Source organism: Guptibacillus spartinae (assembly GCF_028610625.1).
Classification (GTDB): Bacteria; Bacillota; Bacilli; order Bacillales; family Guptibacillaceae; genus Guptibacillus; species Guptibacillus spartinae.
Genome location: NZ_JAQQWU010000019.1, coordinates 1 through 55,821, shown reverse-complemented (window position 1 = coordinate 55,821; position 55,821 = coordinate 1). Strand labels below are relative to the sequence as shown.

Genomic DNA, 55,821 nt, shown 5'->3' with positions numbered 1-55,821 from the left:
ACTTTACTTTCAAAATAAGACATATTTTCTACAACACCGAGGACTTCGTGTTTTGTCTTAAGCGCCATTGCTCCCGCTCGTGCTGCAACGAAAGCAGCAGTAGCATGTGGGGTTGTGACAATAATCTCTTTTGAGGCAGGTAGCATCGTATGAACATCGAGAGCAACATCCCCAGTACCTGGTGGTAAATCAAGTAATAGATAATCTAGCTCTCCCCAATCCACTTCACTAAAGAAATTATTTAGCATTTTGCCAAGCATTGGGCCACGCCAGATAACAGGAGCGTTATCTTCTACAAAGAAAGCCATGGACATCACTTTAACGCCAAATCGCTGAACAGGATAGATTTTTTCATTCTCTACTTTTGGTCTCGTTTCAATACCCATCATATCAGGAACGCTAAATCCGTAAATATCCGCATCAATAATCCCAACCTTTTTCCCGAGGCGAGCTAATGATGTTGCAAGGTTTACGGTAACCGTCGATTTCCCAACGCCCCCTTTACCACTCGCTACTGCAATAAACTGTGTTTTACTCTCTGGAGAAAGCAATGGAGGAAGATCTGGGTTAGCTGACGTTCCCTCAGGCAGTTCTTCATCGGCTAATTGTTCAAATCGTAACCCTACAGACTCCGCACCAGCGCCTTTTAGCGTGTTGACAATCTCCTGCTGAACCTTCATTTGCTCAGCTGATTCCGTTTGAGCAAGGGCTACCTTCACACTGACATAGCCTTCCTTCGTTTTCACATCACGAATCGTGATACTTTTATGTAAAATAGGATCTTGCACCTTTTGTAGTAATTCAACGACTTGATCTTTCGTTAACATGGAGGCACCACCTTCTCTGAATTCGATTACATTGCTAGTATAACATATCATTCAGAGAGTTTTGACTATGGCGCTTCACGTGAAATCTCTTTATTTAAAACAAGCCAGTGCTTATTCTTCTGGCACTGGCTCGTTCGTGGCATAGCGAATAATCCCCTGGTAAATGGATGCTGCTACTTTGTTCTGATAGGTGTCCGTATTCAATAGTTCTCTCTCCGGGGGGTTTGAAAGAAAACCTACCTCCACTAATGACCCTGGAATTTCAGCTTCTCTAAGTAAATAAACACTGTCCATGTTCTTCGCAAGGCGATTTGTATTTTCTAAATTTCGTTTTATTTCATTTTGAATAAACCGAGATAGCGCCTCACTTTCTTTATTCACTGGATTATAAAATGTCTGAGCTCCACTCCATCTGGAAGAAGGAATGGCATTTAAATGAATGCTAACAAAAAGATTGTGACTTCCTTCGTTGATCAGTTCAACCCGATTTCTTAAATCCTCTGCTTTTCGATTACTTAGTCCTTTCGTTCCTTCAGATGCCAGGTCTGTATCCGTCTCTCTTGTCATAATGACCAGCGCCCCTGCTTCTTGAAGATAATCCCTTAATTTAAGTGATATTTTAAGAGCAATATCTTTTTCTACGATATTATTACCTACCGCTCCTCCATCAGCGCCTCCATGACCGGGATCAATCACAATAACCTGACCTGATAAAGGTAGATGCCAGGCATCCCATGAAGAGTCAATGGCAAATTTGTAATTAATGATAAATAACAGCACGATGATACCAGTGGCAACGCCAAATCGCTTATACCACTTCTTCATACTTATCCAACACCGCCCCTTATTTTGTCCTACCTTATCTATATGGGACAGGTGAAAGAATTAGTCTTGAAACTTTATCGGCTATTGGAGGCGTAGTCGCCGTCTCATCATGCCTTTTTCACAACCTGCTTTCCACCAACTTGAAACAAATACATCACACGTGATTTGTAAGGACTCTTCATACCCCTCTGACGTTTTCCAAAAAAGCCAATAGTCAAAGAGAGCTTCGATGAGCGCTTTCTCCAATTTAAAACATCGCTTATGCACCATCGTCATCGGTTCTCCATAATAGGAGAACTTGCTATACTCTGCGCCTAACAAATACGCTTCAATGGCAATATCCATACAAACATTCTCCACATCTCCCTTGTAGAGAATAGCCTCAGAGAAAAATGGAGAAAACATTTCCCTGATGTTATCTGATAACTCCTTTAGCGATATTTCAATTAAAACTCTCCGTTCGAATTCAAGGCGCTTATGACGCTGGCGTTCTTTGAATACGGTAATCACATTGTCCATCTCACCCATCCTCTCGACTCGTTTGATTTTAGTCTCACTCAAGCGTCAGGGAGTATGCGATATATGAACTGGTAATTCCTTCAGTTTTTTTTATGGCAACATGTAAAAAACAACACAAAAAAACCCCCGGCTCGAAGCCAGAGGTTTTGAATAAAACAGATTAACGTTTTGAGAACTGAGGTGCACGACGTGCTGCTTTAAGACCGTATTTTTTACGTTCTTTCATACGAGCATCACGAGTTAGGAAGCCAGCGCTCTTAAGTGTTGCGCGTGATTCCGGATCAGCTTGCAATAGTGCACGAGCGATACCGTGACGGATCGCGCCTGCTTGTCCAGTGAATCCACCACCGCTAACATTCACGAAAATATCGTAAGTGCCTTCAGTGCCAGTTTCAACTAGTGGTTGCTTAGAGATAAGCTTAAGTGTTTCTAGATCGAAATAGTCGTCGATCTCACGGTTGTTAATAACCATACGTCCGTTACCAGGAAGTAAACGTACGCGTGCTACAGAGTGTTTACGTCGGCCAGTGCCGTTGTATTGTACTTGTGCCAAGTTGATTCCCTCCTTTTAATTATCCTCTTAGTTCGTATTTTTCAGGCTGTTGAGCCTGGTGATTGTGCTCGCTACCAGCGAATACGTGAAGCTTTTTAATCATTTGGCGACCAAGGCTGTTCTTTGGAAGCATACCTTTGATTGCAAGTTCAAGCATTTGCTCAGAACGGTTAGTACGCATTTCTAGAGCATTTCTTGATTTCAAACCACCTGGGTGTCCACTATGACGGTAGTACATCTTGTCATTAAGTTTGTTACCAGTTAGTTCAATTTTCTCAGCGTTAAGGATGATCACATGATCACCAGTGTCAACGTGAGGTGTGAAAGTTACTTTATTTTTACCGCGTAGGATCGCTGCTACTTCACTAGCAAGACGGCCAAGTGTTTGACCTTCAGCATCAACGATGTACCATTTGCGCTCGACTTCGTGGCCTTTAGCCATAAATGTTGTACGCATGAGTTTCCCTCCTAAAATCAATCCAATTTATTTTAAAACTACCACAGAATATTCATTGTCAGTTGTCAGTCAGATTTCTAAATCCGGGGCAAGTGGATGTAGAAATACCAAAGAATATCTTATAATACTGGGAGACAAATGTCAAGTGTTTAAGAACTTTCTTTCCTTTTCTAAGAATACGAGACTTTCCATAGGTAGAGTCCATGGGGAGGAGCTGTTTTACCTGCTTTGTTTCGATCTTTTGCGCTAAGAATAGATGACATTTCATTAGCCGAACGGCGACCCTTCCCTACTTCCAGTAACGTGCCCATCAGAATGCGAACCATGTTATAAAGGAAGCCGCTCCCTTCGAACGTAAAAACGAGCTCGTCTTGTATTTGCTCAATCTCGATTCGATAGATGGTCCTCACTTTATTCATCACATCGGTGTTACTAGCGCAGAAAGAGGTAAAGTCATGCTCCCCAATGAAATCAGCTGCTGCACGCTTCATCTCTAACACATTAAGTGCATGTGGCTCATGCACCGTATAGTTTCTTCTAAACACATCAACCGCTGCGCGATTGTGCACTCGGTATTGGTAAGTCTTTCTTACAACGTCATACCTTGCATGGAAATTACTCGATACAGCTTCTGTGTGCAAAACTCTCACATCACCAGGAAGCTGAGCATTTAAAGCTCGCGTCCAATTTTCAGGAGGAATCGAGAGCGTGGTATCAAAATGAATCACCTGGCCATACGCGTGCACTCGTGCATCAGTTCTTCCAGACCCCGTAACTGGTATGACTTCCCCTTTGTGCATTTGCTGTAATGCACGCTGCACTTCCTCCTGCACTGTACGTCCATTCGGTTGCACCTGATAGCCATTATAAGCAGTCCCATCATAAGAGAGCGTCATTTTTATCCGTTGCATCAACAATGTCTCCTAACTTCTTAACAGTAGTAAACTAACACAGAGCAGGAGAAGAATGATAAATAACGTTGTATCTTTTCCAGACCATTTTAGTAAACGTATGCTCGTTCTACCTTCTCCCCCGCGATATCCTCTTGCTTCCATTGCCATGGCAAGATCCTCTGCACGTTTAAACGCACTGACAAAGAGTGGAACAAGAAGCGGCACGATACTTTTTAAGCGTTCTTTTATTGGACCACTTGAAAATTGTGCACCACGTGCTGATTGAGCTTTCATGATCTTCTCTGTCTCTTCCAAAAGCGTAGGAATGAACCTAAGCGCGATAGACATCATTAGGGCAAATTCATGAACGGGTAAGCCAATTTTCTTCATTGGACCAAGCAACGTTTCAATCCCTACTGTGATATCAATAGGCGTCGTGGTAAGAGTTAACAGAGAAGTAATCAGAATTAAAAATAAAAGACGAAGTGAGATAAAGATCCCCTGCTCCACACCGCCTTCATACACTTCAAGAAAGCCCAAGTCCAAAAGCAAAGGTCCTTCTTTTGTTAAAAAGACGTGGAGTAAAAACGTTAAAATGATAACGAGCAAGATCGGCTTTAAACCGTTATAAATATAGCGGAGAGGTAATTTTGAGACAAAAATCGCAAGTAAAGTAAAAGCCCCGAGTAAAACATAGGTAATCCAATTATTTGCTAAAAAAACAATGATGACAAAAAGAAACGCCGTTAGAAGCTTAGCTCTCGGATCTAGTTTATGAATAAAGGATTGCCCTGGTACATACTGCCCAATAATGATATTTTGCATTAGGAATCGTCTCCTTTCTGCAAAACCGATAACGCTGCATCCACTGCCGCCTTAAGCGTAAAGACACTATGTGGAAGATCCTTATTAAACCGCTCTTCTAGGCGATGGATAAACTGGACTGTTTCTGGAACATCAAGGCTTAGATTTTTCAAGGCTTCGGGGTTAGAAAAGATGGTTTCTGGATTTCCTTGCAGTACGACCCCACCCTTTTCCATAATCAGAATGTCATCAGAAAAGCGGGCTGCATCTTCCATGCTGTGTGTGACGAGTATCGTTGTTAATCCCTCTTCTTCATGTAGACGATAGAAGAGATCCATTATTTCACGTCTCCCTCGTGGATCAAGTCCAGCAGTTGGCTCATCCAAGATAAGGATAGATGGTTTCATCGCGAGAACTCCCGCAATGGCAACTCGCCTCATTTGCCCACCACTTAAATCAAAGGGAGAGCGACTGAGATAGGATTCATCGAGTCCCACCTGCTGAATGAGTTTTGCCGCTCGCCGCTTTGCTTCGTCTTCTGAAACACCAAAGTTTAACGGGCCAAAAAGAATGTCTTTCTCAATGGTTTCTTCAAAAAGCTGATGTTCTGGATATTGAAAAACAATTCCAACATGTTTTCTCAATGCTTTTAACCTTTTTTCTTTTACACCAGCTTGAATTTTAAAATCCCCAATTTGAATACTACCCTGGGTAGGCTTCAAAAGCCCATTTAAATGCTGAATTAACGTAGATTTTCCTGACCCCGTATGCCCAATGATTGTTTGAAATGTCCCCGATGAAATCGATAGATTTATGTTTGAAAGAGCTTTACGTTCAAATGGTGTTCCTTTACCGTACGAATGCTCTAAACCTTTAATTGTAATGTCCATAACTCGTTCACCAATTCCTCCTGAGATAAAGTAAGCCTTGAGAAATCGTATCCTCTCTCGCTGAGTGCTCGCTGCACCTGTAGTGGAAACGGCAGGTCTAAGCCGATTTGCTCCAACATATCTCCTTTTTTAAACACTTCCACCGGAATTCCTTCATCGATGACTTCTCCTGCGTTCATCACAACAAGTCGATCTGCCTGTGCAGCTTCTTCAAGATCATGGGTGATCGAGATGACCGTCATTCCTTCTTCTTCTTTTAACTTTCGCATCGTTTGCAATACTTCTCTACGACCAGCAGGATCAAGCATAGATGTGGCTTCATCTAAAATCACAATTGATGGTCTCAAAGCAATAATTCCAGCAATCGCTACCCGCTGCTTTTGCCCACCAGAAAGACGATGGGGCTCCTGGTCAAGGTAATCTTCCATTCGGACCTTTTGGACGCTCTCATTTATTCGTTCTAACATTAGTTCTCTAGCCATCCCACTATTCTCAAGTCCAAATGCAACATCATCTCGAACGGAGGTGCCAACAAACTGATTGTCAGGATTTTGAAACACGATGCCTACTCTTCTTCTTATTTCCCAAATGCTTTCCTCATCTCGACTATTGTACCCTTCAACGAGAACATCACCTTTTTCAGGAAGTTGCAAACCATTTAGAAGTTTAGCAAGTGTCGACTTTCCTGAACCGTTGTGCCCAACAATGGCTAGCCACTCGCCTTTATAGACAGAAAGGGATACGCCATGTAACACATGCGGTTGATCTTCCTGATATCGGAAGGATACATCTTGAACGGTGATAAGTTCTTCCATACTCGTTCCTCCTACCTCTGCTAATTTCAAACGATGATCACGCCTCTAACTAATGATACTGGTGCGAAAAAAAGGCGGGCAGCAAAACCGCCACTTTTTCCTATCAGCATATCGGTCGTGGACCAACATCTAATCCTATAAAAAAAGCCTGGCATCTGCCAGACTTCCTTTAATGGCAAGCAGCATGCAACCACTTGAGAACGTGCGTTAAAACAAAAAAACGCACGAAAAAAGGGCATAGAATCAGTATCCATTGTCGAGATCCTGTCCCGCCCTTTTAATCAAGTGCGTCTTATACTAGCTCGATGATAACCATTTCAGCACCGTCACCGCGGCGTGGTCCAAGCTTACGGATACGAGAGTAACCGCCTTGACGCTCTGCATAACGTGGAGCGATATCGCTGAATAGTTTTTGAACTGCATCTTGACCGCTTTCTTGATCCGCTACTTCGTTACGGATGAAAGAAGCTGCTTGACGACGTGCGTGAAGATCTCCGCGTTTACCAAGCGTAATCATTTTGTCGATGAAAGAACGAAGCTCTTTCGCCTTCGATTCTGTCGTTTCAATACGTTCATTGATGATCAAATCTGTAACAAGGTCACGGAATAGCGCTTTACGCGTATCACTCGTACGACCTAACTTTTGGTATGCCATGAAGTATTCCCTCCTTTGTTGTTTATAAAATCAACAACTTAAATATCTATTCTTCGTTACGAAGTCCAAGTCCAAGCTCTTCAAGCTTTTCTTGTACCTCTTCAAGTGATTTACGTCCAAGGTTACGAACTTTCATCATGTCTTCTTCAGACTTCTGAGTTAGTTCTTGAACAGTATTAATGCCAGCACGCTTCAGGCAGTTATATGAACGAACTGAGAGATCGAGCTCTTCGATTGTCATCTCAAGCACTTTCTCTTTTTGATCCTCTTCTTTTTCGACCATGATTTCAGCATTTTGAGCCTGATCTGTTAAGCCAACAAAGATATTTAAATGTTCATTTAAAATCTTTGCGCCTAGTGATACAGCTTCTTCAGGGCGAATGCTTCCATCTGTCCAAACATCGAGGGTTAGTTTGTCATAATTAGTTACCTGGCCAACGCGAGTGTTTTCAACCTGGTAGTTAACACGAGAAACAGGAGTGAAGATCGAGTCAACCGGAATAACTCCGATTGGCTGTTCATCATTTTTGTTTCCTTCTGCTTGTACATAGCCTCTTCCGCGAATAGCAGTAATTCGCATTTGGAAACGGGCACTAGCAGAAAGGGTAGCAATATGAAGGTCAGGGTTTAAGATCTCCACGTCGCTGTCATGAGTAATATCTCCAGCTGTTACCGTCCCTGGCCCCTGCACATCAACTACTAATGTTTTCTCTTCTTCCGAGTAAACTTTCATAGCTAATTTCTTAAGATTAAGAATGACAGTTGTTACATCTTCATGTACGCCTTCAATTGTAGAAAATTCGTGAAGAACTCCTTCAATTTGTACAGATGTAACAGCAGCACCAGGAAGTGAAGATAACAGGATACGACGAAGGGAGTTACCCAGGGTAGTTCCATAACCACGCTCTAATGGTTCTACAACAAACTTTCCGTATTTAGCATCCTCGTTGATAGCTACCGCTTCAATTTTTGGCTTTTCGATTTCGATCATCCAACAAACCCTCCTTCAAAACGTCGAACTTCGGTTAGACATGTTGTCTAACCGAATAATCCCCTTAGGCGGTCCAAATACCAACAACCTAATTATGATTCGTCAACCGTCAACAATTTATACATTATCATTATTGACATGTTCATCAATTGTATACCGATAGATTGAATCTTTCCATAAGAGATTGTTCAAAACCAGGCATTCTCCCGAAGGGAACATCTACGTTTTTGAACTCTCTACTACCTTAGACTCTACGACGTTTTGGCGGACGGCAGCCGTTATGAGGTACTGGAGTTACGTCACGGATCGCAGTAACCTCTAGACCTACAGCTTGAAGTGCACGGATCGCAGCTTCACGACCAGCTCCAGGGCCTTTAACAGAAACTTCTACAGTTTTCATGCCATGCTCCTGTGCAGTTTTACCTGCAGTTTCAGCAGCCATTTGAGCAGCGAATGGAGTAGACTTACGAGAACCTTTGAAGCCCATGTTACCGGAAGTTGCCCAAGAAATCGCATTTCCGTGAGTGTCAGTAATCGTAATAATAGTGTTGTTAAAAGTAGAACGGATGTGAGCTATTCCACTCTCAACATTCTTTTTCACGCGCTTTTTACGCGTATTTGCTTTACGTTGTTTAGCCATTTGTTAATTACCTCCCTTACTTCTTCTTGTTAGCTACTGTACGGCGAGGGCCTTTACGAGTACGAGAGTTGTTCTTCGTATGTTGACCTCGGACAGGAAGACCACGACGGTGGCGGATACCACGATAAGAACCGATTTCGATTAGACGCTTAATGTTAAGTGAGATCTCACGACGAAGATCACCTTCAACTTTAATTTTGTCTACCACTTCACGGATTTTTCCGAGCTCTTCTTCAGTTAAGTCGCGTACGCGAGTGTCTTCAGAAACACCAGCATCAACTAGAACTTGTTTCGCAGTTGTTTTACCGATTCCATAAACGTAAGTTAACGCGATTACGATGCGTTTTTCGCGTGGAACATCAATACCAGCAATACGTGCCATTACGTTGCACCTCCTTATATATTAGCCTTGTTTTTGCTTGTGCTTTGGATTTTCACAGATAACCATGACTTTACCTTTACGGCGAATAACTTTACATTTTTCACACATTGGTTTTACTGACGGTCTTACTTTCATTATTTTAACCCTCCTTGTATACGGAGATTAATTTCTTATTTATAACGATACGTGATACGTCCACGTGATAAATCATATGGAGAAAGCTCAACAGTTACTTTGTCACCTGGTAAAATACGAATGTAATGCATGCGTATCTTTCCGGATACGTGAGCAAGAATCTTATGACCGTTTTCGAGTTCTACTCGAAACATTGCATTCGGTAGAGGTTCGATAACCGTGCCTTCCATTTCAATTACTTCTTCTTTAGCCATCTACTTGCTCTCCCTCCTTTAAATCAATGACGTGTTCATTCAAATACTTTGAGATCGCGAAACGCAGCTTGCCATTTGTGACACGGCCCGTTTCTTCAAGACTTCGCTTTACCTCAGGGGATATATACTCTACCAGCTCAAGGTGTGCGAGGTTCTTCCGCTTAGGACGATCAAACTTTCGTTTATCCCCGTCCGCTAAGAAAACATAACGTTCATCTACAATCCCTACAATCACGCTATATTGATCAGCGTCTCTTCCCCGTTTATTCCGAGCGATCTGACCGATCTCGGGAACGGTATCCGACTCTTTCACGAACCATCACCTTCACTTAGGCCTTTGTTAGTATTTCATATCCTTCTTCCGTAACGGCAATCGTGTGCTCGAAATGAGCGCAATTCTTACCGTCAGTTGTTACTACAGTCCAATTATCCGAAAGTGTTCGAACGTAGCGAGAGCCCAGATTCACCATCGGCTCTACCGCAAGGACCATTCCCTGCTTTAGCCTCGGGCCTTTTCCTGGAGGACCGTAATGGGGAATTTGTGGATCTTCATGAAGGTCCTGACCTACACCATGACCAACATATTCTCGTACAATCGAAAAACCCTCAGCTTCGGCATATGCTTGGATCGCATGAGAGATATCTGAAAGCCTCCTACCAGCCTTCGCCTCATCCAACCCTTTATATAACGATTCCTCGGTAACTTTTAACAACCGTTCGTCTTCTTCTGAGATAGTGCCAACAGGATAGGTCCATGCTGAATCTCCATGGTAACCCTTATACTTAGCACCAATATCGATACTAATTATATCTCCTTCCGCCAACACGCGACCCCCTGGAATACCATGTACAAGCTCTTCATTAACTGAAGCGCATATACTTCCAGTAAATCCATTGTAACCCTTAAAGGAAGGAATTGCATCAAGCTGACGAATAAACCGATCGGCAATCGTATCCAGCTCTTTTGTCGTAACTCCAGGCTTGATGTGCTTTTGTAATTCTTGATGTGTTAACGCGACAATTCTGCCTGCTTCTCGCATGATATCAAGTTCACGAGGAGTCTTGCAAATAATCATTACGACAATCCTTTGAGAAGTTGATCGACATCTTCAAAAACTTCATTGATGTCTCTATTGCCATCAATCGTTTTAAGATAGCCTTTGCCTTCGTAAAAGGTCAACAATGGCTGCTGTTGCTGCTTGTTGACTTCAAGGCGAGTCCGCACAGTTTCTTCTTTATCATCATCACGTTGATAAAGTTCTCCACCGCACTTATCACAAACTCCTTCTTCCTTAGGAGGATTGAAAACTGCGTGATAGGTAGCTCCACAATTCCGGCAAACGCGACGCCCAGTTAAACGCTGCATGAGCTGATCTTCCTCGACTGCAATGTTAATCACATAGTCAAGTTTTTTACCGAGATCGGATAAGATCGTTTCAAGCGCATCAGCCTGTGCGACTGTTCTCGGAAAACCATCGAGTAGAAAGCCTTTTTCGCAATCATCTTTTCCTAAACGCTCTCGTACTATACCAATTGTTACTTCATCAGGTACGAGGTTTCCAGAATCCATGTACTCTTTTGCTTTTAGACCAAGAGGCGTTCCTTCTTTGATCGCTGCTCGGAACATATCTCCAGTGGAGATATGAGGGATGCCATACTTTTCGACAATCTTTTCTGCCTGGGTTCCTTTTCCGACACCCGGAAGCCCCATTAATACTAGATTCATCTAATCCCTCCGCACGTCACCCAATCGAGGATGAAGGAGGGGAAGAAAGTTCTTCCCAGTTTATCCTCAAGATTTAATAAAGCCTTTATAATGACGTTTAATTAATTGACTTTCAATTTGCTTCATCGTATCAAGCGCTACCCCAACAACGATCAGCAAGCTTGTTCCGCCGATTTGCAGCGTCTGCGGCAGTCCTGCTACGGTTGTGAAAAATACCGGAATAATCGATATAACAGCAAGGAAAAGTGCTCCTACCAACGTTAAACGGTAGAGAATTCGAGTAATGTACGTTTCTGTTGCATTACCCGGACGAATACCAGGAATGTATCCACCCTGTTTCTTCAAATTCTCAGCCATCTTTTCCGGATTAACCTGGACAAACGTATAGAAATACGTAAACCCAATGATGAGTAACGCATACACGACCATACCAATCGGTTGTGTATAGTCAAACACCCTGATGATCCATTCCGTTACCGAATTATCTCCGAACAACCTGGCGATCGTTGGTGGAGTAATGATCAGTGATATCGCAAAGATAACTGGAATAACACCTGCTGCATTAACTTTAATCGGTAAGTGAGTGGATTGACCACCTACTTGTCTGCGGTTAACAGTTCGTTTTGCATATTGAATTGGAATTTTACGAAGACCTTGTTGAACAAAGATAACAGCGACAACAATTGCAAGTGCTGCAAGTGCAATAATCACAAGAGTGACGATGTTTATGAACAACTCATCCTGGGAGCCTTCAAACATCTGAGCATAGAGCTGATTAAGCCCTGGAGGAATTGCAGCTACAATCCCAGCAAAGATAATAATTGAGATTCCATTTCCAACACCTTTTGCTGTGATCTGTTCGCCTAACCACATCAAAAAAGCCGTTCCGGCTGTTAAAACAAGAGAAATATTTAGATACGTCAGTACACCGGGATTACTGATCAACTGACCTCCAACAATATTGTTGAACCCGATTGAAAGACCGATACCTTGAACAAGTCCAAGTACAATCGTTCCATAACGAGTAACTTGTGTAAGCTTTTTGCGTCCGGCCTCGCCCTGTTTAGACCATTCGGTAAATTTCGGCACAACGTCCATTTGTAAAAGCTGCACAATGATAGAAGCAGTGATATAAGGCATAATTCCCATGGCAAAGATGGAGAAGTTTTGCAACGCTCCACCGCCAAAGGTGTTGAGAACTCCGAAGAGACTCATTTGATCTTGAAACTGTAATACATCTCTGTTCACACCAGGAACCGGTATGAATGTTCCGATACGGAACACGACAAGCATGAGTAGGGTGAAAATTATTTTGTTTCTAATATCACCTACGCGCATAATGTTGGAGATTGCTTGGAACATTAGATCACCTCAGTATTTCCGCCTGCCGCTTCAATCGCCTCTTTTGCAGAAGCAGAGAACTTGTGGGCTTTCACGGTAAGCTTTTTCTCAAGCTTACCATTACCTAGAATCTTAATTCCAGCTTTTTCTTTGCTAACTACGCCAGATTCCAAAAGAAGTTCTGGAGAAACTTCAGTTCCATCTTCAAAACGGTTTAGCGAATCAAGATTAACAATAGCGAACTCTTTACGGTTCATGTTTGTAAATCCACGTTTCGGTAGACGTTTAAAGATTGGAAGTTGTCCTCCTTCGAAACCGACGCGTACACCGCCGCCAGAACGAGCTTTTTGACCTTTTTGACCACGGCCAGATGTCTTACCGTTACCAGTAGCAATACCGCGACCAAGTCTGTTGCGTTCTTTACGAGAACCTTCAGATGGTTTTAGTTCGTGTAGTTTCATTGTGGGCACCTCCTCAATGTATAGATTTTTTACGCATCAATTTCGTTAACAGTTACAAGGTGAGATACCTTGTTGATCATACCACGAATCGCAGGATTGTCGTTATGAACAACCGTGTGATGCATCTTTTTAAGTCCAAGTGTTTTTACCGTCACGCGTTGGTCTTGAGGGCGACCAATCACACTACGTGTGAGGGTGATTTCTAATTGCTTAGCCATCTAATTTCCCTCCCTTAACCTAGTAGCTCTTCTACAGATTTTCCACGAAGCTTCGCAACGTCTTCAGCACGCTTAAGGTTTTCAAGGCCGTTAAGTGTTGCACGCACCATGTTAATCGGATTGTTAGATCCAAGAGACTTCGATAGAATGTCACCTACACCAGCAAGTTCAAGTACCGCACGAACGGGTCCGCCAGCGATAACTCCAGTACCTTCAGAAGCAGGCTTCAATAGTACGTTACCAGCTCCGAAATGACCTGTGATTTGGTGAGGGATTGTAGTTCCTACGATAGGAACAGTAATTAAGTTCTTTTTCGCATCTTCAATAGCTTTGCGAATTGCTTCAGGAACTTCCTGCGCTTTACCAGTTCCGAATCCAACGTGACCGTTTTTATCTCCGACAACTACGATCGCTGCGAAGCGGAAACGACGTCCACCTTTAACAACTTTCGCTACGCGGTTAACGGTAACTACGCGTTCTTCAAGTTCTAGTTTGTTAGCATCAATGCTAGGCATGAGTTAACCTCCTTTTTATTAAAATTTCAGTCCTGCTTCACGCGCTGCGTCAGCAAGAGCTTTTACACGTCCGTGATAGAGGTATCCTCCGCGGTCAAAAACCACTTCTGAATAACCTGCTTCAACAGCACGCTTTGCGATAGCTTCTCCGACTTTCACAGCTGCTTCCGTGTTACCGCCGTGTTCAACGTCAATTCCTTGTTCCATACTTGAAGCTCCAACGATTGTAACACCTTTAGTGTCATCGATAAGCTGAGCATAGATGTTCTTATTAGAACGGAATACGTTTAGACGCGGACGTTCAGTCGTGCCGGTAACTGTGCGGCGTACGCGAGCATGTCTTTTTTGACGTGCTTTGTTTTTATCGGCCTTAGTGATCATTAAACGTCACTCCTTTCCGCTAGGTTTTTACCTATTTACCTGTTTTACCTTCTTTACGACGTACATATTCGTTTTCGTAACGAATTCCTTTACCTTTGTAAGGTTCTGGAGTACGGACAGCGCGGATGTTAGCTGCAACAGCTCCAACGCGTTCTTTATCAATTCCCTTAACAACAACTTTTGTGTTAGAAGGAACTTCAATTTCAATTCCTTCTTCAGGTACCATCTCAACTGGGTGAGAGTAACCTACGTTAAGGATTAGTTTTTGACCAGATTTGCTTGCACGGTAACCAACACCGATGATTTCAAGACCTTTTTCAAAGCCTTTAGTCACACCTTCAACCATGTTAGCGATCAGGCTGCGAGTTGTTCCGTGAAGAGCACGATGCTCTTTGTTATCTGAAGGACGAGCTACAGTTAGCACGTTCTCTTCAATGTTTACTTTGATATCAGAGCTGAATGTACGAGAAAGTTCCCCTTTAGGTCCTTTTACCGTTACAACGTCTCCTTTGATATCGATTGTTACATCACTTGGGATGTCAACCGGTTTAAGTCCGACACGTGACATAATTACACCTCCATTCTGCTTTTAAGAATTACCAAACGTACGCTAGAACTTCTCCGCCTACTTGCTGTTGACGAGCTTCTTTGTCCGTCATAATTCCTTTAGAAGTAGAAACTAGAGCGATTCCTAGACCGCCAAGTACACGTGGTACTTCGTCTGCTTTAGCGTATACGCGAAGACCAGGTTTACTGATTCGCTTTAATCCAGTGATAACGCGTTCGTTATTTGAACCGTACTTTAAGAAGATACGGATGATTCCTTGTTTGTTGTCTTCGATCATTTCAACATCACGTACAAAACCTTCACGTTTGAGGATTTCAGCGATGTTTCTTTTCGAATTCGATGCAGGCAACTCTAGTTTTTCGTGACGAACTGTGTTCGCATTACGAATTCTTGTAAGCATATCTGCAATTGGATCAGTCATGACCATTAGTAATTACCTCCTTCCCTATTTCGGGTTTACCAGCTAGCCTTTTTAACGCCTGGGATTTGACCTTTGTGTGCAAGTTCCCGGAAACAAATACGGCAAAGTTTAAACTTACGAATAACAGAGTGAGGACGTCCGCAACGTTCACAACGAGTGTATTCTTGAACTTTAAACTTAGCTTGACGCTGTTGTTTCGCGATCATTGATTTTTTCGCCACAATTTTCCCTCCTTACTTACTTTTGAAATGGCATACCTAGGTTAGTCAACATTTCACGGCTCTCTTCGTCCGTATTAGCTGTTGTTACGATAACGATGTCCATTCCGCGTACTTTATTTACTTTATCGTAATCAATTTCGGGGAAAATCAACTGTTCTTTAATACCAAGTGTGTAGTTACCACGGCCATCGAATGCTTTCTTAGAAACACCTCTGAAGTCACGTACACGAGGTAGTGATACAGAAATAAGTTTATCTAGAAATTCAAACATACGAGTTCCGCGCAAAGTAACTTTTGCACCGATTGGCATATCTTCACGAAGCTTAAAGCCAGCGATTGACTTCTTAGCACGAGTGATTAGGGGTTTTTGACCTGAGATCAACTCAAGTTCCTCAACAGCTGTATCAAGAGCTTTCGGGTTCTGTACAGCGTCACCAACACCCATGTTGATTACGATTTTTTCAAGTTTTGGAACTTCCATAACAGAGGAATAATTAAATTTCTCCATCAATGCAGGTTTAGTTTCATTTTGATACTTTTCTTGGAAACGATTCATCGGATTGACCTCCTTTCGCTACGAACTACTTATCGAGTACTTCACCGGATTTTTTTGAGATACGAACTTTTTTCCCGTTGTCTACTTTGTAACCAACGCGAGTCGGTTCACCAGACTTCGGATCAAGCGCCATTACGTTAGAAACGTGGATCGCTGCTTCCTGCTCAATGATTCCACCTTGAGGATTAGCCTGGGATGGTTTTGAGTGTTTCTTAACAAGGTTGACACCTTCAACGATAACTCTTTCTTTTTTCGGGTAAGCTTCAAGGATCACACCTTGTTTACCTTTATCCTTACCAGAAATAACTTTTACTTTATCTCCCTTTTTTACGTGCATAAGGTCGCGCACCTCCTTACAAGGCATCTATTTTCAAATGATTAAAGAACTTCTGGAGCTAGAGAAACGATTTTCATAAACTGGTTGTCACGTAGTTCGCGTGCAACTGGTCCGAAAATACGTGTTCCGCGCGGTCCTTTGTCATCACGGATAACAACCGCTGCGTTTTCGTCGAATTTGATGTATGAACCATCTTGACGACGAACGCCAGACTTACTGCGTACAATAACAGCTCTTACGACTTCACCCTTCTTAACAACGCCACCAGGTGTTGCTTGTTTCACCGAACAAACAATTACGTCACCGATATTAGCAGTTTTACGACCAGAGCCACCAAGTACTTTGATACAAAGTAGTTCACGAGCACCAGAGTTGTCAGCTGATTTCAAACGAGATTCCTGTTGAATCATCTAGAAAGACCTCCCTTCGGACATTATTCAATGATCCGAGTTCATTTAGATAATAACTGCTTCTACAACTACGTCCACAAGACGGAAACGCTTATCTTTAGATACCGGACGAGTTTCCATGATTGTAACCACGTCGTTGATTTTTGCAGTGTTGTTTTCATCATGTGCTTTAAACTTTTTAGAATACTTAACACGTTTACCGTATAAAGGGTGCATTTTGTAAGTCTCAACTAAAACAGTAATTGTCTTATCCATTTTGTCAGAGACAACACGCCCAGTGTATTCTTTGCGATTATTGCGTTCGCTCATTTCGCAAACCTCCCCTCATATTAACCGTTTGTGATTCCTAACTCTCTTTCACGCAAAACAGTGTTTGCGCGAGCGATTGATTTACGGACTTCACGAATGCGGGCTGGGTTTTCCAGTTGACCTGTAGCAAGTTGAAAGCGAAGATTGAAAAGTTCTTCTTTAAACGATTTCGCTTTCTGCTCGATTTCGGCAGTGGTCAAGTTACGAATTTCCTCAGCTTTCATTTGTGTCACCACCCACTTCTTCGCGTTTTACGAACTTAGTTTTAATAGGCAATTTGTGAGAAGCAAGACGAAGTGCTTCGCGCGCTACTTCTTCAGATACGCCTGCAATTTCAAAACAGATTTTCCCTGGCTTTACTACAGCTACCCAGCCTTCAGGAGCACCTTTACCGGAACCCATTCGTACTTCAAGTGGTTTAGCAGTGTAAGGCTTTGATGGGAAAATTTTAATCCAAACTTTACCGCCACGTTTCATGTAACGAGTCATAGCAATACGAGCTGCCTCGATTTGACGGTTTGTGATCCAGCTAGCTTCAAGAGCTTGTAGACCGTATTCACCGAATGCTACTTCAGTGCCACCTTTAGCACGTCCGCGCATTTTTCCGCGATGTTCTCTGCGGTATTTAACACGTTTAGGTAACAACATGATTTATTTTCCCCCTTCCTCTTTTTGCGTTCCTTTCGTTGGAAGGACTTCACCACGATAGATCCAAATCTTCACACCAAGCTTACCGTAAGTAGTATCTGCTTCTGCAGTACCATAGTCGATGTCAGCACGTAGTGTGTGAAGAGGTACAGTACCTTCACTGTATGATTCAGAACGAGCAATATCAGCACCGTTTAGACGGCCAGATACTTGCGTTTTAATTCCTTTAGCTCCGGATCTCATTGCGCGTTGAATTGTTTGCTTCATAGCGCGACGGAATGAAACACGGTTTTCAAGTTGACGAGCGATGTTATCAGCAACTAGTGTTGCATCAATGTCAGCTTGTTTAATTTCGAAAATGTTAACGTGAACTTTCTTGCCTGTTAGTTCCGCGAGAGACTTACGAAGAGACTCAACTTCAGAACCACCTTTACCGATTACCATACCAGGCTTAGCAGTTTTCACTGTAACATTCACTCGGTTTGCTGCACGTTCGATTTCAACAGCTGAAACAGATGCATCTTTCAAACGTTTTTCAATATATTCACGAATTTTAATATCTTCGTGTAATAGGTTAGCGTAATCTTTGTCTGCGTACCATTTAGACTCCCAATCACGAATGACACCAATTCGAAGTCCTACCGGATTAATTTTCTGACCCACTCGTTATCCCTCCTTCTTTTCTGATACCACGACTGTGATGTGGCTAGTGCGCTTGTTGATGCGGCTAGCTCTACCCATAGCACGTGGGCGGAAACGTTTCATTGTTACTCCTTCGTCCACAAACACTTGAGAAACCGTAAGATTGTTCGGCTCTAACTCAAGATTGTGCTCTGCATTAGCGATCGCAGAGTTAAGCACTTTCTCAACTACTGGAGAAGCAGCTTTGTTTGTGTTGCGCAAAATCGCAATAGCTTCACCGACTTGCTTTCCTCGAATGAGATCTACGACTAAGCGTGCTTTACGAGGAGCAATACGCACGTGTTTTGCAACAGCTTTAGCTTGCATTCGTTGTACCTCCCCTCAAATTAACGTCTAGTTTTTTTGTCATCTGCAGCGTGCCCGCGATATGTGCGAGTTGGAGCAAATTCACCAAGTTTATGACCGACCATGTCTTCTGTTACATAAACCGGTACGTGCTTGCGTCCATCATATACTGCAAAAGTGTGTCCAATAAATTCTGGGAATACTGTTGAACGACGAGACCAAGTCTTAATAACTTTTTTGTCGCTCTTTTCATTTAAGTCTTCGACCTTTTTCATTAAATGATCGTCGACAAAAGGTCCTTTTTTCAAACTACGACCCATTTGTGAACCTCCCTTTTGAGATTATGCTACGGCTCCGCGGAACCGTAGGTAAATCCCGTTATTTTTTGCGACGGCGTACGATGTACTTGTCGGATTCTTTGTTTTTCTTACGAGTCTTAAATCCAAGGGTTGGTTTGCCCCATGGTGACATTGGTGATTTACGTCCGATCGGCGCACGACCTTCACCACCACCGTGTGGGTGATCAACTGGGTTCATTACAGAACCACGAACTGTAGGACGAATGCCCAACCAGCGAGAACGACCAGCTTTACCAATATTGATAAGCTCGTGCTCAAGGTTACCAACCTGACCGATTGTAGCGCGGCAAGTAGAAAGAATCATACGAGTTTCTCCAGAACGAAGACGTACTAGTACGTATCTACCTTCTTTACCAAGAAGCTGAGCTTCTGCACCAGCAGAACGAACAAGCTGTCCGCCACGGCCTGGCTTAAGTTCGATATTGTGAATTGTTGTACCAACTGGAATGTTGATTAGTGGAAGAGCGTTTCCTACTTTAATGTCAGCATCAACGCCAGACATAATTTCAGTTCCTACTTTAAGTCCTTTTGGAGCAAGAATGTAACGCTTTTCTCCATCAGCATAGTTGATAAGAGCGATGTTTGCAGAGCGGTTTGGATCGTATTCGATCGTAGCAACGCGTCCTGGTATTCCATCTTTGTCTCGTTTAAAGTCGATAACACGATATTTACGCTTATGACCGCCACCTTGGTGACGAACAGTTAAGCGACCCTGGTTGTTACGTCCGCCTTTTTTATGAAGCGGTGCAAGCAACGATTTTTCCGGTTGGTCAGTTGTGATTTCAGCAAAGTCAGATACTGACATACCACGACGACCGTTTGTGGTCGGTTTGTACTTTTTAATCGCCATTCTTATTTCCCTCCTTCACTATTATTTTTTAGACGCCTTCAAAGAAGTCCAATTCTTTGCTTTCTGGTGTAAGCGTCACGATAGCTTTTTTGCGACGTGGTGTAAATCCGCTGTGGCGGCCAACACGTTTCTTTTTACCCATATAGTTCTGAGTATTTACTCCAGCAACTTTTACTCCGAAAATTTCTTCAAGAGCACTCTTGATTTGAGTTTTGTTAGCACGAGTATCTACTTCGAAAGTATACTTTTTGTCTGCCATTACGTCTGTAGTAGCTTCAGTAATAACGGGGCGCTTGATGATATCACGAGCGTTCATTACGCTAGCACCTCCTCTACTTTTTCCACAGCGTCTTTTGTCATAACTAGTTTATCAGCTTTAAGGACATCAAGGATGTTAAGTCCAGCTGAAGTTACAACAGTAACACCAGGAATATTGCGTGCAGATAATGCAACTGCTTCGTTATAGTCTCCTGTAACGATAAGCGCCTTGTTTTCTGCAGATAGGCTTGATAGTACTGATTTCATTTCTTTTGTTTTTGGAGCATCAAAAGAAATGCTGTCCACGATGACCATATCCTCTGTTTGCACTTTAGAAGACAAAGCAGAACGGATCGCCAAACGGCGAACTTTTTTAGGTAGCTTGTAAGAATAGCTTCTTGGTGTCGGACCAAATACTACTCCACCGCCAACCCATTGTGGTGAACGGATTGAGCCCTGACGAGCACGACCTGTTCCTTTTTGGCGCCATGGTTTAGCTCCACCACCGCGTACTTCTGAACGATTTTTCACGTCATGATTACCTTGACGCAAAGATGCTTGCTGCATGATAACCGCATCATACATAACACTTTCGTTTGGTTCGATCCCGAAGATTGCTTCAGCGAGTTCGATGTCGCCGACTTGTGCTCCGGTTTGGTTGAACATTGTTACTTTAGGCACTTGGATATCCTCCCTTCTTACTTAGCTTCTTTTGCTTTAACCGCGCTTTGGATAGTTACGTAGCTTTTCTTAGCTCCAGGTACGTTACCTTTTACTAGAATCACGTTACGTTCTACATCTACTTTAACGATCTCAAGGTTTTGTACAGTTACACGTTCGCCACCCATGCGACCAGGTAGAAGTTTACCTTTCATTACACGCATTGGATCGATAGGTCCCATTGAACCTGGACGACGGTGATAACGAGAACCGTGAGTCATTGGTCCGCGAGATTGGTTATGGCGCTTGATTGCACCTTGGAAACCTTTCCCTTTAGACGTACCAGTTACATCAACTACGTCACCTTCGTTAAAGATATCAACCTTGACTTCCTGACCAATTTCGTAACTACCTTCTGCGTTACGAATTTCTTTCACGAAGCGCTTAGGTGTTGTGCTAGCTTTTGTAGCATGGCCTTCTTCAGGCTTGTTGAAACGAGACTTTTTCTTGTCAGCAAAACCAACTTGGATTGCTTCGTAGCCGTCTGTATCAACAACTTTCTTTTGAAGGACAACGTTAGGTTCTGCTTCAATTACAGTTACCGGGATAATATCTCCGTTGTCAGCAAAGACTTGAGTCATGCCTACTTTTCTTCCTAAGATTCCTTTGGTCATTCGTCACACCTCCTAATTGTTTTTAAAAAATTTATTTAGCGTTCTATTAAAGTTTAATTTCAATGTCAACGCCAGACGGTAGGTCTAAACGCATTAACGAGTCAACCGTTTGTGGTGTAGGCTCGATGATATCGATTAGACGCTTATGCGTACGCATTTCAAACTGCTCACGAGAATCTTTGTACTTGTGTACAGCACGTAGAATTGTGTAAACAGATTTTTCCGTCGGCAACGGGATCGGTCCGGATACTTGTGCACCTGAACGTTTTGCTGTTTCTACAATTTTCTCAGCAGACTGATCTAGAATACGGTGATCATATGCTTTTAAACGAATACGAATTTTTTGCTTTGCCATTATTTCCCCTCCTTTATCGCCCATATTGTTATAGACAGTTCTCCGTGAAAATAAACCCAACACACTCGCCATGGCAAAGGGGCCGGGTGTGTCAGCAACCTTCCACATCATCGCTGTTTATGACCAACATTCTTATTATACTAAACCAAATACCTAATTGCAAGGCTTAGTGCATTTGAAAAGTATGTCGATCGCACACTTTTAATAGTATAACGGCCTGAGCCATAAAATGCAAGGCCTAAAAGCAATTTCAGACTATTCTCTAACCTTTAATGGTCTTGAAAGAAATGTTTCAAACCCATTTTTCCAATTTAACATAGATCCCAAATAAAAAACACCCGGAAAAATCCGGGTGTTTTGTTTAATCATAGAGATTACTCAGTGATTGTAGCTACAACGCCTGCGCCTACAGTACGTCCACCTTCACGGATAGAGAACTTAGTTCCATCTTCGATAGCGATTGGAGCGATAAGTTCAACTGTCATTTCGATGTTATCTCCAGGCATAACCATTTCAACGCCTTCTGGAAGAGCGATTGTACCAGTTACGTCAGTTGTACGGAAGTAGAACTGAGGACGGTAGTTAGCGAAGAATGGAGTGTGACGTCCACCCTCTTCTTTTGAAAGAACGTAAACTTCAGCTTGGAACTTAGTGTGAGCTTTTACAGTTCCTGGCTTAACAAGAACTTGTCCACGCTGAATGTCGTCACGGGATACACCACGAAGAAGTGCACCAATGTTATCGCCAGCTTCAGCATAGTCAAGAAGCTTACGGAACATTTCAACACCAGTAACTGTTGTTTTCTTGTTCTCTTCAGCAAGACCAAGAATTTCAACTTCGTCACCGACTTTAACTTGTCCACGCTCAACACGGCCAGTTGCAACTGTACCACGACCAGTGATTGAGAATACGTCCTCAACTGGCATCATGAATGGCTTGTCAGTGTCACGTGTTGGAGTTGGGATATACTCATCAACTGCGTCCATAAGTTCGAAGATTTTTGCTTCGTACTCATCGTCGCCTTCAAGAGCTTTAAGAGCTGAACCTTTGATTACTGGAACTTCGTCGCCATCAAAGTCGTATTCTGAAAGAAGATCACGAACTTCCATTTCAACTAGTTCAAGTAGTTCTTCGTCGTCAACCATGTCACACTTGTTCAAGAATACAACAAGCATAGGTACACCAACTTGACGAGAAAGAAGGATGTGCTCACGAGTTTGTGGCATTGGGCCGTCAGCAGCAGATACTACTAGGATTCCTCCGTCCATTTGAGCAGCACCAGTGATCATGTTTTTAACATAGTCAGCGTGACCTGGGCAGTCAACGTGTGCATAGTGACGGTTTTCAGTTTCGTACTCAACGTGTGCAGTTGAGATTGTGATTCCACGTTCGCGCTCTTCAGGAGCACCATCGATTTGGTCATAAGCCATAGCAGTACCGCTACCTGAACGCTTGTGAAGCACAGAAGTGATCGCAGCTGTTAGAGTAGTTTTACCATGGTCAACGTGTCCAATTGTACCAATGTTAACGTGGGGCTTGGAGCGGTCGAATTTTTCTTTTGACATTAGTGTTTCCTCCTTTGATTACCAAGAAATTATCTATGCCAAGATAGGCGTAAGAGTATATCAATCTCGCCTATCTTAGATTACAACAAAAGTTGGTTTGCTACAATTATTCGCCTGTAGCTTTTTTAATGATTTCTTCAGAAATAGATTTAGGTACTTGCTCGTAATGATCAAATGTCATGGTGTAAGTACCGCGACCTTGCGTACGAGAGCGAAGTGTTGTTGCATAACCAAACATTTCTGAAAGTGGAACAAATGCATTGATAACTTGAGCGTTTCCGCGTGCAGTCATACCTTCAACACGTCCACGACGGCTAGTTACATCGCCCATGATGTCCCCCATGTATTCTTCCGGCACTACAACTTCAACTTTCATCATAGGCTCAAGAAGAGCAGGGTCACAAACATTCTTAGCTTTTTTCAAAGCCATAGATGCTGCAATCTTAAATGCCATTTCGTTTGAGTCAACGTCATGGTAAGATCCATCAACAAGACGAGCTTTCACGTCGATTAGTGGGTAGCCTGCTAGAAGACCGTTAGCCATTGCATCGCGAAGACCAGCTTCTACAGCAGGGATGTATTCACGCGGAACAACACCACCAACGATTTTGTTCTCAAATTCGAATCCTGCGCCTTCTTCGTTAGGTTCAAATTCAACCCATACGTGTCCGAATTGTCCACGACCACCAGACTGACGTACGAATTTACCTTCAACCTTACCAGCTTGACGGATCGATTCACGGTATGCAACCTGAGGTGCACCAACAGTTGCTTCAACTTTAAACTCACGACGGAGACGGTCAACGATGATGTCAAGGTGAAGTTCACCCATACCAGAGATAATCGTTTGTCCAGTTTCTTCGTTTGTTTCAGTTTTAAATGTTGGATCTTCTTCAGCAAGCTTAGCAAGAGCTACAGACATTTTATCCTGGTCACTCTTTGTCTTAGGCTCGATTGCTACTGAGATAACTGGATCTGGGAAGTCCATAGATTCAAGGATAACAGTATCCTTTTCATCACATAGAGTATCACCAGTCGAAGTATCTTTCAAACCAACTGCCGCTGCGATATCCCCTGCATATACAGTAGAGATTTCTTCACGAGAGTTAGCGTGCATCTGAAGAATACGTCCTACACGTTCACGCTTATCTTTTGTTGAGTTCTTAACATAAGAACCAGAAGAAAGCGTTCCTGAGTAAACACGGAAGAATGTAAGCTTACCAACGTAAGGGTCAGTCATTACTTTAAATGCAAGTGCAGAGAAAGGACCATTATCGTCAGCAGTACGGATTACTTCTTCTTCAGAGTCTTTTAGATGACCTTTAATTGCTGGTACATCAAGTGGTGAAGGTAGGAAGTCAAGTACAGCATCAAGAACAAGCTGAACGCCTTTGTTCTTAAATGCAGAACCACAAAGTACAGGATAGAATTCAACGTTACAAGTTCCTTTACGGATTGCAGCTTTGATTTCTTCGACTGTTAGTTCTTCACCTTCAAGATATTTCATCATGAGGTCTTCTTCAAGCTCAGCGACAGCCTCGATAAGCTTCGTACGGTACTCTTCAGCTTGTTCCTTGTATTCAGCAGGAATTTCGCGTGATTCAGTACGTGAACCAAGATCATCAAGATAATAGAAAGCTTCCATTGTGATAAGATCAATGATTCCTTCGAATTCATCTTCAGCACCGATTGGCAGCTGAACAGGGTGCGCGTTAGCTTGTAGACGCTCATTTAGTGTACCTGTAGAGTAAAGGAAGTCTGCTCCTAGTTTATCCATTTTGTTAATGAATACAATACGCGGTACGCCGTAGTTAGTAGCTTGACGCCAAACAGTTTCTGTTTGTGGTTCAACACCAGATTGTGCATCAAGTACTGCAACTGCTCCATCCAATACACGCAATGAACGCTCAACTTCTACTGTAAAGTCTACGTGACCAGGCGTGTCAATGATGTTAACACGGTGATCTTTCCACTGGGCAGTGGTAGCAGCAGAAGTGATCGTGATTCCACGCTCTTGCTCCTGCTCCATCCAGTCCATTTGTGATCCACCTTCGTGAGTTTCACCAATTTTGTGGATACGCCCTGAGTAGAAAAGAATACGCTCAGTAGTTGTTGTTTTACCAGCATCGATGTGAGCCATGATACCGATATTACGTGTATCTCTTAAGGAGAATTCTCTTGCCATTAGTATTTCTCCTTCCTTTTATAAAGGGATTTGGGTTGTCTGCTGATTACCAGCGATAGTGAGCAAACGCTTTGTTTGCTTCAGCCATTTTGTGCATTTCTTCACGCTTCTTAACAGAAGCACCTGTGTTGTTAGCAGCATCCATAATTTCGTTAGCAAGTCTTTCTACCATAGTCTTTTCACCGCGAAGACGGGAATAGTTCACAAGGTAGCGAAGACCTAGCGTTGTACGACGATCTGGACGAACTTCAACTGGCACCTGGTAGTTTGCACCACCAACACGACGAGCGCGTACTTCAAGTACTGGCATAACGTTTTTCAACGCTTGGTCAAATACTTCCATAGCCTCTGTGTTTGTGCGCTCCTGAATAAGATCAAACGCTTTGTATAGCACCTGCTGAGCTTTACCTTTCTGACCGTCTACCATAAGGCGGTTGATCAGGCGAGTAACTAGCTTGGATTTGTAAATTGGATCTGGTAATACGTCACGACGTTCTACTGGACCTTTACGTGGCATGGGTTAACCCCCTTTCATTATTTAATAAAATGATAGCTATTATTTCTTAGCTTCTTTCGGTCTCTTAGTACCGTATTTAGAACGACCTTGTCTACGATCGTTAACACCTGCAGTGTCAAGCGCACCACGAACGATGTGGTAACGTACACCCGGTAAATCCTTAACACGTCCTCCACGGATAAGCACGACACTGTGCTCCTGAAGGTTGTGGCCGATACCTGGGATATAAGCTGTTACTTCAATTCCGTTAGTAAGACGAACACGAGCGTATTTACGCAATGCGGAGTTCGGCTTTTTAGGAGTCATCGTACCTACACGAGTACATACACCACGTTTTTGTGGAGATGAAAGGTCTGTATGAGACTTTTTGAAGCTGTTATACCCTTTGTTCAATGCTGGAGAATCGGATTTCTTTGTTTTAGAAACGCGTCCTTTGCGAACAAGTTGGTTAATAGTTGGCATTTTGTTTTCCTCCCTTCTTTTGTTAATAGCAAGCCCACACATCCAGGTGGTTCATGTATAGATAAAAGGAAAGTTTTTGCCTGACAGGGCATGCCTTGCCCGGCAAAAACGGTTATGCTTTTATCGTAACTGTTGCTGCGCCGACTTCGATCCCACACGCCTTACCGAGCTTCTTCATAGAATCAACTCGATGAACCGGTATGCTTTTCTCTTCGGCGAGTGCAACAACTTTAGAAGTTACCCTGCGATCAGCGTCGTCAGCGATGAACACTTCCTTCGCTTCTCCAATCTGGAGGGCCTTTAGAGTTTGTTTCGTCCCAATAATCAATTCATCTGCCTGCGATACTTTTTCATAAGACACGAACATATCCTCCAAAGTAACAGGATTATCGGGAGCACCTTGGATATAATATCACCCTGCACTCCCGATGTCAACACTTCCCCTGTTTATTCTTGACTAACTAAAGCACTTTCTTCTTGCTCTAAAAGCTGTTCAGCCTCTTGAGCTTCGCCAGCTACATTGATTCTACGGTAACGTTGCATACCAGTACCTGCCGGAACAAGTTTACCGATAATAACATTTTCCTTAAGACCTAGTAGCTCATCACGCTTACCTTTAATTGCTGCATCAGTTAGGACACGAGTTGTTTCCTGGAAGGATGCTGCTGATAAGAATGATTCAGTTTCAAGAGAAGCTTTTGTAATACCAAGAAGAACTGGACGACCAGTTGCAGGTAATCCACCCTGTCTAAGAACTTTACGGTTAACACCTTTAAACTGGTGAATGTCAATAAGGGATCCTGGCAACACTTCAGTATCGCCCGCATCAATAACGCGAATTTTACGCATCATCTGACGAACCATTACTTCAACGTGCTTATCGCCAATTTCCACACCCTGCATACGGTAAACCTTTTGTACTTCTGCAAGTAGGTATTCTTGAACGCCGTCAATACCGCTAATTGTAAGAAGTTGTTTAGGGTCAATCGAACCTTCAGTAAGAGGTTGACCAGCCTTCACTTCATCTCCAATAACTACTTTCAAGCGCGCGCCATATGGTACAGGGTAGTTTCTTGTCTCGGTTTCACCTTGAACGACAATCTCTTTCTTCTCTTTTACCTCAGCTAAATCAATCACTTTACCATCTAGCTCAGACACAACAGCCTGACCTTTCGGGTTACGTGCCTCAAATAGCTCTTGGATACGAGGAAGACCTTGAGTAATATCGTCTCCGGCAACTCCACCTGTATGGAATGTACGCATCGTCAACTGTGTACCCGGTTCACCGATTGATTGAGCAGCAATGATTCCGACTGCTTCCCCAACTTCAACGCGAGTACCTGTTGCAAGGTTACGTCCGTAACACTTCTTACATACGCCATGGCTTGTGCTACAAGTAAAGGCAGAACGGATATAGACGTTCTCAATACCTGCTTCAACAATTTCCGTAGCGATGTCTTCAGTGATTAAGTTGTTTTTCTCTACTAGAATTTCATTTGTCTCAGGATGTCTCACTTTCTTAAAGGCAACACGGCCTACAAGACGATCATACAATCCTTCGATTAATTCATTACCATTCTTAATTGCACTAACTTCAAGGCCTCTATCTGTACCACAGTCATCTTCGCGAACGATAACATCCTGTGCCACGTCAACAAGACGACGAGTAAGATAACCTGAGTCAGCTGTTTTAAGGGCCGTATCAGCAAGACCTTTACGAGCACCGTGTGTTGAAATAAAGTATTCAAGCACCGTTAGACCTTCACGGAAGCTGGATTTGATTGGAAGCTCAATAATCTGTCCAGATGGATTAGCCATCAATCCACGCATACCTGCGAGCTGAGTAAAGTTAGATGCGTTACCACGAGCACCTGAATCACTCATCATAAAGATTGGGTTATCTTTTTCGAGTCGATTCATTAGTTTTTCCTGGATGCGATCCTTCGCACTACTCCAAATCGCAATAACACGATCATAACGCTCATCGTCGGTAATAAGACCGCGACGGAATTGCTTAAGAACCTTTTCAACTTTTTCTTCTGCCTCATGAACGATTTCTTGTTTCTCAGCAAGTACCACTACGTCAGCTACACCAACAGTAATACCAGCTTTTGTTGAAAACTTGAAACCAAGATCTTTCATGCGGTCAAGCATGCGAGACGTTTCTGTAACTTTGAAACGCTTGAACACTTCCGCGATGATTTTACCAAGAATGCCTTTCTTAAATGGTGCAATCAGTTCGCGTTGAGCAATTTCTTCTTTTACGTTCACACCGTGAGGTAGGAAGTAATGCTCTGGCGTCGCAATTTCAAGGTTACTTGTTGTTGGTTCATTAATATATGGGAATGACTCCGGAAGAATCTCGTTGAAAATCAACTTACCAACCGTGGTCACAAGCAATTGCTTGTTCTGCTCTTCAGTAAAAGCAGATTTATTTAGTGAAGCAGCAGGAATTGCTACACGAGAATGTAAATGTGCAAATCCATTCTGGTATGCAATAAGTGCTTCGTTAGTATCTTTGTATACAGAACCCTCACCGATTGCTCCTTCACGTTCCATTGTTAAGTAGTAGTTACCTAGTACCATATCCTGTGAAGGTGTAACAACTGGTTTACCATCTTTCGGGTTAAGGATGTTTTGTGCAGCTAACATTAAGATACGCGCTTCAGCTTGTGCTTCAGCAGAAAGCGGCACGTGAACGGCCATTTGGTCACCATCAAAGTCAGCGTTATAAGCTGTACATACGAGTGGGTGAAGACGAATTGCGCGTCCTTCAACGAGAATTGGTTCAAACGCCTGAATACCAAGTCTGTGAAGTGTAGGTGCACGGTTTAAAAGAACCGGATGTTCTTTAATAACGTTTTCCAACACGTCCCATACTTCAGGATGAACTTTTTCTACTTTACGCTTCGCACTCTTAATATTGTGTGCTAGACCTTTTGATACAAGCTCTTTCATTACGAAAGGTTTGAATAGTTCAAGTGCCATTTCCTTCGGAAGACCACATTGATACATTTTCAAGTGAGGTCCAACGACGATAACAGAACGACCTGAATAGTCAACACGCTTACCTAGTAGGTTCTGACGGAAACGTCCTTGCTTCCCTTTCAACATATGAGAAAGAGATTTCAATGGACGGTTACCAGGACCTGTTACAGGACGACCGCGACGGCCGTTATCTATAAGGGCATCAACAGCTTCTTGAAGCATACGCTTCTCATTCTGTACGATAATGCTTGGTGCGCCAAGATCCAACAAACGCTTCAAGCGATTGTTACGGTTGATAACTCGACGATACAGATCGTTTAGATCTGAAGTCGCAAAGCGGCCGCCATCTAGTTGTACCATTGGACGAAGCTCTGGTGGAATAACCGGAAGGACATCTAAGATCATCCATGAAGGGTTATTTCCTGAGCCACGAAAAGCCTCTAGTACTTCTAGGCGTTTAATCGCACGTGTTCTTCGCTGTCCTTGTGCTGTTTTAAGCTCTTCTTTCAGGATATCAACTTCTTTATCAAGGTCGATATCAAAGAGAAGTCTGCGGATAGCTTCCGCACCCATTTCTGCTGAGAATGTTTTGCCATACTTTTCACGGTATGCGCGATATTCTTTTTCTGAAAGAAGTTGTTTCTTCTCAAGCGGTGTGTCACCAGCTTCAGTTACGACATATGAAGCAAAGTAAATCACTTCTTCAAGTGCACGGGGTGACATGTCGAGAACAAGTCCCATACGACTTGGAATGCCTTTAAAGTACCAGATGTGAGAGACAGGAGCAGCTAGCTCAATGTGCCCCATTCTCTCACGACGGACTTTCGCACGTGTAACTTCAACTCCGCAGCGATCACAAACGACACCTTTATAACGGATACGCTTGTATTTCCCACAATGACATTCCCAGTCCTTTGTGGGTCCGAAGATACGCTCACAGAAAAGACCATCTTTCTCTGGCTTCAAGGTACGGTAGTTAATGGTTTCTGGCTTCTTAACTTCTCCTCTTGACCAGGAGCGGATTTTATCCGGTGACGCCAGACCGATTTTCATATACTCAAATTTATTGACATCTATCAAGGGGCCTACCTCCCTTTAGAATTCAGGTTTAACCCTTACTCACTCGCCTGATTTGACCCAACATTCAAGTTTAATTTCTCACTGGATTGATCTTCTTCATCGTCTAACTCTTTCATCTCAATCTCTTGCTCATCACTTGCAAGCATTTTAACATCCATACCAAGTGACTGTAGCTCTTTGATTAGAACTTTAAACGACTCTGGAATACCAGGCTCAGGAACATTTTCACCTTTAACGATTGCTTCATAAGTTTTAACACGTCCAACAACATCATCTGACTTAACAGTCAAAATCTCTTGAAGGGTATATGCAGCACCATATGCTTCGAGTGCCCATACTTCCATCTCACCAAAACGCTGTCCACCGAATTGGGCTTTACCACCAAGCGGTTGCTGTGTAACTAGTGAGTATGGTCCAGTAGAACGTGCGTGAAGCTTGTCATCGACCATGTGAGCAAGTTTGATCATATACATGACACCGACAGAAATTCGGTTATCAAATGGTTCACCTGTACGACCATCGTAGAGCACAGTTTTACCATCTCGTGGCATACCTGCTTCTTCTAACGTTTCCCATACATCTTCTTCACGTGCACCATCAAATACTGGTGTTGCTACGTGAATACCGAGTGCACGTGCAGCCATACCGATGTGCAACTCTAGTACCTGTCCAATGTTCATACGAGAAGGAACACCTAGTGGGTTCAACATGATATCGATTGGTGTGCCGTCTGGTAGGTAAGGCATGTCTTCTTCAGGAAGAATCCTTGAAATAACACCTTTATTACCATGGCGACCCGCCATTTTATCGCCTTCATGAATCTTACGCTTCTGTACGATATATACGCGAACAAGTTGATTTACTCCCGGTGGAAGCTCATCGCCGTCTTCACGGTTAAAGATCTTCACATCAAGTACAATTCCATCTCCACCATGTGGAACACGGAGGGAAGTATCGCGAACTTCACGAGCTTTTTCACCAAAGATTGCATGAAGGAGACGCTCTTCAGCAGTTAGCTCCGTTACACCTTTTGGTGTTACCTTACCAACAAGGATATCTCCGTCTTTTACTTCAGCACCCATGCGAATAATTCCGCGTTCATCGAGGTTGCGCAGGGCGTCTTCCCCAACGTTCGGAATGTCACGAGTAATCTCTTCAGGTCCAAGCTTTGTATCGCGAGCCTCTGATTCGTACTCTTCGATATGAATTGACGTATAAACGTCATCTTTTACAAGACGTTCGCTCATAATAATAGCATCCTCGTAGTTGTAACCTTCCCAAGTCATAAATCCGACTAGGACGTTACGTCCAAGGGCCATTTCACCTTTTTCCATTGAAGGTCCGTCACCAAGGATTTCACCTTTTACGACGCGATCGCCTTCAACAACAATTGGCTTTTGGTTATAGCACGTTCCCTGGTTGGAACGAATAAATTTAAGCAGTTTATAGCGGTCAAGATCACCTTTTACTTCCTGGCCATCAATGACAGAAATGCGACGAACATGAATTTCTGCAGCAGATGCAAATTCGACTAAACCGTCGTGCTTACAAATAACAGCAGCACCGGAATCTTTTCCGTTAACATGCTCCATGCCTGTTCCGACAATTGGCGCTTCAGGAACCATCAATGGTACAGCTTGACGCTGCATGTTCGCACCCATAAGCGCACGGTTGGAGTCATCGTTCTCAAGGAACGGAATACAAGCCGTTGCGGCCGAAACTACCTGTTTCGGTGATACGTCCATGTAATCAATTTTTTCGCGGGCGATGATAATGTTTTCGTCACGGAAACGAGCAACGATATCTTCGTCCTGGAAAGAACCATCTTCATTAAGTTTTGCGTTCGCCTGTGCTACAACGTAGTTATCCTGTTCATCGGCAGTTAGGTAGTCAATATACTCCGTTACTTTACCAGTTTCAGGGTCAACTCTACGGTAAGGCGTCTCAATGAAACCGAATTTATTAACTCTTGCATAGGAAGACAATGAGTTAATAAGTCCAATGTTTGGTCCCTCAGGTGTTTCGATCGGGCACATTCTACCATAGTGAGAATAGTGTACGTCACGAACTTCGAATCCAGCACGCTCACGTGTTAAACCACCAGGTCCAAGTGCAGATAAACGACGCTTGTGAGTTAGCTCAGCTAGCGGGTTCGTCTGATCCATGAACTGGGATAATTGCGAGCTACCAAAGAATTCTTTAATAGATGCAATAACAGGTCGTATGTTGATTAGCGCCTGTGGCGTAATGACATTCGTATCCTGGATTGACATACGTTCTCGAACAACACGTTCCATACGTGATAAACCGATGCGGAATTGGTTCTGAAGAAGTTCACCAACAGAACGAAGGCGACGGTTACCAAGGTGGTCAATGTCATCTGTGTTTCCTACTTGATGTAGAAGATTAAAGAAGTAGTTAATGGAAGAAATGATATCGCCAGGCGTTATATTCTTCACACCTGTCTCTACTCCACCATTTCCGATTACATTAATAACTCTCTCACCTTCTGGATCATCAGGAGCGTATACTTTAATGGATTGTAGACCGATAGATTCATCTTCAATGACTCCTCCATGAGGCTCAACGTCTTTAAATCCAACGTTCGTCTCTAGAGCAGGAAGAATTCTGTCAAGCAGACGGCGATCAAGAATCGCGCCTTCTTCTGCAATCACTTCGCCTGTTTCAGGGTCAACAAGCGTTTCCGCAAGACGTTGATTGAATAGACGGTTTTTAATATGAAGCTTCTTGTTAATCTTGTAACGACCTACGTTTGCAAGATCATAGCGCTTTGGATCAAAAAAGCGGGAATCAAGTAAGCTTTTGGCGTTATCGACAGTCGGAGGCTCGCCAGGACGTAAGCGTTCGTAGATTTCTAGAAGCGCTTTTTCTGTGCCGTCCGTGTTGTCTTTTTCCAGGGTATTGCGAAGATACTCATCTTCACCTAGGAGATCTATGATTTCTTGATCAGACCCAAACCCTAACGCTCTGAGCAGCACCGTAATTGGTAGCTTTCTAGTACGGTCGATTCGTACATAGACAATATCTTTGGCATCAGTTTCAAATTCCAGCCATGCTCCTCGGTTTGGAATGACAGTAGCTGTATATCCTTTTTTGCCGTTCTTATCGATCTTTTCACTATAGTAGACACTTGGAGAACGCACGAGCTGAGATACGATTACGCGTTCTGCCCCATTAATAATAAACGTACCTGTTTCAGTCATTAATGGGAAGTCACCCATGAACACTTCCTGTTCCTTCACTTCGCCTGTTTCTTTATTGATCAAGCGTACTTTCACTCGTAAAGGTGCAGAATAGGTTACATCTCGCTCTTTGGTTTCTTCCACGGGATACTTAGGTTCACCGAGGCTGTAATCAATAAATTCCAGCACAAGATTACCTGTGAAATCTTCGATTGGAGAAATATCCTGGAACATTTCTCGTAAACCCTCATCAAGAAACCATTGATAAGAAGCCGTTTGAATCTCAATTAGATTTGGCAAATCCAACACTTCTTTGATTCGCGCGTAGCTTCTTCTTTGGCGGTGGCGTCCATACTGAACTAGTTGGCCTGTCAAATGATTCACCCCTCAAATCCAGCGTATTTATTTTCTTAGTCCAATGAGATTCTGCTAAATCAAATCTATCGTTGGACAAAAAAAGAAAAAGGGCATTGATAAAATTCCCCTTAACTATAAACGATTATATTAGTTTTTCCAGACGACGGCATTTTATACCTCTTTGCATATGAAAGCGAAAAAGGCCTGGAAAATCCATCATTGGCATTATATTATATTAGCATAGGCCGTCCATGAAGTCAAAGGATAATTTCATAATTTACTTGACTGCTTTAAGAATATAGTATCCTTTCTTTTTCACAACGGTTTCAACTTGTTCGAACATTTCTTCAAGCTTTGCAACAGCCGAGGGGGCACCCTGTTTCTTTTGAATTACAACCCAAAGTGTACCTCGTTCTTTCAAAACGTGATGGGCATCTTCAAATATGCCATGAACAACATCTTTTCCTGCACGTATCGGCGGATTCGTAATGACGGAGGCAAACATTTTATCTTTCACTGCACTTAACCGATCACTTTCCATTACCGTCACATTATGAACTCGATTTTTAATCGCATTGTTCATCGCAAGCTCAATTGCACGCTCATTTACGTCTAACATATAAAAACGGCGATTTGAAAAAGCAGAAGCAAGTGATATGCCAATTGGCCCATAGCCACATCCAGCATCTACAATATCCCCTTCAATCTCAGGCTCTTCAAATGATTCGATTAGAAGTTTACTCCCAAAATCGACTTCTTTCTTGGAAAAAACACCAGAATCAGTCGTGAACTGGAGCTGTTGCCCGCGTAAATCCGCAACAATTTTGTTCGGGTTGCTTTTCACCCCGGGGTTTTTCGTATAGTAATGTTCACTCATCACTTTCCCTCTTTTCCTCGCCATTTCTATCAGCTTACCCATCTACCATCATAATCAATAAGATTAATGCCAAATAACAAAAAGCTCGCTTCTAAAAGCGAGCTTTTGTTTCAGACAAATGACTACTTAACTTCTACTACTGCGCCTACTTCTTCAAGCTTGCCTTTAAGCTCTTCAGCTTCTTCTTTAGCAACGCCTTCTTTAATAGAGCTTGGAGCGCCGTCAACTAGTTCTTTAGCTTCTTTCAAGCCAAGACCAGTGATTTCGCGAACAACTTTGATGACCTTGATTTTGCTGCTTCCAGCACTTTCAAGAACTACATCAAATTCAGTTTTCTCTTCAGCAGCACCTTCTGCTGCGCCACCTGCTGCTGCTACTGGAGCTGCTGCAGTTACACCAAATTCTTCTTCGATCGCTTTAACTAGGTCGTTAAGCTCAAGAACTGTCATTTCTTTGATTGCTTCAATGATTTGCTCGTTACCCATGAGTAAATCCTCCTTAATTTTTGTTTTATTTATACCAATTGATAGACGGTAAAGTTACGCGCCTTGTTCTTCCTTTTGATCAGCCACAGCTTTTGTAGCAAGTGCCATATTGCGCATAGGTGCTTGTAGCACAGATAGCAACATAGAAAGTAGTCCGTCGCGGTTTGGTAGGTCCGCAAGTTCTTTGATCTTTTCTACTGAAACAACGCCGCCTTCGATTACGCCAGTCTTGATTTCAAGAGCTTCGTGACTTTTAGCGAAGTTGTTCAAAATTTTAGCAGGAGCAACAACATCTTCATTGCTGAACGCGATTGCCGTAGGACCGACAAGGTGTTCATTCAAATCAGTAAGTTCAAGCTCTTCTGCTGCGCGACGAGTCATTGTGTTCTTGTAAACACGGAACTCAACGTTTGCATCACGCAATTGCTTACGAAGCTCAGTTACTTCAGAAACATCAAGTCCGCGATAATCAACAAAGATTGTTGATTGGCTATCACGTAGTTTGTCTGCAATTTCCGTAACTAGTTGCTTCTTCTGTTCAACTATACTGCTCATAGTTCCACCTCCTAAAGAAATGTATCTATACCGCCCTGGAATATGAGGTCATATAAAAAGCCTTCACATCCGAAGACATGAAGGCTTTACGATTACATACGTATCGAATCACTTCACACCTCGGCAGGATATTAAGTGCGTAAGCACTCCTGCTGTCTACGGTACAGAAAGTATTAATTTATCAAACAACATTTACAAGTATATTTAATAGCTACGCAAATGTCAACAGCTAATTTAATTAGCGGTAAGTTGATGCGTTAACTTTAACACCAGGTCCCATTGTAGATGTAACCGAAATGTTTTTAAGGTACGTGCCTTTTGCAGCTGCAGGCTTAACTTTCACAAGTGTTTCTACAAGTGTGTTCAAGTTTTCTACAAGTTTGTCAGCTTCGAAAGATACTTTACCAATCGGTGCATGGACGTTACCAGCACGATCAACGCGGTACTCTACTTTACCAGCTTTGATTTCATTAACAGCTTTTTGAACATCAAACGTTACTGTTCCAGTTTTCGGGTTTGGCATTAAGCCTTTTGGTCCAAGTACACGACCAAGCTTACCAACTTCGCCCATCATATCTGGAGTTGCAACGATTACGTCAAACTCAAACCAACCCTGGTTGATTTTAGCGATGTAATCAGCTTCTCCAACATAGTCAGCGCCAGCTGCTTCAGCTTCTTTTGCTTTTTCACCTTTAGCGAAAACAAGAACGCGTTGAGTTTTACCAGTTCCGTTTGGAAGTACAACCGCGCCACGAACCTGCTGGTCGTTTTTCTTAGGGTCTACTCCTAGACGAATTGCTGCTTCAACTGTTCCATCAAAGTTTCCTACAGAAGTTTTCTTAACAAGTTCAACTGCTTCTTGAGGCTCGTAGAAAGTTGTACGTTCAACTAGCTTGGCAGCCTCCTGGTATTTCTTACCTCTTTTTGCCATTTTGTGTTCCTCCTTGAATGTGGTTTAGCGGATTAACCTCCCACTATTTATGACGCCAAATGAGCGACATCATAATAAAAGTTGCGAACCTGTAAAACACAGGCAGGAATCCCTTTTAATCGCAACGGCTTGTGTAACATTAATCTTCGATCGTAATTCCCATGCTACGTGCAGTACCTTCAACCATACGCATTGCAGAATCAACATTCGCTGCGTTAAGGTCTGGCATTTTTGTTTCAGCGATTTCACGCACTTTATCACGCTTCACAGTCGCAACTTTGTTGCGGTTTGGTTCACCAGAACCTGACTCGATCCCTGCTGCTTTCTTAAGAAGAACTGCAGCTGGTGGAGTTTTAGTGATAAATGTAAATGAACGGTCTTCAAAAACCGTGATTTCTACTGGAATGATCATACCAGCCTGGTCAGAAGTACGAGCATTAAACTCTTTACAGAATCCCATAATGTTAACTCCAGCTTGACCTAGTGCAGGTCCTACTGGTGGTGCAGGATTCGCCTTCCCAGCCGGGATTTGCAATTTAACAACTTTGATTACCTTTTTAGCCACGCGACACACCTCCTTAAGTCCGTGATGTGGTATTTGGGTGTTTACACCCTCCCACCTTATATATCAATTGAATGTCTCGATTAGTATGAGACTCATGAAACATTAAAATTCTATCATTAATCGAAAAGTTAAGCAAGGACTTTTCAATTAGAACTTTTCAACTTGTCCAAAATTCAGTTCTACAGGCGTTTCTCTACCGAACATATTGACATGTACTTTCACTTTCCCTTTATCCATATCAATTCCTTCAACAGAACCTACGAAATCAGCAAACGGACCTTCTTTCACTTTGACTTTCTCTTTAAGTTCAAAGTCTACATCAGCTTTCGGCTGCTCCATTCCCATTTGCTTAAGAAGAGATTCTACTTCTTCTGGTAGCAAAGCAGTCGGTTTAGAACCAGCGCCACTTGATCCTACGAATCCAGTAACACCCGGTGTATTTCGAACAACGTACCATGAATCATCCGTCATGACCATCTCTGTAATAACATAGCCAGGAAAGACTTTTTTCATAACCGTTTTTTTCTTACCATTTTTCTCTTCTGTTTCTTCTTCTACAGGGACGAGAACACGAAAGATCTTATCTGTCATGCCCATTGTCTCAACCCTTTTTTCAAGGTTGGTCTTTACTTTGTTTTCATACCCTGAATACGTATGAACAACATACCATCTTTTTTCCATATATGCAGGACTGTGTCCTTCCCTCCCCAACTCATTTACTCTTTCATTCTAACCTTGAGAATGAACTTTTATAACGATCTATCCTAAAATGAGGCGGATTATTGAGGAAATACCCTGGTCGATTAACGCAAAGAATACAGCTATAAAAATAACCGTTGTAACAGTTACGATTGTATAGCGAGTCAATTCCTTACGCGTAGGCCAGCTTACCCGCTTCATTTCACTTGCGACATTACGAAAGAACTTACCAGAACGTTGAACAATACTTGCCATTACTTGCTACCCCCAATTAATCTGGCGGAAAACTCCCCCGAGAATCTATTTTGATGTCGTTTGCCTCAGTAAGCAAACACCCTGCGAGGCATTACTTTGTTTCACGATGCACAGTGTGAGCACCGCAGTATTTGCAATACTTCTTAACTTCGATGCGGGCCGGGCTTGTCTGTGAGTTTTTCATAGTTGTATAGTTTCGGCTATTGCATTGAACACATGCTAGTACTGCCTTTTTACGCATAATGACACCTTCCTAAGCCGCGCAGTAGTGAAGTTTGACTTTATATAAGCTTTCTTATATCAAAAAAGAGCAAAATAAAAAAACGTTCAGCTACCCTGTGACGTTCTTACAAACCTAACAAAAAATTGACAATCTTACTTTTACAACTTTATCATAGCGCGTTTTGGCATGTCAATAAAGCCTATGAAAGACAGACACAGAAAAAGAGTAGGGAACTCTCCCTACTCTCTCCCCTTATTTCTAATAGGTTTGTCCATATTAAAGGCTGACTTCCCGAAGTTCCAGATAACGCTCTAGTTTACGTTTCACCCGTTGCAAGGCATTATCAATGGACTTAACGTGTCGGTTTAAATCAACCGATATTTCTTGATAAGAGCGTCCATCGAGATAAAGCATTAACACTTTTCGCTCTAAATCGCTTAAAATTTCAGACATTTTAAGTTCAATGTCATCAAACTCTTCCTGATTAATAATCAATTCCTCAGGATCAGTTACTTTCGTTCCGCATATAACGTCCAGCAATGTCCGATCTGACTCTTCATCATAGATTGGCTTATCAAGTGATACGTAAGAATTTAGCGGAATATGCTTTTGTCTTGTGGCGGTTTTAATAGCTGTAATCATCTGCCGGGTGATGCACAGTTCGGCAAACGCTTTAAAAGATGAGAACTTGTCTCCTCTAAAATCACGAATGGCTTTGTACAGACCGATCATTCCTTCTTGAATGATATCTTCTCGATCTGCTCCAATGAGAAAATACGACCTCGCTTTAGCGCGTACGAAATTTTTGTACTTCGTAATCAAATGTTCCAACGCTCTACTGTGACCTTCATGAACCATGATGACGAGCAGTTCATCATCAAGTTGATCGAATGCTACGTGTTCCAGGTGTCTTTGGTCTACTGACTGTTGTTCTTGATTTACCGTGCTTTCTTTGAGGTCTACTGTACTCAATATGCGTTCCCCCCGACCAGTACGCTATATAGAAATATTATACAGTACGTGTCGAAAAATCGTCAACCGCCTATTTACCGCCTCTTCGCCATTTTTCAAATATTTCGCTAACTTCTTCTGATAAATGCAGACCAGCCGAGCGATTCCGCCGATTTTCGGTATTCACACTTTTTTCGATCCCTCTTTCAATTCCTTGCATTTCATTGTAAAGCTCTCGAGCTGACTTCCTTAATGCGCCCTGTCCAAAAATGGCCCATTGCTCTGTATAATCTGAAGTGGCAACGTGGATTTGCGTGCGAATTCCTTTAAGCTCTCGTGCCATCTTCTCAATTCGCTCATCCGCTGTTTCATTCTCTCTCGTATAAATGACTTCAACCCGATACTGACTATGGCGTTTTTCAATACCGTGAGAAAGGTGAGCGTCAAACACGACGATCACCCGATAACCAGTATATGCTTGGTATTCGGCCATTTTCTCAATCAAGAGCTCACGTGCCTTACTAAAGTCTCTCTCTTTCAGAGATCTTAATTCTGGCCAGGCTCCAATGATGTTATACCCGTCAACTAACAGCACGTCCATGATTTACTCCCCCAGAGGATGACGTTGTCGGTAAACCTCATACATCATTAATCCTGCTGCAACCGATGCATTGAGCGAGGTTACTTTTCCAGCCATCGGAAGGCTTACAAGGAAGTCGCATTTATCTTTAATCAAACGACCCATTCCCTTTCCTTCACTTCCGATAACAAGTCCAATTCCCATATCATAATCTGCTTGTCGATAATCTTGTCCACCCTGTGCATCTGTCCCAACAAACCAGATTCCGCGTTCTTTCAACTCATCCATTGTCCTAGCAAGGTTTGTTACACGCGCAACAGGAATATACTCTATGGCACCTGTCGAGGATTTAGCCACTGTAGATGTTAAGCCAACCGCTCTCCGCTTTGGAATAATCACACCGTGCGCTCCTGCTGAATCAGCCGTTCTTAAGATTGAACCAAGGTTATGCGGGTCTTCAATCTCATCCAACACAAGGAAAAATGGAGCTTCTCCAGACTCCTCAGCTTTTTTAAATAAATCATCGATATCAGCATATTCGTATGCCGCAATCGAAGCCACTACGCCTTGATGATTGCTTTCCCCAGATAACTGTTCAAGCTTTCGCTTAGGTACAAATTGAACAAGCACATTTTGCTCCTTCGCTTTTTGAATCAAATTCTGAAGGGGTCCTTTTTGGGACCCTTCATTAATCCAAATCTTGTTGATCTCATGTCCCGATCGTAACGCTTCAAGAACCGAGTTTCGTCCTACAATAAATTCTTTATCCATCTCACTTCACTTCTTTCTTCGGTTGTTCTACAAATTCATAAAGTTTCTCCAAAAGTTCATCGACTCTTTGTTCATTTCCCTGTAAGTAATGATAACCAAACAACGCCTCAAGCGCAGTTGAATATTTGTACGTGCTGACACTCGTGTTTTTAGGAACCGTTCCAGATTTTGCATTACGCCCTCTACGAACAACACCAGCTTCCTCTTCCGATAACCATTCTTGCTTCAGTACATGGTGAAGGTAAGCTGCCTGCGCTTTAGCAGATACATACGTTGTTGCTGTGCGATGCAACTGATTGGGACGAATGTGGCCAAGTGATAATAAACGTTTCCGAACATTAATCTCAATAACAGAGTCACCCATATACGCCAGGGCAAGAGAATTCAGTTGTTTTACATCAATTTCCTTCATATGCTACATCCTTTTCCAGCGAACGCCCTGAGGAGTATCCTCAAGAAGTATTCCCTGCTCTTTCAATTCATCGCGAATTTCGTCCGCTCTACTGAAATTACGCTGTTTTCTAGCTTCATTCCGTTCTTCAATCAGCTGATCAACATCTTCATCTAGAAGTGCTTTTTCCCGTTTAAACGAAATACCTAGAACCGAGCCAAAATCAGCAAATTGCTCTAAGAACTTTTCAAGAACCTCTTTAGAGGAATTTGTTTCTTGAAGGTACAGATTTGCTTCTTTAGAGAGTTCAAACAAGATAGAAATCGCATTAGCTGTATTAAAATCATCGTCCATCTCGTTTACAAACCGATTCTGATACCCTTCGATTTTTTCTTTCCATTCCAAAACATTTTCAGCTAGATCAGCGCTATTGATCAAACGGTGTTCAAGATTCTCAACTGTATCTTTAATGCGGTCAAGTCCAGTTTTCGCACTTGCTAAAAGCTCGTGATCAAAATTAATTGGATTGCGGTAATGAACGGATAGCATAAAGAATCGAATAGCTTCTGGATCATGCTGCTTAATTAAATCATGCACAAGGACAAAGTTACCGAGTGATTTAGACATTTTTTCGTTGTTAATATTGATATACCCGTTATGGAGCCAGTAATTCGCAAAAGGATGACCGGTTAACGCTTCTGTTTGCGCAACCTCGTTTTCATGGTGTGGGAATGCAAGGTCTTTTCCACCGGCATGAATATCAATCGTATCTCCTAAATATTTCTTCGCCATTGCAGAGCATTCAATGTGCCATCCCGGGCGCCCCTCTCCCCATGGACTTACCCAGGAGATCTCGCCTTCTTTAGCCGCTTTCCACAAAGTAAAATCAAGCGGATCTTCTTTCTTTTCACCAACTACAATACGTGAGCCAAGTTTAAGTTCATCTATAGATTGATGGGATAACTTTCCATACCCTTCAAATTGACGTGTTCGAAAATATACGTCACCTTCAGATTCGTAGGCATAATTCTTTTCAATAAGAGCGGTGATAAAATCGATGATTTCTTGCATGTTTTCCGTTACCCTTGGATGTTCATCCGCTTTTTTAACACCAAGTGCACCCGTATCCTCATGGTAAGCTGCGATAAAACGCTCAGCGACATTGGGCACTTCGTCACCTAACTCGTTAGCTGCGCGGATTAACTTGTCATCGACATCCGTAAAGTTAGAAACATAATGGACGTCATACTCTCGATATTCAAGATAACGGCGAACAACGTCAAAGACAATTGCCGGTCGCGCGTTTCCAATATGAATATAGTTATAAACGGTTGGACCACACACGTACATTCTTACTTTTCCTTCTTCAATGGGTTGAAACACTTCTTTCTTCTGCGTCAATGTGTTGTATAGCTTAATCGCCATCTTTTTCACTCCTCTTTCGTAACGTTCGAATTTCTTCTTGTAAGTTCTTCATTTCTTGCTCCATTTGTTTGAATTTATCCGCTACAGGATCGGGCATTTTATGATGATCTAAATGATGAGGTACTTTAACACCATTTTGGATGACGACTCTCCCTGGTATACCAACAACTGTAGAATTCACAGGAACGTCCTGTAACACAACCGATCCAGCCCCTACTTTTGAATTTTCTCCAATCGTTATCGATCCAAGTATTTTTGCACCAGTCGCAACGAGCGTATTATCTTCCAGAGTCGGGTGACGTTTCCCTTTTTCTTTTCCAGTACCACCGAGAGTAACTCCCTGAAAAAGCGTGACATTATTGCCAATCTCACATGTTTCTCCGATCACGACGCCCATCCCATGATCAATAAAGCATCGTTCCCCAATAGTCGCTCCTGGATGTATTTCAATACCGGTGAAAAAGCGGCTAATTTGGGATACTGCTCTTGCAAGGAAGAAGAATTTCTTTTTCCAAAACCAATGTGCCACGCGATGAGACCAGATCGCATGAAGTCCTGCATAAGTTAAGATCACTTCAAAGTAACTTCTTGCTGCAGGATCTTGATCAAACACCACATCAATATCCTGTTTTAACGTCTTCCACATGTGTTCACCCCTCTCCACATACTTCCATAAAATTAAATCGATCGAGTAGTATTGCCCTTCAGCCTGATAAGTCGATTGACTAAAAAAAGGCGTCTCTGTGTGATATTTCCATCACACAGAGACGCCTTTCGCGTGGTTCCACTCTGCTTCGAACATTTTTAAGAAATGCTCCTATCACCGATAACGGCGGTACCGCTCCTAACTATTCACCATGATGGCTTTCGAAAGAAGACTCAGAGGGGCATTTCAATGAGTGAATCCTTAAGCTGCTTACAGCCAGGGACAGCTCTCTCTAAAAAGAATCTCACTCATTTACTTTTCCTCTTCAACGTTTGTAGAGATCTATATTGTTTAGGAATTACTCATCGCAAGAACTTGATTCAAGCGCGCATTAACTGTTTCTCTTCCAAGTAAAGCAATGGCCTGAGGAAGTTCAGGACCGTGCGTTTCGCCTGTCGTAGCAACACGAATTGGCATAAATAGTTTTTTCCCTTTATGTCCAGTTGCTTTTTGAGTAGCCTTAATCGCTGCTTTAATAGCGGCTGGCTCAAACTCTTCAACTTCTTTAAGTTGATCGATAAATCCTTGCATTACTTCAGGGATTTGTTCTTCATTTAACACTGTCATTGCTTCTTCATTATACTGAATTTCTTGCTTAAAGAACAACTCAGTAAGCTCAACAATTTCTCTACCATAATGCAGCTGCTCCTGATAAAGAGCAATCAGTTCCTTCGCCCATTCTTTTTGTTCAGCTGTCATTTCAAGCGGAAACCTTCCTGCTTCGACAAGGTGTGGAAGCGCAAGCTCTACAACTTGATCGAGACTCGCCTGTTTAATATATTGATTATTCATCCAGTAAAGTTTTTGTGAATCAAATACCGCTGGAGAAGTAGACAAACGTTCAGGATCAAAGATTTCAATCAACTGCTCTTTTGTAAACAGCTCCTCTTCCCCTTTAGGAGACCAACCGAGAAGCGTAACAAAATTAAATAGCGCCTCTGGAAGAAACCCTAAATCATGATACTGTTCAATGTATTGCACAATTGATTTATCTCGCTTACTAAGCTTCTTCTTTTGATCATTGACGATCAGCGTCATATGACCAAACTTGGGTGGTTCGAAACCAAATGCTTCATAAATCATCAGCTGCTTTGGTGTGTTTGAAATATGATCATCCCCACGTAAAACATGAGAAATTTTCATATGGTGGTCATCTAGTGCCACTGCATAGTTATAAGTAGGAATGCCATTCTTCTTTACAATTACAAAGTCGCCAATACCATTTGATTCAAAAGATACACGATCTTTGACAATATCATCAAACGCATACTCTTTATCACGCGGAACAGCAAAACGAATGCTCGGTTCTCTTCCTTCCGCTTCTAGTTTCTCACGCTGATCTTGAGTGAGGTGTCTGCATTTCCCAGAGTAACGAGGCATTTCTCCACGTGCGCGCTGTGCCTCACGCTCCGCTTCAAGCTCATCTTCTGTACAGTAACATTTATATGCAAGATCTTTTTCCAATAGCTCTTTTGTATGCTCTGTATATATATCTAAACGCTCCATTTGCGTATATGGACCGTATTCGCCCTCTTTATCAATACTCTCGTCCCAATCCATTCCAAGCCACTTTAAGTAATCAAGCTGATTCTCAACGCCGCCTTCTACATTACGAGATTGATCGGTATCTTCAATGCGAATAATGAACTTACCGCCCTGGTTTCTAGCAAATAAATAATTAAATAATGCCGTTCTGGCATTCCCAATATGTAAATAACCCGTTGGGCTCGGGGCATAACGTACACGTACTTCGTTTCCCATTTGATCCACCACCATTAATTATTATCTTCAACTGTCTTATTATTCTACCATTAGAGTCAAATTATCGGTCAAGCTTTTTGAAGCAATACAACAACTTCAGCCGCAATTCCTTCTCCTCTGCCCGTAAAGCCTAGCTTCTCAGAAGTGGTTGCCTTCACATTCACCTGACTTATGTCTGCCTCAAGTAATTCAGCAATAATTTCACGCATGGCTGAAATGTGAGGCGCCATTTTTGGAAGTTGAGCGATAATTGTGCCATCGACATTTCCTAGTACAAATCCTTTTTCCTTAACAATGCCATACACATGACGCAAAAGTTCCTTAGAATCAGCATCTTTAAATGCTTCATCCGTATCCGGAAAATGCTTCCCAATATCGCCTTCTCCAATCGCTCCTAGACAAGCATCTGCAACAGAATGTAGCAGTACGTCGGCGTCAGAATGACCAAGTAACCCCTTTTCAAACGGAATCGTCACTCCTCCAATAATACATGGACGCCCCTCTACTAATTTATGTACATCAAACCCATGCCCAACTCTCATTAAACTCCACTCTCCTTTTTCTCACGCAGTATCGCTCTTGCAAAGATTAAATCTTCAGGCGTTGTTAATTTCACGTTCCAATAGTCACCTTTAATTACGTGCACCGCTCGTCCATTCATCTCTACTAGACTTGCATCATCGGTTCCAATAACGTCATTCGCTTCCGCCCATTCATGAACCGCCTTAATCACCGACAGACGAAAAGCTTGCGGCGTTTGGACAGCCCACAAGCTTGAGCGATCAATCGTCTTCTGTACTTGTAATTGATCAACTTGCTTAACAGTATCTTTTACCGGAACAGCTACGATGGCACCATCATAAGTGGATGCCGCTATCGCCACTTTGTTTGCAACTTCATGTGAAAAGAATGGACGTGCTCCATCATGAATTAATACGATCTTTTCTCCATGTAAGGCTTTTAGGCCTTCAAACACACTTTGTTGCCGCTCACGTCCACCTGTTACGACTTGACTTACCTTCGTTAATCTATACTCTTCTATCAATGACCTAAAATCATCATGCTCCTGATCATTTACAGCCAGCACAATTTCTTCACAGTGCGGATCACTTTGAAAAACCGATATCGTATGGACGATAATCGGTTTTCCTTCAAGCATAATGAATTGTTTGTTTTTCCCTGCGTTCATTCGTTTACCCTGACCAGCCGCAGGAATGACTACCGAATACTTCAAAGCTAGAACCCCCGTCGTCTATCGCTTAAAGTGCTTTCTCTAGTAGCTTGGGCTTCGCAAATATCATTCGCCCTGCTGATGTCTGCAACACGCTTGTTACAAGTACATCAATTGTCTTACCTATATAATTTCTACCTTCTTCTACAACGATCATTGTACCATCATCTAGATATGCCACGCCTTGATTGTACTCTTTCCCGTCTTTAATAACTTGAACATTAAGTTCTTCACCAGGCAGCACAACTGGTTTAACTGCATTAGCTAGATCATTGATATTTAATACTTGAACTTTTTGCAGTTCGCAAACTTTGTTTAAGTTAAAATCGTTCGTAACCACCATGCCATTAACAAGCTTAGCAAGCTTCACAAGTTTACTATCTACTTCTTGGATTTCTTCAAAATCACCTTCATAGATTTCAACGTTTATTTCAAGCTCTTTCTGTATTTTATTCAGAATATCGAGTCCTCGACGGCCACGATTACGTTTCAAAACGTCAGATGAGTCAGCTATATGCTGGAGCTCCTCAAGAACAAATTGCGGAATAACGAGCGTTCCTTCTAGAAAACCAGTTTGACAAATATCAGCGATTCTTCCATCAATAATGACACTAGTATCTAGAATCTTTAACTTAGAAGATCCAGAGTTAATTTCGTCTTCATCCACATCTTTTTTCTTATCTTTCCCTTTAGGGTTCGAAAAAAGATTGATGAGTTCGTCTCGTTTTTTAAATCCAACCTGAAACCCAAAATATCCAAAAAGAATGGTGATAAAAATCGGCAGAATGTTGCTAACAACAGGAAGATTAAATTCAGCCAGAGGTACGTTTAGTAAAAATGCAATTATAAGTCCGATAATCAGTCCAATTGACCCAAACAGCACGTCCCCAACCGGTGCATTAACGACCTTTTCTTCAATAATTCGAATAAAATCCACTATATAATCTGTCACCCAAAATGTTGCTAGAAAGAATAGTACCGCACCAATGACAGCACCTGCATAAGAGTTGCTAAAGACTGTTGGAAGATCCCCTATATTGAGTAATTGTATTAAATCTGGTAAATATACTAATCCCAGTGCTCCGCCTAAAATGATAAAAAATAACTGTACAATCCACTTTATCATTGACGTTTTCACCTCCTTTTAACATTATAAACAAATTCTCAGAATTGAAACGTCAATCCTTGAAGTTTCCGAATTTTATAGTATGATTATAGGTTAGTTTGTATGACTATAAATTAATTATAGATTAGCACACCCCCTATGGAATGTCTATTTCATAGTCCTATATGTGACGGTCAACAAAAAGTTGCTCTTGAATTCGCTTCAGACCATCTTTTATTTTCTTAGCACGAATGGCGCCAATCCCATCAACATGATCGAGTTCCTCGATAGAAGCTTTGGAAATTGCATTTAGATTAGCAAAACTATCGACCAGGTTCTCAATAATATTAGAGGGCAACCTTGGAATTTTATGCAAAATGCGGTATCCTCTCGGGGTCACATTTTCATTCTGATCCTGATAACCAAGAATTTTCATAATCGCGTTATCTTCTAGTAAATCATCACTTGAAAGCTTCTTTAGACGCTTCATCACATCTGCAGGAGATTCATCAACATCCTTCACATAGTCTCCAATCAGCCACTTTGCCTCTGATTCAAGATTAGATACGAGCTCTTCCATCTGCATGCTAATTAATCGTCCCTCAGTCCCCAATTCATTAATATAATTAAGGATTTCTTTCTTAATTCGTAAAACCATCTCAATGCGATGAATGACCTGTGCTACCTCTTGGAGAGTCACAAGCTCTTCAAACTCGAGAGCACCAAGATCAGTAATCCCCTGATCAAGAACTGATTTGTATTTCTCTAACGTCTGCATCGCTTGATTGGCTTTGGTCAGGATAACCCCAATCTCCTTTAATGAATATCGAATATTTCCTTGATATAAGGTGATGACATTGCGTCGCTGTGATATCGAAATCACTAGATTACCTGTTTGCTTGGCAACTCGTTCTGCTGTACGGTGGCGAATGCCAGTCTCGGTGGAGGAAATGGACGTCTCTGGAATTAATTGCGTATTCGCATATAATATTTTCGAGGCTTCTTTATTTAAGATAATCGCTCCGTCCATTTTTGCAAGTTCATACAAATACGCAGGGGTGAAACGGCATTCAATTGAGAAGCCTCCATCAACAATTTCCTGTAATTTCCCATCGTATCCAACGACAATGAGACCACCGGTATTTGCGCGAAGAATATTATCGATTCCATGCCTTAACTGCGTGCCCGGAGCAACAATTTTCAATATGTCGTTTATAACTTCCTGCTGCTTATCAATCTCCATCTTCTATCCCCCTAGCGCTTCTTTTAGTGCTTCGTCTACTGTTTGCACACCAATTACCTGAATACCTTCTGGAAAAGTCCAGCCACCTATATTTTTCTTTGGTATGATCGCCCGTTCAAAACCAAGTTTAGCTGCTTCAATTACTCGTTGTTCAATACGAGATACACGTCTAATTTCTCCTGTTAACCCAATTTCCCCCACTACAATGTCAGATGGACGGGTCGGTTTGTCTCTAAAACTTGAGGCAATCGACACAGCGATAGCAAGATCAATTGCAGGCTCGTCAAGTCTTACTCCACCAGCCACATTTAAATAGGCATCTTGATTTTGGAGTAGAAGACCAACTCTTTTCTCAAGCACCGCCATTAATAACGATACGCGATTGTGATCAATACCAGTAGCTGTTCTACGCGGATTCCCAAAGCTTGTTGGTGAGATGAGCGCCTGTATTTCGACTAGTACCGTACGCGTTCCCTCCATAGATGCAACCACCGTCGATCCTGCAGAGCCAGAAGAACGTTCTTCTAGAAAAATCTCGGAAGGATTAAGTACTTCTTCAAGTCCTTCTTCTTTCATCTCAAAAACGCCGATCTCATTTGTCGATCCAAAACGATTTTTAACACCGCGTAAAATACGGAATGTGTGGTGACGCTCTCCTTCAAAATAAAGAACGGCATCGACCATATGTTCTAAAAGTCTCGGACCCGCAATCGATCCTTCCTTTGTCACATGCCCAACGATAAAAACAGCAATCCCCTTTGTTTTGGCAATGCGCATAAGTTGGGATGTACACTCCCGCACTTGAGAAACGCTACCTGGCGCGGACGTAACTTCTGATCTGAAAATGGTTTGGATGGAGTCAATAATCACAAGTTGGGGGTTTATTTCTTCTATCGCATTACTAATATACTCAAGATCTGTCTCCGCTAATACATATAATTTTTCTGCATCAACACCTAATCGATCTGCACGAAGCTTCGTTTGCTTGACCGATTCCTCACCAGAGATGTATAGCACCGGATGATCCTGATCCGCAAGCTTTGATGAAGTTTGTAATAAAAGCGTTGATTTCCCAATTCCCGGATCGCCGCCTACTAGAACGAGTGATCCCGGAACGACCCCACCACCTAGAACGCGATCAAGCTCTGTGATGTGTGTAAATATTCGAGGTTCCATTTCTTTTTGTATGCTTCGAATAGACGTGGGCTTACTTGTTGTTTCATGACTTGATGTTACAAAACGTCTACGATCATTGTCCCCAGGTACCATTTCTTCCACCATTGTATTCCACTGATGACACCCTGGGCATTTCCCCATCCATTTTGGAGATTCATAGCCGCAATCCTGACACATGAATTTCGTTTTTTTCTTCGCCATCTAACATCCTCACTTTCACGATTAACCGAACAATTGACTATATTTATTTTATCACAACTTATAAGTTCCTATGAACTCATAACGATTGGCCCTTTTCAAAAGTTTCATAAATTTGGTGGCCCAATCTTTATTTGTAGAGCATTTATTCCTATAAACACCTTAAAAGCAGCTATTGTATGATTCTTATCCCAGTACCTTTCCCTTAAGTGGAATAATCCACTCCTCAAATAGAAAAAAACCGGAAGATAACACTTCCGGTTGTATTTCTTAGGATGAAGTTGCTTCAGAAAGAGTTTCAACAACAAACTCATTTTTTTTGTAATCGATCTTCACTCGTTGACCTTTTTCAATATTTCCTTTTAATAATTCTTCAGAAAGACGATCTTCAATATGACGTTGCAACGCTCTTCTTAGTGGGCGTGCACCGTAATCAGGATCATATCCTTCTTCTGAAATTTTATCTAAAGCTGAATCGGTTAACTCAAAATCAATCCCGTGATCAGAGAGACGAGTCTTAAGTTGGTTGGCCATTAATACAATAATTTCTTTCAAATGTTTCTTTTCAAGTGAATGGAAGACGATTGTCTCATCAATTCGGTTCAGGAACTCTGGACGGAACGTTTTCTTGAGATCATCCATCACTTTATCTTTCATATCTTTGTATTCTTGACCTTCAGATTCAGTGGAAAACCCAACATATTTATTACGCTTTAGTGTGCTAGCTCCAACGTTTGACGTCATAATGACTACCGTATTACGGAAATCAACTACGCGGCCTTTCGAATCAGTTAGTCGTCCATCCTCTAGCACTTGAAGTAAGATATTGAATACATCCGGATGCGCCTTTTCTATTTCATCTAACAAAATGACAGAGTATGGTTTACGTCTAACCTTCTCAGTTAGCTGACCACCCTCTTCATAACCAACATACCCTGGAGGTGAACCTACAAGACGGGACGTTGAGTGTTTTTCCATGTACTCAGACATGTCAATTCGAATAACAGAATCTTCTTCACCGAACAGCGTTTCAGCAACAGCACGAGCGAGCTCTGTCTTCCCTACACCTGTTGGTCCAAGGAAAATGAATGAACCAATTGGGCGTTTCGGATCTTTAAGACCTGCACGAGCACGTCTCACAGCTTTAGAAATCGATTTAACAGCCTCTTCTTGACCAATAAGGCGATTATGAAGAATTTCTTCCATCTTCAATAGACGCTCTGTCTCTTGTTCTTCTAGTTTCGATACAGGAATACCGGTCCAATTCGCTACAACAATGGCAATATCTTCTGGAGTTACTTCCTGATTTTCTTTTCCTTGCTTTTCTTTCCATTCTTTCTTCGTTTGCTCCAGCTGTTCACGCAAACGTTGTTCAGAGTCACGAAGAGAAGCAGCTTTTTCGAATTCCTGACTTTGGACAGCTGCATCTTTTTCTTTTCGAACTTCTTCCAACTTCTTATCTAGCTCTTTCAAGTTTGGTGGTGCTGTATACGAACGTAGACGTACTTTCGAAGCGGCTTCGTCAATCAAGTCAATCGCTTTATCCGGTAGGAAACGATCGGAAATGTAGCGGTCCGAAAGCTTTACAGCTGCTTCAATGGCGTCATCTGTAATCGTTACACGGTGATGTGCCTCGTAACGGTCTCGTAGTCCTTTTAATATAAGCGCAGACTCATCACTTGTCGGCTCATTTACCTGGATCGGTTGGAAACGTCTCTCAAGTGCCGCATCCTTTTCAATATATTTGCGGTACTCATCAAGCGTTGTTGCACCAATACACTGAAGTTCTCCTCTCGCAAGGGCAGGCTTTAGGATATTTGAGGCATCAATTGCGCCTTCAGCACCACCAGCACCAATTAAGGTGTGAAGTTCATCAATGAATAGAATGATGTTACCGGCTTGACGAATTTCATCCATTACTTTCTTTAAGCGATCCTCAAATTCACCGCGATATTTTGTACCAGCTACAACTGTACCCATATCAAGCGTCATAACACGCTTATCACGAAGCGTTTCAGGTACCTCATTGTTAATGATTTGCTGAGCAAGACCCTCGGCAATCGCCGTCTTACCTACACCAGGCTCTCCAATAAGTACAGGATTGTTCTTTGTTCGGCGGCTAAGGACTTCAATAACTCGCTCTATTTCTTTGCTTCGCCCAATGACAGGGTCGAGGCCATTATCTCTTGCAATGACAGTAAGATCTCTTGCAAGGCTGTCAAGAGTAGGCGTATTAGCACTGGCACCCCCACCCTGATGACTAGAAGAAGAACTTTCATTGCTTCCAAGCAGCTGAAGAACCTGTTGACGTGCTTTATTCAAGCTGACACCAAGGTTGTTCAGAACACGAGCTGCAACACCTTCTCCTTCGCGAATGAGGCCAAGTAAAATATGCTCAGTTCCAACATAAGAGTGGCTCAATTTACGAGCTTCATCCATCGATAACTCAATGACTTTTTTAGCCCGTGGTGTATAGTGAATCGATTGAACAGAATCCTGTCCACGTCCAATCAATTTCTCGACTTCTTTTTGAATTTTCTCTGATCCCAGTCCAAGAGCTGTTAAAGCTTTGGCTGCGATCCCTTCTCCTTCTCGAATCAAGCCAAGTAAAATATGCTCAGTTCCAACATTATTGTGACCAAGTCGGATTGCCTCTTCTTGTGCTAATGCAAGTACTTTCTGGGCACGTTCTGTAAATCGTCCAAACATCATTGTTCATCACCCTCCACATTCTTCGTTAGTTGATCTTCAAGTTCAAGTCGTTCTCTAATTAAAGTAGCACGTTTAATATCTCGTTCTGTAGGGGTAAGACTCGCCCCGGCATATTGTTGTAAGAACCCTGGTTGCGTAAGAATCAACAATTCATTCAAGATCGATTTAGATAATCCTTTTACAAGACCTAAATCAATCCCAAGTCTTACGTCTGATAAACACTTAGCCGCCTCTTTTGATTGTATGATTCTACTATTTTGCAGGACACCAAGTGCTCGATAAATACGATCTTCTAATTCAATTCTTGAGTTATCAAGCAGGGCACGTCTAGCGGCTCGTTCCTTTTCAATAACTTGCCTGACGACACCTTGTAAATCTTCAACAATGTCATCTTCGGTCTTACCAAGTGTAATTTGATTTGATATTTGAAAGATATTACCTAAGGCTTCGCTTCCCTCACCATAGCTTCCTCTTACAACGAGCCCTAGCTGATTAATAGCTGGAATAATATGATTTAGTTGCTGTGTTAAAACAAGTGCAGGAAGATGTAACATTACGGATGCCCGCATTCCAGTTCCTACATTTGTCGGGCAACTAGTTAAGTAACCTTTTCTCTCATCGAAAGCATAGTCAACTTTTTCTTCAATCCAATTATCGAGAGAATTTGCTAGCGACAATGCTTTTTTAAGTTCAAATCCGGCTACTAGACACTGAATACGAAAATGATCTTCTTCATTAATCATAATACTTACCGTTTCGTTCTCACTTAATAGTACAGCACCATTTTTGGACTGTTCAATAAGGTTAGGACTAATGAGATGCTTTTCTACGAGGACTCTTTTCTCAATGGGCTTTAAATCATCCATTTCAATTAACTCCAGTTGCCCTACCTGATCGTCAGGCACGTCAGTAAATTGATTTCTTACTTCTTCAATCACTTCTAAGTTATGCTCACGATTAGAAAGGATTGGGAACACGTAATTCTTTAAATTACGAGCAAACCTTACACGGCTACTCATCACAATATCTGAGTCAGGACCGTCGTTCTTCATCCAGGGACTTACAGCCTCGCTGATAAAATGCTGAAGTGACATTATTCTCCCCCCTCCGATGAACTTTTGTCTTCAAGGGTACGAATCAAATCTCTTGTTTCTGCAGCTTTTTCGAATTCTTCATGTTCAATATATTCTTTCATCTTGCTTCTTAAATTTTGAACTTTGCGCTCTATTTCTATAGCTGCTCCAGCCCTTTTAGGTATTTTACCAGAGTGAACCGTATTGCCACCATGAACTTTTTTAAGTATAGGATCGAGTTTATCGGAAAAAGTTTTATAACACTCGGAACAACCAAATCGCCCAACTTTCGTGAATTGCTGATAAGTTAACCCACATTTAGGACAGTGACTAATCTCCGGCTTGTAATAAGACTGTGCTGGACTTTCTCCAATTGGGTTTTCTAAATTTAGTAATCCCGATAATAAGTTATGGATAGAAAAATGGTTAGTGCCTGGCTCAACCTCACCTTTTTCTTTTGCACACTTTTCACAAATATGCGTTTCTGTTTTTTCGCCATTAATTATTTTAGTGAAATGAAGCGTAGCAGGGCGCTCACCACATTCCTGACAAGTCATAGGGCAACCCTCCTTATCTACCCTTATCATAGTGATAATTATTTATACTTTAAAGCAGTAAGCATTGCGCGTAACATATTTGCACGCAGATGATCTCTTAATGGTAACTCTATTGTAATCACTGTACGATCTAAAACGCTTAACATTAACTTCGCTTCTCGTTCTGAAATAACCTCTTCTTCGAGCAAACGAAGGATAATATTTTCTGACACTACTTGTGGAACTTGATTTTTGACGATCTGGAGCATTTCATCAATTAAATCAGCGTGAGTTTCAGGCTTCACTTTAACAATTCTTATATATCCGCCTCCACCTCTTTTACTTTCCACAATATATCCTTTTTCAATCGTAAAGCGAGTATTAATGACATAATTAATTTGCGAGGGAACGCATTGAAATTTGTCTGCTATTTCACTTCGTTTTATCTCAACAGCATCCCTTCCATCAACCATTAAAATTTTCTTTAAATATGCTTCAATGATATCGGAAACATTCCTCACAGAGTTCACTCCTCTCCGTCCCCATACTGACTTTGACTATATTTGACGTTGACTATATTATAACGCGTTTAAGTTGGAATGCAAAGCAACAGACCTGTGAGGCATCATCTCTTTTAAGCTTTTCCATTTATGCGAAATTCAAGACGGTCATTTTATAGTTTTCACGATTTAAATTAGGAGAAGAAACATAGAGGAGGGCTATAAGAAGTTAGTGGTAGCTCTCTCCAACCAGTTTATTAGGAGCACGCTTAGAGGTTGTACCCTTTTCAACAAATTGCTAACCTTTCTTTGAAAGAAGTAGAGACTTACGTTAATTTCATAGTAGGAATAGATAGAGAGAGGATTAAAGAGAAAGGATCGTTTTTTTCGCGATATTTGAGATATTTCCGCGAAAGATGGATTTATTCCGCGCTTTTCATGTCTAATTCAGCGATCATGATAGATGAGGGCTTTCAGTTAGTAAAAACCATACAAAAAAGCGAGAAACCATTTGGTCTCTCGCCTTTCATCAGTTGCCCAGCGACGTCCTACTCTTGCAGGGGGAGATCCCCCAACTACCATCGGCGCTGAAGAGCTTAACTTCCGTGTTCGGCATGGGA

General features: G+C 42.2%; 71 protein-coding genes, 1 rRNA gene and 2 other annotated features (1 of these 74 only partly in view). All 72 genes read right to left on the bottom strand.

Annotation, left to right across the window (positions count from 1 at the left end; translation table 11 throughout):
• Positions 1-827: the 5' portion of a P-loop NTPase gene (locus PQ511_RS21575; protein WP_226660049.1), read on the bottom strand. Its footprint begins 208 nt before the window's first position; 827 of the gene's 1,035 nt are visible here — the first part of the coding sequence; the start codon lies at positions 825-827; the stop codon falls past the left edge of the window.
• Positions 828-938: 111 nt separating this feature from the next.
• Positions 939-1,652, bottom strand: coding sequence for an N-acetylmuramoyl-L-alanine amidase CwlD (cwlD, locus tag PQ511_RS21570; RefSeq protein WP_273853996.1), 714 nt, complete (start codon positions 1,650-1,652; stop codon positions 939-941).
• Between the two features lie 81 nt (positions 1,653-1,733).
• The gene (locus tag PQ511_RS21565; protein ID WP_224591419.1) at positions 1,734-2,171 is read right to left on the bottom strand and encodes a DUF2521 family protein; all 438 of its coding nucleotides are present in this window, start codon (positions 2,169-2,171) and stop codon (positions 1,734-1,736) included.
• A gap of 160 nt (positions 2,172-2,331) precedes the next feature.
• Positions 2,332-2,724, bottom strand: coding sequence for a 30S ribosomal protein S9 (gene rpsI, locus PQ511_RS21560; RefSeq protein WP_098446000.1), 393 nt, complete (start codon positions 2,722-2,724; stop codon positions 2,332-2,334).
• Positions 2,725-2,743: 19 nt separating this feature from the next.
• Positions 2,744-3,181: a 50S ribosomal protein L13 gene (gene rplM / locus PQ511_RS21555; protein WP_048313355.1), complete on the bottom strand. Its 438-nt coding sequence runs from the start codon at positions 3,179-3,181 to the stop codon at positions 2,744-2,746.
• Positions 3,182-3,351: 170 nt separating this feature from the next.
• The gene (gene truA, locus PQ511_RS21550) at positions 3,352-4,092 is read right to left on the bottom strand and encodes a tRNA pseudouridine(38-40) synthase TruA (RefSeq protein WP_273853995.1); all 741 of its coding nucleotides are present in this window, start codon (positions 4,090-4,092) and stop codon (positions 3,352-3,354) included.
• 12 nt (positions 4,093-4,104) lie between these two features.
• Complete coding sequence (locus tag PQ511_RS21545) at positions 4,105-4,899, bottom strand: energy-coupling factor transporter transmembrane component T family protein (protein ID WP_273853994.1); 795 nt, start codon at positions 4,897-4,899, stop codon at positions 4,105-4,107.
• Positions 4,899-5,768, bottom strand: coding sequence for an energy-coupling factor ABC transporter ATP-binding protein (locus tag PQ511_RS21540; protein WP_273853993.1), 870 nt, complete (start codon positions 5,766-5,768; stop codon positions 4,899-4,901). Before PQ511_RS21540 ends, PQ511_RS21545 begins: the two co-directional genes overlap by 1 nt.
• On the bottom strand, positions 5,744-6,583 hold the full coding sequence (locus PQ511_RS21535) for an energy-coupling factor ABC transporter ATP-binding protein (RefSeq protein ID WP_273853992.1): 840 nt from the start codon (positions 6,581-6,583) through the stop codon (positions 5,744-5,746). The genes PQ511_RS21540 and PQ511_RS21535 overlap by 25 nt, the downstream gene beginning before the upstream one ends.
• Positions 6,584-6,875: 292 nt before the next feature.
• Positions 6,876-7,238, bottom strand: a complete 363-nt coding sequence (rplQ, locus tag PQ511_RS21530; protein ID WP_098445995.1) for a 50S ribosomal protein L17 — start codon at positions 7,236-7,238, stop codon at positions 6,876-6,878.
• A 46-nt stretch (positions 7,239-7,284) separates the two neighbouring features.
• Positions 7,285-8,229: a DNA-directed RNA polymerase subunit alpha gene (locus PQ511_RS21525; RefSeq protein ID WP_224591409.1), complete on the bottom strand. Its 945-nt coding sequence runs from the start codon at positions 8,227-8,229 to the stop codon at positions 7,285-7,287.
• A 244-nt stretch (positions 8,230-8,473) separates the two neighbouring features.
• Positions 8,474-8,869: a 30S ribosomal protein S11 gene (rpsK, locus tag PQ511_RS21520; protein ID WP_224591407.1), complete on the bottom strand. Its 396-nt coding sequence runs from the start codon at positions 8,867-8,869 to the stop codon at positions 8,474-8,476.
• Between the two features lie 16 nt (positions 8,870-8,885).
• Entirely contained in the window at positions 8,886-9,251 is a 366-nt protein-coding gene (gene rpsM, locus PQ511_RS21515; RefSeq protein ID WP_048313347.1) for a 30S ribosomal protein S13, read from the bottom strand.
• Between the two features lie 21 nt (positions 9,252-9,272).
• A complete protein-coding gene (rpmJ, locus tag PQ511_RS21510) occupies positions 9,273-9,386 on the bottom strand; it encodes a 50S ribosomal protein L36 (protein ID WP_003720928.1) in 114 nt (37 codons plus the stop codon).
• A gap of 35 nt (positions 9,387-9,421) precedes the next feature.
• On the bottom strand, positions 9,422-9,640 hold the full coding sequence (gene infA, locus PQ511_RS21505; protein WP_098445993.1) for a translation initiation factor IF-1: 219 nt from the start codon (positions 9,638-9,640) through the stop codon (positions 9,422-9,424).
• Complete coding sequence (locus tag PQ511_RS21500) at positions 9,633-9,953, bottom strand: KOW domain-containing RNA-binding protein (RefSeq protein WP_226660057.1); 321 nt, start codon at positions 9,951-9,953, stop codon at positions 9,633-9,635. Before PQ511_RS21500 ends, infA begins: the two co-directional genes overlap by 8 nt.
• A gap of 16 nt (positions 9,954-9,969) precedes the next feature.
• The gene (gene map / locus PQ511_RS21495; RefSeq protein ID WP_273853991.1) at positions 9,970-10,716 is read right to left on the bottom strand and encodes a type I methionyl aminopeptidase; all 747 of its coding nucleotides are present in this window, start codon (positions 10,714-10,716) and stop codon (positions 9,970-9,972) included.
• Positions 10,716-11,366: an adenylate kinase gene (locus PQ511_RS21490; protein ID WP_273853990.1), complete on the bottom strand. Its 651-nt coding sequence runs from the start codon at positions 11,364-11,366 to the stop codon at positions 10,716-10,718. Before PQ511_RS21490 ends, map begins: the two co-directional genes overlap by 1 nt.
• Positions 11,367-11,432: 66 nt before the next feature.
• A complete protein-coding gene (gene secY / locus PQ511_RS21485) occupies positions 11,433-12,728 on the bottom strand; it encodes a preprotein translocase subunit SecY (protein WP_273853989.1) in 1,296 nt (431 codons plus the stop codon).
• Complete coding sequence (gene rplO, locus PQ511_RS21480) at positions 12,728-13,168, bottom strand: 50S ribosomal protein L15 (RefSeq protein WP_098445988.1); 441 nt, start codon at positions 13,166-13,168, stop codon at positions 12,728-12,730. Before rplO ends, secY begins: the two co-directional genes overlap by 1 nt.
• 29 nt (positions 13,169-13,197) lie before the next feature.
• Positions 13,198-13,386, bottom strand: a complete 189-nt coding sequence (gene rpmD, locus PQ511_RS21475; protein WP_098445987.1) for a 50S ribosomal protein L30 — start codon at positions 13,384-13,386, stop codon at positions 13,198-13,200.
• Positions 13,387-13,400: 14 nt separating this feature from the next.
• Positions 13,401-13,901 (bottom strand): 30S ribosomal protein S5, encoded by a 501-nt coding sequence (rpsE, locus tag PQ511_RS21470; protein ID WP_224591390.1) that lies wholly within the window; start codon positions 13,899-13,901, stop codon positions 13,401-13,403.
• An 18-nt stretch (positions 13,902-13,919) separates the two neighbouring features.
• Positions 13,920-14,282 carry a 50S ribosomal protein L18 gene (rplR, locus tag PQ511_RS21465; protein WP_159780820.1) on the bottom strand — a complete coding sequence of 121 codons (363 nt, stop codon included), beginning with the start codon at positions 14,280-14,282 and terminating at the stop codon, positions 13,920-13,922.
• A gap of 31 nt (positions 14,283-14,313) precedes the next feature.
• A complete protein-coding gene (gene rplF / locus PQ511_RS21460; protein ID WP_224591388.1) occupies positions 14,314-14,850 on the bottom strand; it encodes a 50S ribosomal protein L6 in 537 nt (178 codons plus the stop codon).
• A 28-nt stretch (positions 14,851-14,878) separates the two neighbouring features.
• Positions 14,879-15,277, bottom strand: a complete 399-nt coding sequence (gene rpsH / locus PQ511_RS21455; RefSeq protein ID WP_098445983.1) for a 30S ribosomal protein S8 — start codon at positions 15,275-15,277, stop codon at positions 14,879-14,881.
• A gap of 29 nt (positions 15,278-15,306) precedes the next feature.
• Positions 15,307-15,492 (bottom strand): 30S ribosomal protein S14, encoded by a 186-nt coding sequence (gene rpsN, locus PQ511_RS21450; RefSeq protein ID WP_098445982.1) that lies wholly within the window; start codon positions 15,490-15,492, stop codon positions 15,307-15,309.
• A 16-nt stretch (positions 15,493-15,508) separates the two neighbouring features.
• Positions 15,509-16,048, bottom strand: a complete 540-nt coding sequence (gene rplE / locus PQ511_RS21445; RefSeq protein ID WP_226660061.1) for a 50S ribosomal protein L5 — start codon at positions 16,046-16,048, stop codon at positions 15,509-15,511.
• Positions 16,049-16,073: 25 nt separating this feature from the next.
• Positions 16,074-16,385, bottom strand: coding sequence for a 50S ribosomal protein L24 (gene rplX / locus PQ511_RS21440; protein WP_224885170.1), 312 nt, complete (start codon positions 16,383-16,385; stop codon positions 16,074-16,076).
• Between the two features lie 41 nt (positions 16,386-16,426).
• The gene (rplN, locus tag PQ511_RS21435) at positions 16,427-16,795 is read right to left on the bottom strand and encodes a 50S ribosomal protein L14 (protein WP_098445980.1); all 369 of its coding nucleotides are present in this window, start codon (positions 16,793-16,795) and stop codon (positions 16,427-16,429) included.
• Positions 16,796-16,840: 45 nt separating this feature from the next.
• Positions 16,841-17,104 (bottom strand): 30S ribosomal protein S17, encoded by a 264-nt coding sequence (gene rpsQ, locus PQ511_RS21430; protein ID WP_224591384.1) that lies wholly within the window; start codon positions 17,102-17,104, stop codon positions 16,841-16,843.
• A gap of 20 nt (positions 17,105-17,124) precedes the next feature.
• Entirely contained in the window at positions 17,125-17,328 is a 204-nt protein-coding gene (rpmC, locus tag PQ511_RS21425) for a 50S ribosomal protein L29 (protein WP_048313330.1), read from the bottom strand.
• On the bottom strand, positions 17,318-17,752 hold the full coding sequence (rplP, locus tag PQ511_RS21420) for a 50S ribosomal protein L16 (RefSeq protein ID WP_048313329.1): 435 nt from the start codon (positions 17,750-17,752) through the stop codon (positions 17,318-17,320). The genes rpmC and rplP overlap by 11 nt, the downstream gene beginning before the upstream one ends.
• A 3-nt stretch (positions 17,753-17,755) precedes the next feature.
• On the bottom strand, positions 17,756-18,415 hold the full coding sequence (rpsC, locus tag PQ511_RS21415) for a 30S ribosomal protein S3 (RefSeq protein ID WP_098445978.1): 660 nt from the start codon (positions 18,413-18,415) through the stop codon (positions 17,756-17,758).
• A gap of 3 nt (positions 18,416-18,418) precedes the next feature.
• Entirely contained in the window at positions 18,419-18,760 is a 342-nt protein-coding gene (gene rplV / locus PQ511_RS21410; protein ID WP_048313327.1) for a 50S ribosomal protein L22, read from the bottom strand.
• Between the two features lie 20 nt (positions 18,761-18,780).
• Entirely contained in the window at positions 18,781-19,059 is a 279-nt protein-coding gene (gene rpsS / locus PQ511_RS21405) for a 30S ribosomal protein S19 (RefSeq protein WP_048313326.1), read from the bottom strand.
• 58 nt (positions 19,060-19,117) lie between these two features.
• On the bottom strand, positions 19,118-19,948 hold the full coding sequence (rplB, locus tag PQ511_RS21400; RefSeq protein WP_273853988.1) for a 50S ribosomal protein L2: 831 nt from the start codon (positions 19,946-19,948) through the stop codon (positions 19,118-19,120).
• Between the two features lie 28 nt (positions 19,949-19,976).
• Positions 19,977-20,264, bottom strand: coding sequence for a 50S ribosomal protein L23 (gene rplW, locus PQ511_RS21395; RefSeq protein ID WP_098445976.1), 288 nt, complete (start codon positions 20,262-20,264; stop codon positions 19,977-19,979).
• A complete protein-coding gene (rplD, locus tag PQ511_RS21390) occupies positions 20,264-20,887 on the bottom strand; it encodes a 50S ribosomal protein L4 (protein WP_224591382.1) in 624 nt (207 codons plus the stop codon). The genes rplW and rplD overlap by 1 nt, the downstream gene beginning before the upstream one ends.
• A 17-nt stretch (positions 20,888-20,904) precedes the next feature.
• Positions 20,905-21,540, bottom strand: coding sequence for a 50S ribosomal protein L3 (rplC, locus tag PQ511_RS21385; protein ID WP_159780818.1), 636 nt, complete (start codon positions 21,538-21,540; stop codon positions 20,905-20,907).
• A 46-nt stretch (positions 21,541-21,586) separates the two neighbouring features.
• Positions 21,587-21,895: a 30S ribosomal protein S10 gene (rpsJ, locus tag PQ511_RS21380; RefSeq protein WP_098445973.1), complete on the bottom strand. Its 309-nt coding sequence runs from the start codon at positions 21,893-21,895 to the stop codon at positions 21,587-21,589.
• 374 nt (positions 21,896-22,269) lie between these two features.
• Positions 22,270-23,460, bottom strand: coding sequence for an elongation factor Tu (gene tuf / locus PQ511_RS21375; RefSeq protein WP_226660063.1), 1,191 nt, complete (start codon positions 23,458-23,460; stop codon positions 22,270-22,272).
• A gap of 106 nt (positions 23,461-23,566) precedes the next feature.
• The gene (gene fusA, locus PQ511_RS21370; protein WP_273853987.1) at positions 23,567-25,645 is read right to left on the bottom strand and encodes an elongation factor G; all 2,079 of its coding nucleotides are present in this window, start codon (positions 25,643-25,645) and stop codon (positions 23,567-23,569) included.
• A 46-nt stretch (positions 25,646-25,691) separates the two neighbouring features.
• Positions 25,692-26,162, bottom strand: a complete 471-nt coding sequence (gene rpsG, locus PQ511_RS21365) for a 30S ribosomal protein S7 (protein WP_224591378.1) — start codon at positions 26,160-26,162, stop codon at positions 25,692-25,694.
• Positions 26,163-26,201: 39 nt separating this feature from the next.
• On the bottom strand, positions 26,202-26,624 hold the full coding sequence (gene rpsL, locus PQ511_RS21360; protein WP_048313317.1) for a 30S ribosomal protein S12: 423 nt from the start codon (positions 26,622-26,624) through the stop codon (positions 26,202-26,204).
• Positions 26,625-26,736: 112 nt separating this feature from the next.
• Positions 26,737-26,985 carry a 50S ribosomal protein L7ae-like protein gene (locus tag PQ511_RS21355; protein WP_098445969.1) on the bottom strand — a complete coding sequence of 83 codons (249 nt, stop codon included), beginning with the start codon at positions 26,983-26,985 and terminating at the stop codon, positions 26,737-26,739.
• Positions 26,986-27,071: 86 nt separating this feature from the next.
• On the bottom strand, positions 27,072-30,692 hold the full coding sequence (gene rpoC / locus PQ511_RS21350) for a DNA-directed RNA polymerase subunit beta' (protein ID WP_273853986.1): 3,621 nt from the start codon (positions 30,690-30,692) through the stop codon (positions 27,072-27,074).
• A gap of 35 nt (positions 30,693-30,727) precedes the next feature.
• A complete protein-coding gene (gene rpoB, locus PQ511_RS21345; RefSeq protein ID WP_273853985.1) occupies positions 30,728-34,270 on the bottom strand; it encodes a DNA-directed RNA polymerase subunit beta in 3,543 nt (1,180 codons plus the stop codon).
• 259 nt (positions 34,271-34,529) lie between these two features.
• Complete coding sequence (locus PQ511_RS21340; protein ID WP_273853984.1) at positions 34,530-35,129, bottom strand: class I SAM-dependent methyltransferase; 600 nt, start codon at positions 35,127-35,129, stop codon at positions 34,530-34,532.
• Between the two features lie 122 nt (positions 35,130-35,251).
• Positions 35,252-35,614 (bottom strand): 50S ribosomal protein L7/L12, encoded by a 363-nt coding sequence (rplL, locus tag PQ511_RS21335; RefSeq protein WP_224591373.1) that lies wholly within the window; start codon positions 35,612-35,614, stop codon positions 35,252-35,254.
• Between the two features lie 54 nt (positions 35,615-35,668).
• Positions 35,669-36,169 (bottom strand): 50S ribosomal protein L10, encoded by a 501-nt coding sequence (gene rplJ, locus PQ511_RS21330; protein ID WP_273853983.1) that lies wholly within the window; start codon positions 36,167-36,169, stop codon positions 35,669-35,671.
• Positions 36,170-36,213: 44 nt separating this feature from the next.
• Positions 36,214-36,349, bottom strand: a sequence feature (ribosomal protein L10 leader region).
• Positions 36,350-36,407: 58 nt separating this feature from the next.
• Entirely contained in the window at positions 36,408-37,100 is a 693-nt protein-coding gene (rplA, locus tag PQ511_RS21325; protein WP_273853982.1) for a 50S ribosomal protein L1, read from the bottom strand.
• A gap of 139 nt (positions 37,101-37,239) precedes the next feature.
• Positions 37,240-37,665 (bottom strand): 50S ribosomal protein L11, encoded by a 426-nt coding sequence (gene rplK / locus PQ511_RS21320; RefSeq protein WP_048313309.1) that lies wholly within the window; start codon positions 37,663-37,665, stop codon positions 37,240-37,242.
• 147 nt (positions 37,666-37,812) lie between these two features.
• A complete protein-coding gene (nusG, locus tag PQ511_RS21315) occupies positions 37,813-38,346 on the bottom strand; it encodes a transcription termination/antitermination protein NusG (RefSeq protein ID WP_098445962.1) in 534 nt (177 codons plus the stop codon).
• A 78-nt stretch (positions 38,347-38,424) separates the two neighbouring features.
• Positions 38,425-38,619: a preprotein translocase subunit SecE gene (gene secE / locus PQ511_RS21310; protein ID WP_098445961.1), complete on the bottom strand. Its 195-nt coding sequence runs from the start codon at positions 38,617-38,619 to the stop codon at positions 38,425-38,427.
• 91 nt (positions 38,620-38,710) lie between these two features.
• Positions 38,711-38,860, bottom strand: coding sequence for a 50S ribosomal protein L33 (gene rpmG, locus PQ511_RS21305; RefSeq protein WP_226660070.1), 150 nt, complete (start codon positions 38,858-38,860; stop codon positions 38,711-38,713).
• 258 nt (positions 38,861-39,118) lie between these two features.
• The gene (gene sigH, locus PQ511_RS21300; protein ID WP_098446597.1) at positions 39,119-39,748 is read right to left on the bottom strand and encodes an RNA polymerase sporulation sigma factor SigH; all 630 of its coding nucleotides are present in this window, start codon (positions 39,746-39,748) and stop codon (positions 39,119-39,121) included.
• 136 nt (positions 39,749-39,884) lie between these two features.
• On the bottom strand, positions 39,885-40,394 hold the full coding sequence (locus tag PQ511_RS21295) for an NYN domain-containing protein (RefSeq protein ID WP_273853981.1): 510 nt from the start codon (positions 40,392-40,394) through the stop codon (positions 39,885-39,887).
• A 3-nt stretch (positions 40,395-40,397) separates the two neighbouring features.
• Complete coding sequence (gene rlmB, locus PQ511_RS21290; protein WP_273853980.1) at positions 40,398-41,144, bottom strand: 23S rRNA (guanosine(2251)-2'-O)-methyltransferase RlmB; 747 nt, start codon at positions 41,142-41,144, stop codon at positions 40,398-40,400.
• A 1-nt stretch (position 41,145) separates the two neighbouring features.
• Positions 41,146-41,556 carry a Mini-ribonuclease 3 gene (locus tag PQ511_RS21285; protein WP_273853979.1) on the bottom strand — a complete coding sequence of 137 codons (411 nt, stop codon included), beginning with the start codon at positions 41,554-41,556 and terminating at the stop codon, positions 41,146-41,148.
• A 3-nt stretch (positions 41,557-41,559) separates the two neighbouring features.
• The gene (gene cysS, locus PQ511_RS21280) at positions 41,560-42,960 is read right to left on the bottom strand and encodes a cysteine--tRNA ligase (RefSeq protein WP_273853978.1); all 1,401 of its coding nucleotides are present in this window, start codon (positions 42,958-42,960) and stop codon (positions 41,560-41,562) included.
• Positions 42,950-43,606, bottom strand: coding sequence for a serine O-acetyltransferase (cysE, locus tag PQ511_RS21275; RefSeq protein WP_420541746.1), 657 nt, complete (start codon positions 43,604-43,606; stop codon positions 42,950-42,952). The genes cysS and cysE overlap by 11 nt, the downstream gene beginning before the upstream one ends.
• Before the next feature lie 114 nt (positions 43,607-43,720).
• Positions 43,721-43,944: a binding site (T-box leader), on the bottom strand.
• A gap of 13 nt (positions 43,945-43,957) precedes the next feature.
• The gene (gene gltX / locus PQ511_RS21270) at positions 43,958-45,427 is read right to left on the bottom strand and encodes a glutamate--tRNA ligase (protein WP_273853976.1); all 1,470 of its coding nucleotides are present in this window, start codon (positions 45,425-45,427) and stop codon (positions 43,958-43,960) included.
• A gap of 68 nt (positions 45,428-45,495) precedes the next feature.
• The gene (gene ispF / locus PQ511_RS21265; RefSeq protein ID WP_273853975.1) at positions 45,496-45,969 is read right to left on the bottom strand and encodes a 2-C-methyl-D-erythritol 2,4-cyclodiphosphate synthase; all 474 of its coding nucleotides are present in this window, start codon (positions 45,967-45,969) and stop codon (positions 45,496-45,498) included.
• A complete protein-coding gene (gene ispD, locus PQ511_RS21260) occupies positions 45,969-46,661 on the bottom strand; it encodes a 2-C-methyl-D-erythritol 4-phosphate cytidylyltransferase (protein WP_273853974.1) in 693 nt (230 codons plus the stop codon). Before ispD ends, ispF begins: the two co-directional genes overlap by 1 nt.
• A 25-nt stretch (positions 46,662-46,686) precedes the next feature.
• On the bottom strand, positions 46,687-47,784 hold the full coding sequence (locus PQ511_RS21255) for a PIN/TRAM domain-containing protein (protein WP_273853973.1): 1,098 nt from the start codon (positions 47,782-47,784) through the stop codon (positions 46,687-46,689).
• A gap of 160 nt (positions 47,785-47,944) precedes the next feature.
• Positions 47,945-49,006 carry a DNA integrity scanning diadenylate cyclase DisA gene (gene disA, locus PQ511_RS21250; RefSeq protein ID WP_273853972.1) on the bottom strand — a complete coding sequence of 354 codons (1,062 nt, stop codon included), beginning with the start codon at positions 49,004-49,006 and terminating at the stop codon, positions 47,945-47,947.
• A 3-nt stretch (positions 49,007-49,009) separates the two neighbouring features.
• Positions 49,010-50,383, bottom strand: a complete 1,374-nt coding sequence (gene radA / locus PQ511_RS21245; RefSeq protein WP_273853971.1) for a DNA repair protein RadA — start codon at positions 50,381-50,383, stop codon at positions 49,010-49,012.
• A 267-nt stretch (positions 50,384-50,650) separates the two neighbouring features.
• The gene (gene clpC, locus PQ511_RS21240) at positions 50,651-53,092 is read right to left on the bottom strand and encodes an ATP-dependent protease ATP-binding subunit ClpC (protein WP_273853970.1); all 2,442 of its coding nucleotides are present in this window, start codon (positions 53,090-53,092) and stop codon (positions 50,651-50,653) included.
• A complete protein-coding gene (gene mcsB, locus PQ511_RS21235) occupies positions 53,089-54,186 on the bottom strand; it encodes a protein-arginine kinase McsB (protein WP_273853969.1) in 1,098 nt (365 codons plus the stop codon). Before mcsB ends, clpC begins: the two co-directional genes overlap by 4 nt.
• The gene (mcsA, locus tag PQ511_RS21230) at positions 54,186-54,722 is read right to left on the bottom strand and encodes a protein-arginine kinase activator protein McsA (RefSeq protein WP_273853968.1); all 537 of its coding nucleotides are present in this window, start codon (positions 54,720-54,722) and stop codon (positions 54,186-54,188) included. The genes mcsB and mcsA overlap by 1 nt, the downstream gene beginning before the upstream one ends.
• A gap of 38 nt (positions 54,723-54,760) precedes the next feature.
• Entirely contained in the window at positions 54,761-55,222 is a 462-nt protein-coding gene (locus PQ511_RS21225; RefSeq protein ID WP_224591345.1) for a CtsR family transcriptional regulator, read from the bottom strand.
• Between the two features lie 514 nt (positions 55,223-55,736).
• Positions 55,737-55,821 (bottom strand): 5S ribosomal RNA (rrf, locus tag PQ511_RS21220); the annotation flags it as partial.

Excerpts from the sequence above, each read along its gene's own strand:
- rplV (WP_048313327.1), bottom strand. The coding sequence starts at position 18,760 with ATGCAAGCTAAAGCTGTTGCAAAACACGTGCGTATTGCTCCTCGTAAA.
- rpsK (WP_224591407.1), bottom strand. The coding sequence starts at position 8,869 with ATGGCTAAACAACGTAAAGCAAATACGCGTAAAAAGCGCGTGAAAAAG.
- PQ511_RS21565 (WP_224591419.1), bottom strand. The coding sequence starts at position 2,171 with ATGGACAATGTGATTACCGTATTCAAAGAACGCCAGCGTCATAAGCGC.
- PQ511_RS21295 (WP_273853981.1), bottom strand. The coding sequence starts at position 40,394 with ATGGACGTGCTGTTAGTTGACGGGTATAACATCATTGGAGCCTGGCCA.
- rplX (WP_224885170.1), bottom strand. The coding sequence starts at position 16,385 with ATGCACGTAAAAAAGGGAGATAAAGTAAAAGTTATTTCTGGTAAGGAT.
- rplA (WP_273853982.1), bottom strand. The coding sequence starts at position 37,100 with ATGGCAAAAAGAGGTAAGAAATACCAGGAGGCTGCCAAGCTAGTTGAA.
- rpmD (WP_098445987.1), bottom strand. The coding sequence starts at position 13,386 with ATGGCTAAGCAATTAGAAATCACCCTCACACGTAGTGTGATTGGTCGC.
- mcsB (WP_273853969.1), bottom strand. The coding sequence starts at position 54,186 with ATGTCACTTCAGCATTTTATCAGCGAGGCTGTAAGTCCCTGGATGAAG.
- rplJ (WP_273853983.1), bottom strand. The coding sequence starts at position 36,169 with ATGAGCAGTATAGTTGAACAGAAGAAGCAACTAGTTACGGAAATTGCA.
- cysE (WP_420541746.1), bottom strand. The coding sequence starts at position 43,606 with ATGTGGAAGACGTTAAAACAGGATATTGATGTGGTGTTTGATCAAGAT.
- truA (WP_273853995.1), bottom strand. The coding sequence starts at position 4,092 with ATGCAACGGATAAAAATGACGCTCTCTTATGATGGGACTGCTTATAAT.
- rplN (WP_098445980.1), bottom strand. The coding sequence starts at position 16,795 with ATGATTCAACAGGAATCTCGTTTGAAATCAGCTGACAACTCTGGTGCT.
- PQ511_RS21340 (WP_273853984.1), bottom strand. The coding sequence starts at position 35,129 with ATGAGTGAACATTACTATACGAAAAACCCCGGGGTGAAAAGCAACCCG.
- rpsJ (WP_098445973.1), bottom strand. The coding sequence starts at position 21,895 with ATGGCAAAGCAAAAAATTCGTATTCGTTTAAAAGCATATGATCACCGT.
- rpsM (WP_048313347.1), bottom strand. The coding sequence starts at position 9,251 with ATGGCACGTATTGCTGGTATTGATGTTCCACGCGAAAAACGCATCGTA.
- nusG (WP_098445962.1), bottom strand. The coding sequence starts at position 38,346 with ATGGAAAAAAGATGGTATGTTGTTCATACGTATTCAGGGTATGAAAAC.
- radA (WP_273853971.1), bottom strand. The coding sequence starts at position 50,383 with ATGGCGAAGAAAAAAACGAAATTCATGTGTCAGGATTGCGGCTATGAA.
- PQ511_RS21545 (WP_273853994.1), bottom strand. The coding sequence starts at position 4,899 with ATGCAAAATATCATTATTGGGCAGTATGTACCAGGGCAATCCTTTATT.
- PQ511_RS21525 (WP_224591409.1), bottom strand. The coding sequence starts at position 8,229 with ATGATCGAAATCGAAAAGCCAAAAATTGAAGCGGTAGCTATCAACGAG.
- secY (WP_273853989.1), bottom strand. The coding sequence starts at position 12,728 with ATGTTCCAAGCAATCTCCAACATTATGCGCGTAGGTGATATTAGAAAC.
- PQ511_RS21490 (WP_273853990.1), bottom strand. The coding sequence starts at position 11,366 with ATGAATCTAGTATTAATGGGGCTTCCGGGTGTCGGAAAAGGAACCCAG.
- PQ511_RS21535 (WP_273853992.1), bottom strand. The coding sequence starts at position 6,583 with ATGGAAGAACTTATCACCGTTCAAGATGTATCCTTCCGATATCAGGAA.
- rplL (WP_224591373.1), bottom strand. The coding sequence starts at position 35,614 with ATGGGTAACGAGCAAATCATTGAAGCAATCAAAGAAATGACAGTTCTT.
- rpsG (WP_224591378.1), bottom strand. The coding sequence starts at position 26,162 with ATGCCACGTAAAGGTCCAGTAGAACGTCGTGACGTATTACCAGATCCA.
- rpsE (WP_224591390.1), bottom strand. The coding sequence starts at position 13,901 with ATGCCTAGCATTGATGCTAACAAACTAGAACTTGAAGAACGCGTAGTT.
- rlmB (WP_273853980.1), bottom strand. The coding sequence starts at position 41,144 with ATGGATAAAGAATTTATTGTAGGACGAAACTCGGTTCTTGAAGCGTTA.
- rpsQ (WP_224591384.1), bottom strand. The coding sequence starts at position 17,104 with ATGAGCGAACGCAATAATCGCAAAGAATACACTGGGCGTGTTGTCTCT.
- rpmC (WP_048313330.1), bottom strand. The coding sequence starts at position 17,328 with ATGAAAGCTGAGGAAATTCGTAACTTGACCACTGCCGAAATCGAGCAG.
- rplM (WP_048313355.1), bottom strand. The coding sequence starts at position 3,181 with ATGCGTACAACATTTATGGCTAAAGGCCACGAAGTCGAGCGCAAATGG.
- rpsL (WP_048313317.1), bottom strand. The coding sequence starts at position 26,624 with ATGCCAACTATTAACCAACTTGTTCGCAAAGGACGCGTTTCTAAAACA.
- rpsH (WP_098445983.1), bottom strand. The coding sequence starts at position 15,277 with ATGGTCATGACTGATCCAATTGCAGATATGCTTACAAGAATTCGTAAT.
- rplC (WP_159780818.1), bottom strand. The coding sequence starts at position 21,540 with ATGACCAAAGGAATCTTAGGAAGAAAAGTAGGCATGACTCAAGTCTTT.
- rplQ (WP_098445995.1), bottom strand. The coding sequence starts at position 7,238 with ATGGCATACCAAAAGTTAGGTCGTACGAGTGATACGCGTAAAGCGCTA.
- PQ511_RS21540 (WP_273853993.1), bottom strand. The coding sequence starts at position 5,768 with ATGGACATTACAATTAAAGGTTTAGAGCATTCGTACGGTAAAGGAACA.
- PQ511_RS21255 (WP_273853973.1), bottom strand. The coding sequence starts at position 47,784 with ATGATAAAGTGGATTGTACAGTTATTTTTTATCATTTTAGGCGGAGCA.
- map (WP_273853991.1), bottom strand. The coding sequence starts at position 10,716 with ATGATTATTTGCAAGACTCCTCGTGAACTTGATATCATGCGAGAAGCA.
- disA (WP_273853972.1), bottom strand. The coding sequence starts at position 49,006 with ATGGAGATTGATAAGCAGCAGGAAGTTATAAACGACATATTGAAAATT.
- rpmG (WP_226660070.1), bottom strand. The coding sequence starts at position 38,860 with ATGCGTAAAAAGGCAGTACTAGCATGTGTTCAATGCAATAGCCGAAAC.
- rplP (WP_048313329.1), bottom strand. The coding sequence starts at position 17,752 with ATGTTGTTACCTAAACGTGTTAAATACCGCAGAGAACATCGCGGAAAA.
- PQ511_RS21285 (WP_273853979.1), bottom strand. The coding sequence starts at position 41,556 with ATGAAGGAAATTGATGTAAAACAACTGAATTCTCTTGCCCTGGCGTAT.
- infA (WP_098445993.1), bottom strand. The coding sequence starts at position 9,640 with ATGGCTAAAGAAGAAGTAATTGAAATGGAAGGCACGGTTATCGAACCT.
- rpsS (WP_048313326.1), bottom strand. The coding sequence starts at position 19,059 with ATGGGTCGTAGTTTGAAAAAAGGACCTTTTGTCGACGATCATTTAATG.
- secE (WP_098445961.1), bottom strand. The coding sequence starts at position 38,619 with ATGGCAAGTATTGTTCAACGTTCTGGTAAGTTCTTTCGTAATGTCGCA.
- rplW (WP_098445976.1), bottom strand. The coding sequence starts at position 20,264 with ATGAACGCTCGTGATATCATCAAGCGCCCCGTTATTACTGAAGCTACT.
- cwlD (WP_273853996.1), bottom strand. The coding sequence starts at position 1,652 with ATGAAGAAGTGGTATAAGCGATTTGGCGTTGCCACTGGTATCATCGTG.
- tuf (WP_226660063.1), bottom strand. The coding sequence starts at position 23,460 with ATGTCAAAAGAAAAATTCGACCGCTCCAAGCCCCACGTTAACATTGGT.
- rpmJ (WP_003720928.1), bottom strand. The coding sequence starts at position 9,386 with ATGAAAGTAAGACCGTCAGTAAAACCAATGTGTGAAAAATGTAAAGTT.
- rplO (WP_098445988.1), bottom strand. The coding sequence starts at position 13,168 with ATGAAACTACACGAACTAAAACCATCTGAAGGTTCTCGTAAAGAACGC.
- clpC (WP_273853970.1), bottom strand. The coding sequence starts at position 53,092 with ATGATGTTTGGACGATTTACAGAACGTGCCCAGAAAGTACTTGCATTA.
- ispF (WP_273853975.1), bottom strand. The coding sequence starts at position 45,969 with ATGAGAGTTGGGCATGGGTTTGATGTACATAAATTAGTAGAGGGGCGT.
- cysS (WP_273853978.1), bottom strand. The coding sequence starts at position 42,960 with ATGGCGATTAAGCTATACAACACATTGACGCAGAAGAAAGAAGTGTTT.
- rplF (WP_224591388.1), bottom strand. The coding sequence starts at position 14,850 with ATGTCACGTGTCGGACTTAAACCGGTTGACATCCCAAGTGATGTAACA.
- mcsA (WP_273853968.1), bottom strand. The coding sequence starts at position 54,722 with ATGACTTGTCAGGAATGTGGTGAGCGCCCTGCTACGCTTCATTTCACT.
- rplR (WP_159780820.1), bottom strand. The coding sequence starts at position 14,282 with ATGATCACTAAGGCCGATAAAAACAAAGCACGTCAAAAAAGACATGCT.
- rplB (WP_273853988.1), bottom strand. The coding sequence starts at position 19,948 with ATGGCGATTAAAAAGTACAAACCGACCACAAACGGTCGTCGTGGTATG.
- gltX (WP_273853976.1), bottom strand. The coding sequence starts at position 45,427 with ATGGGAAACGAAGTACGTGTACGTTATGCCCCGAGCCCAACGGGTTAT.
- rplE (WP_226660061.1), bottom strand. The coding sequence starts at position 16,048 with ATGAATCGTTTCCAAGAAAAGTATCAAAATGAAACTAAACCTGCATTG.
- fusA (WP_273853987.1), bottom strand. The coding sequence starts at position 25,645 with ATGGCAAGAGAATTCTCCTTAAGAGATACACGTAATATCGGTATCATG.